This window comes from Salmonella sp. SJTUF15570 (genome assembly GCF_043357055.1).
Classification (GTDB): Bacteria; Pseudomonadota; Gammaproteobacteria; order Enterobacterales; family Enterobacteriaceae; genus Salmonella; species Salmonella enterica.
Window position 1 is genome coordinate 57,672 of record NZ_JBEUKJ010000009.1, and the last position, 57,671, is coordinate 115,342.

The following is a 57,671-nucleotide window of genomic DNA, read 5'->3' on the forward strand; positions in this document are numbered from 1 at the left end:
GCTATTGAGCGAGGCTCAGAATAAAGGCGTGGAAGTTTTAGCTTATAAAGCAGAACTTTCAGCCCAAAAAATGGAACTGAACGAACCAGTACCCATAACGTTGTAGTGGAATAACAGCCTGATTATTAAGTATTCTGGCCGCGTGCGTAAATACGCTTTTCCTCACAGGGTTGTCAAGTGTTACGTTTAGATAATTGCTATCCGGAAAAGCATCTGCTATTTATAGCGACCTGATTTTCCCCCGAACATGGGGATCGATAGTGCGTGTTAAGGAGAAGCAACATGCAAGAAGGGCAAAACCGTAAAACATCGTCCCTGAGTATTCTCGCCATCGCTGGGGTGGAGCCGTACCAGGAGAAACCGGGCGAAGAGTATATGAACGAAGCCCAGCTATCGCACTTCAAGCGTATTCTTGAAGCATGGCGTAATCAACTCCGGGATGAAGTCGATCGCACTGTGACGCACATGCAGGACGAAGCCGCCAACTTCCCCGATCCGGTCGATCGCGCCGCGCAGGAAGAGGAGTTTAGCCTGGAGTTACGTAATCGTGACCGTGAGCGCAAACTGATCAAAAAGATCGAGAAGACGCTGAAGAAAGTGGAAGATGAAGACTTCGGTTATTGCGAGTCCTGCGGGGTGGAGATTGGTATCCGCCGCCTGGAAGCGCGTCCAACAGCCGATCTGTGCATCGACTGCAAAACGCTGGCTGAAATTCGCGAAAAACAGATGGCGGGTTAATCCCGTTCGTTTCTACCCTATTTATGACAGGCGGGAGTTTTCCCGCCTTATTCTTTATTGCCCGCAGCATGACTGACTCACACTATATTGGCCGTTTCGCGCCGTCGCCATCCGGCGAACTGCATTTCGGCTCGTTAATCGCCGCCCTCGGCAGCTATCTACAAGCCCGTGCGCAACGCGGAATTTGGCGCGTTCGCATAGAGGATATCGACCCCCCACGTGAAGTTCCCGGTGCCGCAGCGACCATTCTGCGCCAGCTGGAACATTACGGCCTGCACTGGGATGGCGAGGTCTTATGGCAATCACAGCGTCATGAGGCTTATCGCGAGGCGCTGGCCTGGCTTCATGAGCAGGGACTGAGCTACTACTGCACTTGCCCCCGCTCGCGCATTCAGCGTCTGGGCGGTATTTACGACGGCCATTGCCGGACGTTATGCCACAGGCCGGAGAATGCCGCCGTCAGAATTAAACAGCAGCATCCGGTGATGCGTTTCCATGATGCCTTGCGCGGCGACATCCAGGCTGACCCACAGCTGGCGAGCGAAGATTTTATTATCCACCGCCGCGACGGACTGTTTGCTTATAATCTGGCCGTGGTGGTCGACGATCATTTTCAGGGGGTGACGGAGATCGTCCGCGGCGCAGATTTAATCGAACCCACTGTCCGACAACTTTCTCTGTATAAACAGTTTGGCTGGCGTGCGCCTGGTTACGTGCACCTTCCGCTGGCGCTCAACGAACAAGGCGCTAAACTTTCCAAGCAAAATCATGCCCCTGCGCTTGCGACAGGCGATCCGCGCCCGGTACTGGTCCAGGCATTGCGCTTTTTAGGCCAACGCGACGTCGTAGCGTGGCAGGAGATGTCTGTTGAGGAGTTGCTGCGCTTTGCGGTGACGCACTGGAGGCTTACAGCCGTACCCACATCGGCTAATGTAAATCCGGCATTCTCAAATGCGTCTCGCTGAGCTATGATTAGCCGCTATTTTTGCTCATCGTCTTTCGCATTGCTGCGGCGTTAATGATGCTTACAGCCCAGGTCGCGTTGCTCTCTTACGCCCGTCTGCCGTAATGCGAAAGACATAGAGTAAGTTGATCTTATTAATGTATGACACTACCGAGGTGCGCTATTTTTACCCGAGTCGCTAATTTTTGCCGTAAGGTGTTAAGCCGCGAGGAGAGCGAGGCAGAACAAGCCGTCGCCCGTCCACATATGACGATTATCCCGCGTGAACAGCACGCTATCTCCCGCAAAGATATCAGTGAAAATGCCCTCAAGGTACTGTACAGGCTGAACAAAGCGGGCTATGAAGCCTACCTGGTCGGCGGCGGCGTCCGCGATCTCCTGCTCGGCAAAAAGCCGAAGGATTTCGACGTGACCACCAACGCAACACCGGATCAGGTACGGAAATTATTCCGCAATTGCCGTCTGGTGGGGCGTCGTTTCCGCCTGGCTCACGTGATGTTTGGCCCGGAAATTATCGAAGTGGCAACGTTTCGTGGTCATCATGAAGGCAGTGAAAGCGACCGTACGACCTCCCAGCGTGGGCAAAACGGTATGCTGCTGCGCGACAACATCTTCGGTTCTATCGAAGAAGATGCCCAGCGCCGCGATTTCACCATCAACAGCCTTTACTACAGCGTAGCGGATTTTACCGTGCGCGATTACGTCGGCGGGATGCAGGATCTGCAAGAAGGCGTGATTCGCCTGATCGGCAATCCGGAAACGCGCTACCGCGAAGATCCGGTTCGAATGCTGCGCGCCGTGCGTTTCGCTGCGAAGCTCAATATGCGTATCAGCCCTGAAACGGCTGAGCCAATCCCGCGTCTGGCAACCTTGCTAAACGACATTCCTCCCGCGCGCCTGTTCGAAGAGTCGCTGAAGCTGTTGCAGGCGGGGAACGGTTTTGAAACCTATCAACAACTGCGGGAATACAACCTCTTCCAGCCGTTGTTTCCTACCATTACGCGTTATTTCACCGAAAACGGCGACAGCGCAATGGAACGCATCATTGCGCAGGTGTTGAAGAATACGGATAACCGCATCCGTAACGAGATGCGCGTTAATCCGGCATTTTTGTTTGCCGCCATGTTCTGGTATCCGCTGCTGGAGATGGCGCAAAAAATCGCTCAGGAGAGCGGTCTGGCCTATTACGACGCTTTCGCGCTGGCCATGAATGATGTGCTGGATGAGGCCTGCCGTTCACTGGCGATCCCGAAACGTCTGACCACGCTTACCCGTGATATTTGGCAGCTTCAGTTACGGATGTCGCGACGCCAGGGCAAACGCGCCTGGAAACTGATGGAACATCCCAAATTCCGCGCCGCGTTTGATTTACTGGAGCTGCGCGCTCAGGTGGAAAATAATACTGAACTGCAACGTCTGGCGCAGTGGTGGGCCGAGTTTCAGGCTTCCGCGCCGCCGGAACAAAAAGGGATGCTCAACGAGCTGGACGACGATCCTGCTCCACGCCGCCGCCGTTCACGTCCGCGCAAACGCGCGCCGCGCCGCGAGGGCTCCGTATGACGATCGCGTATATCGCGCTTGGCAGTAATCTGGCCTCTCCGCTGGAGCAGGTCAATGCCGCCCTGAAGGCTATCGCCGACATTCCCGATAGCCGTATCGTCACGGTGTCTTCGTTTTACCGCACGCCGCCGCTTGGCCCACAGGATCAGCCCGATTACCTGAACGCCGCGGTGGCGCTGGATACCGCCCTCGCCCCCGAAGAATTGCTTAACCATACCCAGCGCATTGAGCTGCAACAGGGCCGGGTGCGCAAAGCCGAACGCTGGGGGCCGCGCACGCTGGACCTCGACATTATGCTGTTTGGCGATGAAGTCATTAACACCGACCGTCTGACCGTACCGCACTACGACATGAAAAACCGCGGTTTTATGCTGTGGCCGTTATTCGAAATCGCTCCTGATCTGATCTTTCCGGATGGTATCAGCCTGCATCAGCATCTCACCCATCTTGGTGCTGCAAAACCCGCCCACTGGTAAAACATCGCCTCCCCTTTAGCGTTTATTGCTTTAGCGCCAAACGATTGCTTAAATCAATTGCCCCCCTGAATATGACTGTTAGAATGCCGGGAAATATAACTTTTACCATCAGGAAACGTTATGAAACCCACCACTATTTCACTGCTGCAGAAATGCAAGCAAGAGAAAAAACGCTTCGCGACAATTACCGCCTACGACTACAGCTTCGCTAAGTTATTTGCCGACGAAGGTATCAATGTGATGCTGGTTGGCGACTCGCTGGGCATGACGATTCAGGGGCATGACTCCACTCTGCCGGTCACCGTGGAAGATATCGCTTACCACACTCGTGCCGTGCGACGTGGCGCGCCCAACTGTCTATTGCTCTCCGACCTGCCGTTTATGGCTTACGCCACCCCGGAACAGGCATGTGAAAACGCGGCTATCGTGATGCGTGCGGGGGCCAATATGGTCAAAATTGAAGGCGGCGCCTGGCTGGTTGATACGGTGAAAATGCTCACCGAACGCGCCGTGCCGGTTTGTGGTCATCTGGGGCTAACGCCACAGTCGGTGAATATCTTCGGCGGCTATAAAATTCAGGGCCGCGGAGATGCAGGGCAAGTGCTGCTGGATGACGCGCTGGCTTTAGAAGCCGCTGGCGCTCAACTGCTGGTGCTGGAGTGCGTGCCGGTTGAGCTGGCGAAGCGCGTCACGGAAGCGCTGTCGATTCCGGTGATCGGCATCGGCGCGGGCAACGTCACCGACGGTCAGATCCTGGTGATGCACGATGCGTTTGGCATCACCGGCGGCCATATTCCCAAATTCGCGAAAAATTTCCTTGCCGAGGCGGGCGACATGCGCGCCGCCGTACGGCAGTATATGGCTGAAGTGGAGTCCGGCGTTTATCCGGGCGAAGAACACAGCTTTCACTAATTTTTCTGACCGTGCCGGATGGCGACGCGACGCGTCTTATCCGGCCTACAGATCCTCAACGGATGTAGGCCTGATAAGCGCAGCGCCATCGGGCAGGATCATCAAGCAACTCAAGGAGTTTTGTTGTGCTAATCATTGAAACCCTGCCGCTGCTGCGCCAGCATATTCGTCGTCTGCGTCAGGAAGGTAAACGCGTCGCACTGGTTCCCACCATGGGCAACCTGCACGACGGCCATATGAAGCTGGTCGATGAGGCAAAAGCCCGGGCTGATGTGGTGATCGTCAGCATTTTCGTCAACCCGATGCAGTTTGACCGGCCGGACGATCTGGTGCGTTATCCGCGCACGCTGCAGGAAGATTGTGAAAAGCTGAACAAACGCAAAGTCGATTATGTCTTTGCGCCAGCCGTTGAGGAAATCTACCCGCAGGGGCTGGAAGGCCAGACGTACGTTGATGTTCCCGGCCTCTCTACCATGCTGGAAGGCGCCAGCCGTCCGGGCCACTTCCGCGGCGTCTCGACTATCGTCAGCAAGCTGTTCAACCTGATCCAGCCGGATATCGCCTGCTTTGGCGAGAAGGATTTCCAGCAACTGGCGCTGATCCGCAAAATGGTGGCGGATATGAGTTATGACATTGAGATCGTCGGCGTGCCGATTATTCGCGCCAAAGACGGTCTGGCGCTCAGCTCACGTAACAGTTATCTGACCGCAGAGCAGCGCAAAATTGCGCCGGGTCTACACAACGTGATGAATAGCATCGCTGAAAAACTGATCGCGGGTAATCGTGAGCTGCAAGAGATTATTGCCATTGCCGAACAGGAACTGAATGAAAAAGGCTTCCGTGCCGACGACATTCAAATCCGTGATGCCGACACGCTGCAGGAGCTGACGGAAACCAGCAAACGCGCAGTGATTCTGGCCGCCGCCTGGCTGGGTCAGGCGCGTCTGATCGATAATCAAAGCGTTACATTAGCCCAGTAGACAGGGGTTAAAAATCGGGCAATACTGCCTGAGAATTTCCAAAGCAGGCCACAAGCGCCTGCTTAGTCAAGGTAAACGACAGGGTAAAGAAGTTATGATTCGCACCATGCTGCAAGGCAAGCTCCACCGCGTAAAAGTCACGCAGGCGGACCTGCACTACGAAGGTTCCTGTGCCATTGACCAGGATTTCCTTGATGCCTCCGGTATTCTGGAAAACGAAGCGATTGATATCTGGAACGTGACCAATGGGAAACGTTTCTCAACCTATGCGATTGCGGCTGAACGCGGCTCCAGAATCATCTCGGTGAACGGTGCGGCGGCGCACTGCGCTGAAGTTGGCGACATTGTGATTATCGCCAGCTTCGTCACCATGTCTGATGAAGAAGCGCGTACATGGCGTCCGAAAGTGGCCTATTTTGAAGGCGACAACGAAATGAAGCGCACCGCGAAAGCTATTCCGGTACAGGTTGCCTGATAGTCCTTATCCCTGCGGCTGGTTGCTGATCAGCCGCGACATGGTTTCCAGCGAATCCGTGCGCAGAATATACAGCCTTTTGAGCAGCATCGGATTATCCCCCGGCTTCACCTTCCCTCTCACCGTAGTGACCGCCAGATGGAAACCGGCGTCTTTTGCTGCTTTGATCGCGGTCGCGTTATAACCGCCAAAGGGATAAGAAAGATAAAATACGTGCGGAGTAAACTGTGCGAGCGCCCGCCGCGAGCGTTCAAAATCAAACAGAATATTATGGTAGCTGCGACTATATAAAATCGGGCGACGGTGCCCGTCTACCCGGTGTAAAAAATGGGTATGCGACTGAAAATCAAAAACATCGCTTATCTTGCGCAATTCGGACACGCTCATAAATTGCAGCGACCTGGGATTCCATGTTTGCGGATGGCGCTTAATACGCGATGAGATAATAAATGCCGTCGCTTTCATAGCGTACTGCTTTAATACCGGATACGCATAGCGACTCACCGATTTAAGGCCATCGTCAAAGGTGATAACCACCGCGCGCGCCGGGAAATTGGCGCGGTTATGGATGTAATCCTCCAGTTGGTACATCGTCAACGTGGCATAGCCGCGATCGCGAAGCCAGGTCATTTGGTTGCTGAATGCCCGAACCGAAGTCGTGGTGGACGTATGGCGAAAACGAGTATTCTCTTCATCACGTAAGATGTGATGATAGGTCAAAATCGGAATGCCGTTGTCTTCCTGCGCATCCATGGCGCTGACATAAACCAGCCTGTCGCCAATACGGATCTGATACCAGGTTTGATGTAGCCGGCCTTTCAGCTTGCTAATAATGGGGTAACGCAAATTATCCACCAATACGCCAAACGGGGCGCTACTGATGTCCGGCGCGTTATACACCGGCGTGTCCTTCCAGGTCACCAGATTCTGATTGCTGAGCGGCTTGTTAAGATCGCCCAGGCCATCTTCCACTTTTTGTTTTCCCTGCACGGATTCCAGATGGCCTTTATCGATAAAGCCCACACCGAAGCCGAATTTAAAGGCATAATAATCAGCCGCAACAGGCGTTACGGAAAGAATTTGTCCGGCGCGGATATTCCCTACGGTCACCATTTTGTCGCCAATCTGCGACCAGATGGCGGCATCTTTCGTCGTTTGCATATAACGAGCGGGCAAGGCAGCCAACACATTACCGGCGAAAAAGAACAGCAAGATAAGAACAACGCGCATAACCATATATCATAACCGAGGCGAAAAAACGCCGTCATTGTAGCAAAAGCGTCGTCAATGGTATTGATCAAAACTCATACGAATCATGCAGCAATACAAAAGGTGGATTTTTCTGCTGCTGATGCCAGAGACTGGTGACATCCGGCGCGCCAAGCGCGACAATCTGGTCGCGAAATGCTGAACTGCTCATTGACTCTCGCCAGGGAATCATTTCTTCCATCAATGAATAGCTGACACCTGAAATAACTTCACATTGAGAATGTTTATGGCTCATCAGCGACGCGACACGATAAGGCGCCGCGCCGGAAATGTCGGTTAAAAATATCACGCCTTCACCGGAGTCGGTGGCATGGAGGGCGTCACACATCATGCGGCTGAGCATATTTACGCTTAGCCCACGCCAGAAATTGACCGCCCGACACTGCGCCAATGGCCCATACTTCTTTTCAAGACCTTCGAGCATTTCCTGCGCCCGATCGTCATGACAGGAAATGACCCATCCCAGCATAACTTCTCCTCCATTGAGCTCCAATCCTGCATGATGTCAGCATGTTTTTTTGGCCGACAACACACTATGACCACGATCATTTTTTATTCAAAAAATTTTGCATTATTTTTAAAATTGTTAGCAGCCTTCATAGAATCTGGCCCATTAAAGGGTAATCACGGCGATTCAATTAAACAAACACTCACCAAAATAATTGATTAAATATATATTATAGATATTTCATATTTATGTATTCTGAATTTTTCTTCGCGCCGCCAAAATCATCGGACATTATATTTACTCATTCGGCAATAAAAAGAACAATAACTTCCCACACTATAGATATTGTTACTATGTCAATATTTATAATATCTTAAAGGATCAAAGATAATGAAACTCACCTTAAAAACACTCACTGTGGCACTGGCTGCCATCACCCTCTCCCCCGCCGCGCTGGCAGACACCGCCAAAGACGGCACCGTACATATCACCGGCCTCATTAAGCAAAACGCCTGTACGGTAACAACGGATTCAATAGATGTGACATTACAGGACGAATTTGCCTCTCTTTTCACTGCCGCAGGGCAGACGGCAGGGGATAAAGACTTCACCATCGAACTCGAAAACTGCGACGCAAACATCTACAGCAGTGTACAGGCGCGCTTTGAAGGTACGCTCGACGGAACCGATGCGACCATCCTGAAAAATGACGCTGATGCTGAGAATATTGGCGTGCAGATTCTTGATAACGCTGGCACCACTATGACCTTTAACGATCTTCAGGCATGGTCTGCCCCAGTCAACCTCCCTACAGCAGAGGGGGTGACGTCACTCTCAATGCCTTTCACCGCCCGCTATATCTCCACCGCGGTTCCCGTTAAGTCGGGAACGGTCGATGCAACCGCAACATTCTATCTGCAATATAACTGATCCTGGCGGCCAGCGTCGGCTGGCCCCTTTGTTTATTGAGGTCATCAATGAATTCATTGGCTAAAGCAGGGTTGCTTTGTTGCCTGTTGTGCGGTTCGCTGGCGCATGCCGCAGGGATAAACATCGGCACAACGCGGGTTATTTTTCACGGCGATGCCAAAGATGCGTCCATATCGATAAGCAATAGCGACAACGTTCCCTATTTAATTCAGTCCTGGGCGCAATCGATCAGCGAAACCGGGGCGAGCGGCGATGCGCCGTTTATGGTCACCCCGCCGCTTTTTCGCCTTAATGGCGGGCAAAAGAACGTACTACGAATTATCCGTACCGGCGGCAATTTGCCGGAAGATCGCGAGTCGCTGTACTGGCTGGATATTAAATCGATTCCCAGCAGCAATCCGGACAATAAACACAACACACTCATGCTGGCCGTTAAAGCGGAATTTAAGCTGATTTACCGGCCAAAAGCGTTAACCCAAAAACCAGAAGAAGTTGCCGATCGGTTAACGTGGTCGCGTCAGGGTCGCACACTCACCGTGAAGAACCCCACGCCCTATTATATGAACTTCGCCACCCTTTCCGTTGGCAGTCAAAAAGTGAAAGCCCCGCGCTATGTGGCGCCTTTCGGCAACGCGCAGTACACGCTGCCTGCCGCCGCCAGCGGCCCAATTGTCTGGTCTATCATCAACGATTTTGGCGGTACTGGCCCCGAACATAAACAAACGCCTTGAGAAGAGTGACAGGGATGAGAGTGCCGATGCGCAAAAGGCAACACCGGGTATTTTATTTATCGCGCTGCGCTGTGTGTATCGCGCTGGGCAGCACGTTCACACACGTTGCATGGGCGCGCGACTATTTCAATCCGGCATTTATTGAAAACCATGGGCAGGCGAATCACACAAGCGTCGATCTGTCGACATTTGATAACGACAAAAGCCAGCTGCCTGGCACCTATTACGTCACTATCAATATCAATAAAACAGAAATCGGCGCGCGAAACGTTGATTTTCAACTCACGACGCTCAGTGACGGTCAACAGGCATTACAGGGCTGTTTACGGCTTCAGGAACTAAAAGATAACGGCGTCAAAACCGACCTTTTTCCAACCCTGGAGAGTGAAAAAGGCTGCGTCGATCTCAACGTTATCCCCGGCGCCAGCCAGCAGTTTGATTTTCAGCGACAGGCATTATCAGTAAGCATCCCGCAACTCTACATCGCCAACAACGCGCGCGGCTACGTGCCGCCGGAAAAGTGGCAGGAGGGGATTACCGCGCTAATGCTGAACTACAGCTTCAGCGGCTATAAAGAGTACGGTTCCAGCGAGGATTCCGACGATGCGGAATCGAAGTATCTCGCTCTCCAGCCGGGTTTTAACCTCGGGCCGTGGCGTTTTCGCAACTACAGTAACTGGAGTTCAAATAACGGCGAGAGCGGTAGCTGGAACAGCGTTTATAACTATTTACAGCGCGACATTATCGCGCTGAAAAGCCAGTTCACCGCCGGAGACAGCAATACGCCATCCGATGTGTTCGACAGCGTACCTTTTCGCGGTCTCCAGCTCACCTCTGACGATCAAATGCAGCCCAACAGCCAGCGTGGTTACGCCCCGACGATTCGCGGCATTGCCCGCTCAAACGCGCAGGTTATCGTGCGGCAAAACGGCTATATCGCCTATCAGACCGCCGTTTCGCCGGGCGAATTTGAAATCAACGATATGTTTCCCACCGGCAGCAACGGCGACTATGACGTAACGGTAAAAGAAGCCGACGGCAGCGAACAGCATTTTATCGTGCCCTACTCTTCGCTGCCGATTCTGCAGCGCACCGGACGGGCAAAATACAGCGTGACCGTGGGTAAATATCGCGATTATAACAACCACACGCTGGACGACTTCGGCCAGGCGACCCTGCTGTACGGCCTGCCGTGGGGCATCACCCTGTACGGCGGCAGCCAGATTGCCGGCGATAAATACCAGTCCGTCGCCTTCGGCGTCGGGCAAAATATGCAGATGCTGGGGGCCATTTCCCTGGACGGCATCTGGTCGCACGCCAAATTTGACGATGGCCGCAAAGAAATCGGGCAATCCTGGCGCGTCCGCTACAGCAAGGGCGTCGTCAGTACGGGCACCACGTTTTCGCTGGCTGGCTATCGTTACGCCAGCGAAAACTACAATTCACTGAGCGAGGTGATCAACCCGGACGACGATTTTTATGATAACTACGGCAAACGCCATAATCGTTTCGAAGCCTCGGTCAACCAGCAAATTAGCAATACGCTCGGTTCCTTAACGCTAAGTTGGGTCAAAGAAGATTACTGGCACAGCGCGCAGCAGATGGAATCTCTGAGCGCCAGCTACAACAATAGCTGGGGTCCGGTGAGCTATACGCTGAGCTACAGCTATAACAAAAACACCTACCAGTACCGTTCGGACAATGACGATGATGATAACGACGACGATCGTTATAACCAGAACGATCGGCTGTTCACGCTGTCGCTGCACGTTCCGTTTACGGTGTTCGATTCCAGGCTATACGCCAGCTATATGCTGAACACGCGTAAGCACGATGCCACGGTGAACAGCACCACCCTTAGCGGCACCGCGCTGCGTGACAGAAACCTGAACTGGTCGTTACAGCAGAGCCACAGTACACAAGACGGTGATTCCGGCGGGGTAAACGCCAGCTACAAAGGCACTTATGCCAACCTCAACGCCGGCTACAATCAGTCGCCAGATAGCCAACAGGTCAGCTACGGCATCAGCGGCGGCATTCTGGCGCACGAAAACGGTATTACCCTGAGCCAGCCGATTACCGGCGCGGCGATTTTAATTAAAGCGCCCGGCGCCAGCGGCGTTTCGGTTGAAAACCAGACCGGCGTCGCCACCGACTTCCGGGGTTATACGGTGATCCCCAACGTCACGCCGTATTATCGCTACGATATCTCGCTCGACAGCAGCACGTTTGCCGACAACGTGGATATTCCGCTCAACAACCAGACCGTCTACCCGACGCGTAATGCGGTGGTGCGTGCGGCGTATGACACGCATAAGGGCTATCGCGTGCTGTTAACGCTGACGCGCAGCAATGGCGAGCCCGTGCCCTTTGGCGCGACGGCAAGCGTCGATGGGCAGGATGCGAACCTGGCCAGTATCGTCGGCGATAAAGGCCAGGTCTTCCTCAGCGGCCTGCCGGAAGAGGGCCTGCTGCTGGTGAACTGGGGAAGCGCCTCTTGCCGCGCGGATTACCGCCTTGATATCAGCAAAAATATGAACGGCATCGTGATGGCGAACGCCGTCTGCCAGTGAGGAACACAATGAAGAATTTATGGATGCTGCTGGCGCTGTCGCTATTTTCAGGCCATGCGCTGGCAGAAGGAACGATGGGCAACGGAAGCGGCTGGTGTCAACCCACCAACGGCACGCATACTTTTCCTTTTAGTTTTAATCAAACCATTACCGATACGGATGGGAACCAGACGGGAACCATCGTTGAAGAGCACTGGTCAGCTGGCGGAGAATATTCGGCTAAATGCGACTGCGATAACAGTGATTATCGCGGGTACAACTATTTCACCGCGACCACCGGCGATCTGACGCAGAAAGGCACGCACAGCGAGACGCGATACTACGGACATATGGATTACTATGTCCTCGTGGCAGGCAAACTGGAAATTGGCACCGAAGCGTATGTAGCCGGGAAGTTGAACGAGAATATTCCTGTCCCGTTTTCCTCAATCAGCAATGAGGATAGTTCCGCAGGCGGCTGTGGCGATGCAGAAATGAAATCAATGACAGCGGGCAATAAAGGCACGGTAAGGATTTATATTACTCATCCTTTGGTCGGCGAAATCTCGATCCCGCAAACAACGATCATGAATCTCTATTTATCAAAAACGCCGGGCAGCAGCGGAGATAATATTCCCCCCGCCGTTCCCCCTGTCGCGCACGTCACCATGTCCGGAACTATTACCGTGCCGCAGTCCTGTTCCATCAACGCCGGGCAGGTTATCGAGGTCAGGCTGCCGGATATTGAGGGCAAAGATATTCGTAATCTCGGCGACAGTCCGCAGAACTCGCACGTCACCACTCAGGTAAACTTTACCTGTAGCAACGTGGCGGACGGCACCAACCTGTCAATGTCATTGAACGGAGAAACCGATCCGCACAACCCGGAATACCTGAAAACCGACAATGAGAATTTAGGGATACGGATTTCCGATAAATACGATAAGACCATCGTTCCCGGCGGCAGCGCCGAATTGCCGATTGAAGATTACACAGACGGTAAAGGCAGCACCGAGTTCACCGCCGCGCCGGTCAATACCACCGGACATGTCCCCCACACAGGAGAATACCAGGCTACCGCCACGCTGGAGATTCAGATTCGCTGAGAGAAGCGTTGGGTTTCAGCAAGCCTCCCCCCTACAGCCCCGTAACCCATTGATATTACGGGCCCGTAGATGGGGTGAAGCGAAGCGCAACCCAACGCCCCTGTCAACGCTTAACTGCGCAACCCGCGCCCACGCTGGATCAGTGACCAGCACAGCAGGTAGAAAGCGGCGATAAAGATCACCAGTACGCCAAACGTCGTCACCAGCGGCACATCATGGATACCCAGGAAGCCGTAGCGGAAGCCGCTGATCATGTAGACGATCGGGTTCAGGTGCGACAGCCCTTGCCAGAACGGCGGCAGCAGCGTAAGCGAGTAAAATACCCCGCCGAGGTAGGTCAGCGGCGTCAGCACGAAGGTGGGAATCAGGCTGATATCGTCAAAAGTTTTCGCAAACACGGCGTTCAGCAGTCCGGCCAGCGAGAACAGAATCGCGGTCAGAATCAGCGTTAGCGCGACAAATACCCAGGAATGCACCTGGAAAGGCACGAAAAAGAGCGAAATCGCCGTCACCAGAATCCCCACGCACAGCCCGCGCGCTACGCCGCCGCCGACAAATCCGGCGATGATCACGTGCGTTGGTACCGGCGCGACCAGCAGTTCCTCAATATTGCGCTGAAACTTGGCGCTAAAAAATGACGACGCGACATTCGCGTAGGAGTTAGTAATGACCGCCATCATAATCAGGCCCGGCACAATAAATTGCATATAGCTAAAACCATGCATTTCGCCGATGCGCGAACCAATCAGGTTACCGAAAATAATAAAATAGAGCGTCATGGTGATGACAGGCGGCACCAGCGTTTGCACCCAGATCCGCATAAAGCGGTGGATCTCTTTCGCCCAGATGCTTTTAAGGGCAACCCAGTAAAGCTGCATCATGCGCGATCTCCTTGTTTTTCATGCACCAGCGACACAAACAGTTCTTCCAGACGGTTGGCTTTATTACGCATACTTAATACCTGAACCCCCTGCTCGCTCAGTTGGCTAAAGACACTGTTAACCCCCTGCTCGCGTAACACTTCCACCTCCAGAGTCGAGGTATCCACCAGACGATATTGATAACCCGTGAGCTTAGGTAGCGGGCTTTTTGGCGCTAAATCCAGAATAAACGTCTCCGATTTCAGCTTTGAAAGCAGATTTTTCATGGAGGTATTTTCCACCAGCTCGCCGTGCTGAATAATACCGATATTGCGGCACAGCATTTCCGCCTCTTCCAGATAGTGGGTGGTGAGAATAATGGTGGTGCCTTTGGCGTTTAAGTCTTTCAGGAATCCCCACATCGAGCGACGCAATTCGATATCGACGCCCGCCGTCGGCTCATCGAGAATCAATAGCTTAGGCTCATGCATCAGCGCGCGGGCGATCATCAGGCGGCGTTTCATCCCACCGGAGAGCATCCGCGCACGTTCACTACGTTTTTCCCACAGATCGAGCTGTTTTAAATACTTTTCGCTACGTAAAACCGCCTCTTTATGTTCCACGCCGTAGTAACCGGCCTGATTCACTACGATCTGCTGCACCGTTTCAAACGGGTTAAAGTTAAACTCCTGTGGCACCAGTCCAAGCTGTCGCTTGGCGTTAACCACGTCTTTTTCCAGGTCGTAACCAAAAACGTTAACGCGCCCGGACGTTTTATTAACCAATGAGCTGATAATACCGATGGTGGTCGATTTCCCTGCTCCATTTGGCCCCAGAAGCGCGTAAAAATCCCCCGCTTCGACCTGCAAATCTATGCCGCGCAGCGCCTGAACGCCGCCGGGATAGGTTTTTTTAAGTTGTTGAAGTTCCAGCGCAATGGTCATAAATTCTCACTTACTTTACGTTCTTACACTTTATATATGGTTTAAATAATTACGGAGTTGCCCTATATTAGCCCAACGCACTTATTTGGTTACAGGTCGTTAACTTCCATGAAAGACATAGATACACTCATCAGCAACAATGCACTATGGTCAAAAATGCTGGTGGAAGAGGACCCCGGATTTTTTGAGAAACTGGCGCAAGCGCAAAAACCGCGCTTTCTATGGATTGGATGTTCCGACAGCCGCGTTCCCGCAGAGCGTTTAACCGGGCTTGAACCGGGCGAATTGTTTGTTCACCGTAATGTGGCTAACCTGGTTATTCACACCGATCTGAACTGTCTCTCCGTGGTTCAGTATGCGGTAGATGTTCTGGAAGTTGAGCATATTATCATTTGCGGCCACTCCGGTTGCGGCGGTATCAAGGCTGCGGTAGAAAACCCTGAGCTGGGCTTGATTAATAACTGGCTGCTGCATATCCGCGACATCTGGCTTAAACATAGCTCGCTGTTGGGAAAAATGCCCGAAGAGCAACGTCTGGACGCGCTCTATGAATTGAACGTCATGGAACAGGTCTATAACCTGGGGCATTCCACCATTATGCAGTCAGCGTGGAAACGCGGTCAGAATGTGACCATTCACGGCTGGGCGTACAGTATCAATGATGGCCTGCTGCGCGATCTTGACGTCACCGCCACCAACAGAGAAACGCTGGAGAACGGCTATCATAAGGGTATTTCCGCCCTAAGTCTGAAATACATTCCCCACCAATAAGCCATTAGCTATAGGCCGGATAAGTCGCTTTAGCGACGCCATCCGGCATTTCTGCGCTTACTCGTCCAGCAGCACCACTTTACCAACATACGGTAGATGGCGATAACGCTGAGCGTAGTCGATACCGTAACCGACTACAAATTCGTCCGGAATCGAAAAGCCAACGAACTCAACCGGCACGTCCACTTCGCGACGAGACGGTTTATCCAGCAGCGTACAAATCGCCAGCGATTTCGGCTCGCGCAGGCCCAGGATTTCACGGACCTTCGACAGCGTATTACCGGAATCAATAATGTCTTCGACAATCAGCACGTCTTTACCACGGATATCCTCATCCAGATCTTTGAGGATTTTCACGTCGCGGGTGGTGGACATACCGCTACCATAACTGGAGGCGGTCATAAAATCGACTTCATGAGGAACCTGAACTTCACGGCACAGGTCCGCCATAAACATAAATGAGCCACGCAACAGACCTACCAGCACCATTTCACTGCCGCTGTCTTTATAACGTTCGGTAATCTGACGACCCAGCTCGGCAATACGTGCTTTGATCTCCGCTTCGGGGATCATGACTTCAACAGTATGTTTCATATTTATAACCATATGATTTAAAAACAAATCACTCAATGCCGGTGACTAATAACGCCGCATTGACGCGCAAGGCACGCAGTATAACAGCAAACGTATTCATTCGCGGCATTTGATAAGAAAGCTCATTTTGTGATTACGATCACACATGTTAATTCCTATACTTAATTGCTACTAAAAAATTAACAATTTGGGATGGTGTCTTTTTATGGCAGAAAATAACGCACGATCGCCACGATTACTCGTGACGCTGACGGCCCTCTTTGCAGCACTTTGTGGGCTGTATCTTCTTATCGGAGGTGTCTGGCTGGTTGCTATTGGCGGTTCCTGGTACTACCCCATCGCGGGCCTCGTGATGCTGGTTGTGGCCGGATTGCTATGGCGCAGTAAACGTGCCGCACTGTGGCTGTATGCCGCCCTGCTGCTGGCGACAATGATTTGGGGCGTGTGGGAAGTCGGGTTCGACTTCTGGGCGCTCACGCCGCGTAGCGATATCCTGGTGTTTTTCGGCATCTGGCTAATATTGCCGTTTGTCTGGCATCGGCTGGTGGTTCCTTCCAGCGGCGCAGTAGCGGCGCTGGTCGTGGCGCTGCTGATTAGCGGCGGCATTCTGACCTGGGCTGGCTTCAACGACCCGCAGGAGATCAACGGTACGCTTCGCGCCGACGCCACGCCCGCCGCAACAAGCTCGTCGATCGCCGACGAAGACTGGCCGGCCTATGGACGTAATCAGGAAGGCCAACGCTATTCGCCGCTGAAACAGATCACTGCGGATAACGTTCACCAACTGAAAGAAGCGTGGGTCTTCCGCACCGGCGATCTGAAACAACCCAACGATCCGGGCGAAATCACCAACGAAGTGACCCCGATTAAAGTCGGCGATACGCTTTATCTGTGTACAGCTCACCAGCGACTGTTCGCGCTGGACGCCGCCAGCGGTAAAGAGAAGTGGCATTTTGATCCTCAGTTGAAGACCGATTCGTCTTTCCAGCATGTGACCTGCCGCGGCGTCTCTTATCATGAGGCCAAAGCGGATACCGCCTCGCCGGAGGTCATCGCCGACTGTCCGCGCCGCATTATCCTCCCGGTCAATGACGGTCGCCTTTTCGCGGTGAATGCCGAAACCGGCAAGCTGTGTGAAACCTTCGCCAATAAAGGCGTCCTGAATCTGCAAACCAATATGCCGGACACCACGCCGGGACTGTATGAACCGACGTCGCCGCCGATTATCACCGATAAAACGATTGTCATTGCCGGTTCGGTCACGGATAACTTCTCTACCCGCGAAACGTCCGGCGTTATCCGTGGTTTTGATGTTAATACCGGTAAACTACTGTGGGCCTTCGATCCAGGGGCGAAAGATCCGAACGCGATTCCAGCCGATGAGCACTCTTTTACCTTTAACTCGCCGAACTCCTGGGCGCCTGCCGCCTATGATGCGAAACTGGATCTGGTCTATCTGCCGATGGGCGTGACCACGCCGGATATCTGGGGCGGTAACCGCACGCCGGAGCAGGAACGTTATGCCAGCTCCATCCTGGCGCTGAATGCCACCACCGGGAAACTGGCCTGGAGTTATCAGACCGTCCATCACGATCTGTGGGATATGGACCTGCCGGCACAGCCGACGCTGGCAGATATTACCGTTGACGGTACTACCGTTCCGGTTATCTATGCGCCAGCGAAAACCGGTAATATCTTTGTGCTCGACAGACGTAATGGCGAGCTGGTCGTGCCCGCCCCGGAAAAACCGGTCCCACAGGGCGCGGCAAAAGGCGATTACGTCGCCAAAACTCAGCCGTTCTCTGATTTAACCTTCCGCCCGAAAAAAGATCTCTCCGGCGCGGATATGTGGGGCGCGACCATGTTCGACCAACTGGTGTGCCGCGTTATGTTCCACCAGTTGCGCTATGAAGGTATCTTCACCCCGCCGTCCGAGCAGGGGACATTGGTATTCCCTGGCAACCTGGGGATGTTTGAATGGGGCGGTATTTCCGTCGATCCAGACCGTCAGGTTGCTATCGCTAACCCGATGGCGCTGCCGTTTGTCTCGAAGCTGATCCCACGCGGCCCTGGCAATCCAATGGAGCCGCCGAAAGACGCGAAAGGTACCGGAACAGAAGCGGGTATTCAGCCACAGTACGGCGTACCGTTCGGCGTCACGCTGAATCCGTTCCTTTCGCCGTTTGGCCTGCCGTGTAAACAACCGGCCTGGGGCTATATTTCCGCGTTGGATCTGAAGACCAATGAAATCGTATGGAAGAAACGTATAGGGACGCCGCGCGACAGTATGCCGTTCCCGATGCCGGTTCCGGTGCCGTTCAACATGGGGATGCCCATGCTCGGCGGGCCAATCTCAACCGCCGGTAACGTGCTGTTCATTGCCGCGACCGCCGACAACTACCTGCGCGCTTATAACATGAGCAACGGGGAAAAACTGTGGCAGGGACGTTTACCCGCCGGAGGCCAGGCAACGCCGATGACCTATGAGGTAAACGGTAAGCAGTACGTGGTCGTTTCTGCCGGAGGCCACGGTTCGTTTGGTACGAAGATGGGCGACTATATCGTGGCCTATGCTTTGCCTGACGACGCGAAATAACCATTAATGCCCGGCGTATGCCGGGCATTGTGCCGGGTGGCGGCTTCGCCTTACCCGGCCTGCGTCACAGACATCGGTCAGACCGTAAATCCTAACATCATTCCCGTATCTTCATGTTCTAACAGATGACAGTGCGCCATATAGGCATGTTCCTTCGGCGCGTCGTGATCGAACTTGACCAACACTTCGCTGATACCGCCCTCAACGCGTACCGTATCCTTCCAGCCCGTTCTGTGCGCTGCTGGCGCTTTGCCGTTCTCTGACAGAATACGGAACTGCGTGCCGTGAATATGGAAAGGATGCAGCATCATGTCGCCCACGCCGGAAATGACCCAACGTTCATGTCGGCCTTTTTGCGCCGCGAACATCGGTTTGTTCATATCGAAGACCTGGCCGTTGATAAAGTTAGCGTTATGGAAGTCGAATTTTCCGCCGTGATTCATATTGCCCATCGCGCCATGATTCATCCCGCTGTGATCCATGTTGCCATGATCCATCTCGCCATGCCCCATATTGCCGCCCTGCATATGCGCGTTCATGCTGTCATGATCCATGCCGCTCATCGCCTGAGCGCCATATTTCTTCATCAGCATTTGCATCCCCATCATATCAAGACGCGGGTCCATCGACAGTTTCAGGTTGCGCACCGTCAGCCCTTCCAGCGACGGCAGCGCCGGCATCGTCGTCAACGTATCCGGCAGCGTACCGGAGGCGGTAATCCGCAGCGGCTGGATACGCATCACCGGATGCGGTTTATCAAACGGAGCGATCGCCATTCCCATCTGGCTGACCGGCAGGGTCACCAGGTCAAAGGCTTTCCCGTCGCTGATATCCACCAGCACTTCAAAACGCTCGCCCATTAATAACGGCAGTTCGGTGACTTTCACCGGCTCCGCCAGCAGGCCGCCGTCGCTGGCGATCACATAAAGCGGGCGATTATCGCTGGCGGCGATATTCAGAGAACGCGCATTACAGCCATTTAGCAAGCGCAGACGTAGCCAGCCTTTCGGCGCGGAATGCTGCGGATAGATCGCGCCATTGGTCAGCAGCGTATCGCCAAACCAGCCGACGGCGGCGGTCATAATATCCAGTTGATAATCAATCTGGCCATCGGCGGAGAAACGTTTGTCCTGAATGATCACCGGCACATCGTCGATGCCCCACTGTTTCGGCAGGCGCAATTTGCGAATCTCGTCATCTTCAATCAGCACCAGTCCGGCAAGGCCCATCGCCACCTGGCGCCCGGTTTTGCCGTGTTTGTGCGGATGAATCCAGCAGGTCGCGGCGCGTTGCTGCGGCGTAAACGTCACCGTGCGGGTTCCGCCTGCGGGAATAATCCCCTGCGGGCCGCCGTCGACGATGCCCGGAATCTCCAGACCATGCCAGTGAAGCGTCGTGTCTTCGGCCAGTTGGTTATGGATATCAACGGTCACACTTTTTCCTTTGTGAAGCTGTACCGCTGGCCCCAGCAAATTACCGTTGTAGCCCCAGGTTGTCGCGTTCTTACCGGCGAATGTCGACTGTCCGGCTTTAACAATTAACTGCATACGGTTGCTCGCATCTGCCGTTAACAGGTCAGGAATAGGCAACGCGGGACGTTCGGCGGCAAAAGCGGCGCGGCTCCACAGCGGCAGCGCTGATGCAACCCCCAGCGCCACTGAATATTTTAAGAAATCACGGCGTAACATAATCATTTCCTTATAATGAACAGGCGGGTGTCTAAGCTTAGACCCTGCCCTAACGGGAAGGTCAAGCCAGCAACACGTCTTTACCATTCCTGACAGCAATACAATAAGAATGAAAACGCCGCGACCAATCCTGATAATAAAAGTCGTCGCTACGTTCTCAGTATGCTAACGTTGACTTTCCCTGATGCCGTGGTAGAAGCAATGAAGACGTTTTTCAGACCCGTGTTGTTTGGCAGCCTGATGGCCTTATGCGCAAATAGCTATGCGCTTACTGAATCCGAAGCTGAAGATATGGCCGATTTAACGGCAGTTTTCGTTTTTCTGAAAAATGACTGTGGTTACCAAAATTTACCCAATAGTCAGATTCGCCGTGCGCTGGTCTTTTTTGCCCAGCAAAATCAGTGGGACCTGAGTAACTACGACACCTTCGATATGAAATCGTTGGGCGAAGACAGCTACCGCGATCTTAGCGGCATCGGTATTCCGGTCGCTAAAAAATGCAAAGCTCTGGCCCGCGATTCTCTGAGCCTGTTAGCCTACGTTAAATAATCCTCCGCGATCCTATTGCTGAAATAATGACCGTGCATCCACGGTCATTGTTAGCTATGATGTTGCGCCCTTTTTTTACGGGTGTTAACAATGGAGGTATCAGCCAATGGCCGAAAATACGATGTGGCATGAAACGCTACACGACCAGTTTGGTCAGTACTTTGCCGTAGACAACGTTCTGTATCATGAAAAAACCGATCACCAGGATTTAATCATCTTTGAAAACGCCGCTTTTGGCCGCGTGATGGCGCTGGACGGCGTGGTACAGACCACCGAACGCGACGAGTTTATTTATCATGAAATGATGACCCACGTCCCGCTGCTGGCGCACGGTCATGCGAAACACGTTCTGATTATCGGCGGCGGCGACGGCGCAATGCTACGTGAAGTTACCCGGCATAAAAACGTCGAAACCATCACCATGGTGGAGATCGACGCTGGCGTAGTCTCGTTTTGCCGCCAGTATTTACCTAACCACAATGCCGGCAGCTACGACGATCCGCGCTTTACGCTGGTAATCGACGACGGCGTGAATTTCGTCAATCAGACCCATCAGACCTTTGATGTGATCATTTCCGACTGTACCGATCCGATAGGCCCCGGCGAAAGCCTGTTTACCTCCGCCTTTTATGAAGGCTGTAAGCGTTGCCTGAATCCGGGCGGCATTTTTGTCGCCCAGAACGGCGTGTGCTTCCTGCAACAGGATGAAGCGCTCGATAGCCACCGCAAGCTGAGTCATTACTTCAGCGATGTCGGCTTCTACCAGGCGGCGATTCCGACCTATTACGGCGGCATTATGACCTTCGCCTGGGCGACGGACAACGATGCTCTTCGTCACCTGTCGAGCGAAATTATTCAGGCGCGTTTTCATGCCGCCGGCCTCAAATGTCGCTATTACAACCCGGCTATTCATGCCGCTGCATTTGCGCTACCGCAATATCTACATGACGCACTGTCCGCACAGTGACGTTAAGGAGGTGATAAAAATTGAAAAAGCTGAAACTGCATGGCTTTAACAATCTGACGAAAAGCCTGAGTTTTTGTATTTACGATATCTGCTACGCCAAAACCGCAGAAGAGCGCGATGGCTATATCGCCTATATCGATGAACTCTATAACGCCAACCGACTGACCGAGATCCTGTCGGAGACCTGCTCCATTATCGGCGCAAACATCCTGAACATCGCCCGTCAGGATTATGAACCCCAGGGCGCCAGCGTCACGATTCTGGTTAGCGAAGAGCCAGTCGACCCGAAACTTATCGATCAAACCGAACATCCCGGCCCGCTGCCGGAAACCGTAGTGGCGCACCTCGATAAGAGCCATATCTGCGTGCATACCTATCCGGAAAGCCATCCGGAAGGCGGGCTATGCACCTTTCGCGCCGACATCGAAGTGTCAACCTGCGGGGTGATTTCACCGCTAAAAGCGCTCAATTACCTGATCCACCAGCTAGAGTCCGATATTGTCACCATCGATTACCGCGTGCGCGGCTTTACCCGCGACGTCAACGGTATGAAGCACTTTATCGATCATGAGATTAATTCTATTCAGAATTTTATGTCGGAAGATATGAAGTCGCTGTATGACATGGTGGATGTAAACGTGTATCAGGAAAATATTTTCCATACCAAGATGCTGCTTAAAGAGTTCGATCTTAAGCACTACATGTTTCACACCAAACCGGAAGATCTCACTGAAACCGAACGCCAGGAGATCACCGCCGCGCTGTGGAAAGAGATGCGCGAGATTTACTACGGCCGCAATATTTCTGCGGTCTGATTCACCACTGGCAGCGCCTGACGGCGCTGTCACTCCGGCTGCACCAGCGTTAGCGCAAAAGCGCGCCCTTTCAGTTCAACCTGCGCTGACGGCGGCAGATTGACGTCAGTAATCACATCATTAAAGCGCTCAAGCGGCACCACATTAAAGAGCGAATGCGCGCCATACTTACTGCTGTCCGCCAGCAACACTTTGCGCTGCGCATTAGCAATAATCTCCTGTTTAAGCCCGGCCTTATCTTCCGTTGGGGTCGTCACGCCCGTTTTTACCCCCCATGAATTACAGCTCATAAACGCGATGTTCGGGTAAACGCTGCGTAACAGCTTGCGCCCATGCTCACCGATACAGGACTGACTGCTGTCATCGATACGACCGCCGACAATCGTCACTTCAATTTGCCGGAACTCAGCTAAAAACAGCGCAATATGCAGATCGACGGTGATGACCCGCAGCGGAAGATGGGTTAAGCATTTCGCCAGTTCCATCATTGTCGTACCGGCATCCAGCACGACGGCATCGCCAGCATTGACCAGCGATGCGGCAACGCGTGCGATCGCCCGTTTTTCAGCGGGCGATCGCAGTTGTTTTTCATTGGTGGTGGGCTGGGCGGGTTCAAAACGCCGCAGCGCCACGCCGCCATGACTACGGCTGATCACGCCCTGCTCATCCAGCTTGATCAAATCGCGACGGATAGTGGCTGGCGATGCGTCAACCGCCTCAACCAGCTGTTCTACCGTAACCAGCGTATGGTTTTTCAGATACGCCACAATGAGATCCAGACGGTGTTGTCCTTTCATAACAGGGAATTATGCCAGTTGCATTGCCAGTTTGATCGATACGGCCATGCTCTCAGATTTTGCTTTTCCCGTCCAGGCGATATCAAATGCGGTGCCATGATCGGCAGAAGTCCGGATAAACGGCAGCCCTGCGGTGATATTCACGCCATCATAAAAGCCAAGCAATTTCAACGGGATATGCCCCTGGTCATGATACATCGCCACCACCATATCATACTGTCCCTCATAAGCCTGGAGAAATACAGTATCCGGCGGGCACGGCCCATAAACGTCCATACCTTTTGCGCGGGCATCGGTAATGGCTGGCGTCAGGATACGCGTCTCTTCATCGCCAAACAGGCCATTCTCGCCCGCATGAGGATTCACGCCTGCCACGGCGATACGCGGTTTAACGTAACCCACACGCTTGAGGAAAGTATCAGCAATGCCAATCACCGTTTCGACACGCGCGGTACTTAACGTATCAAGGAATTTACGCAGCGCGATATGCGTTGAAACGTGAATCACTTTTAGTTTATCGGTGTAAAGTACCATCGCGTAATCGCGGCTATGGGTCAGGGTCGCGAGCAGCTCGGTATGGCCCGGATAGTTGTGCCCCGCCAGGTGCAGCGCCTCTTTATTCAGCGGCGCGGTAGCGATAGCCTGTACGTCGCCCCGTAACGCTAACTCGGTGGCGCGCTTCACGCAGCGATACGCTAAATCCCCCGCCTGCGCCTGAACTTTCCCGGCCTCCAGCGCCTCCGGCTGCGCCAGCGGCTCATCAATCACATGAATGATGCCGGGCGCAAAACGCGCTTCGGCGACCCGTTCAATGGCCCGTAACTCGACGTTCGGCGTGATGCCCTTCGCCTGTAAACGTTTCAACGTTGCGAGGCATCCAATAACCACCAGCGGCGCGCCGTTGAGACCGTCTTCGCTTAGCGCTTTAACAATAATTTCCGGCCCAATGCCCGCTGGATCGCCCATGGTAATGGCAACGGTTTTAGTCTCCACAATACATCTCCTCAATATAATAAAGCGCGTCACACAACGTACTGTCTGAACCGAATCCGCCCGCTTTGGTAATGACCGGCAGATCGTCAATTTCGCTGTTTACAAACGTTCCACAGGGAATACAGGGCGCCACCTCGCTCTGAATGCGATAACCTTCAGCGCCAAGCGCGCCGGCGACGGCGGTAGCGATATCGCCGCCGGTCAGAAACAACCCGCCAATCCGCGCCTGCTCGATAATGTTTAACGTGACGACGCCAAGCCGCTGGCTCAGTCGCTCGCCCAATTGCTGACGGCTCATCGCGGATTTTTCGCACAGCGCGTCGATTAGCTGTCGATCTTCTGCGCGACGGCTGGTGCGTAAAATCGTATGTCGATGCTGACTTAACAGCGCGCAGGCCTGCTCTACGACAGACGCGATTTCCTGCTCCGCGCTATCCGACACCATGCGCGCGGCATCAATATCCACGACCTCCGCACGTCCCCGGCACAGCGCATTATCCACCTGACGTCGCGTGGCTTCGCTCATCGAACCGGCCACCACCAGTACCGGCAGCCGCTGCCGGTCTTGCATAAAAAGTTCAACCGGCAACGCATTCGCCAGACCCGCTGCGCCGACGAGCAGCGGCATCGACGGTTGTTCACACGCCGCTTGCGCAATCAACGTCAGGTCCCGCTCTTCCACCGCATCCACGACGATAATCCCTTCGCCCTCAGCCGCATAAGCCGTAAGTAAGGCGCTTAACCCGCCGCGTCGGACATCCTGCAAAAAGACTTCATACACAGGGATCTCACTTTGCAACGCCACTATCTCGGCAATACGGGAAGAGACAATGGGCGTTTTCGGATCGCTGGCAAATTCGGTTTCCAGTAGCGGGACGCCATTAACCAGACATTTTCCTTCAAGCGTCGTGCGTCCGGCCGCAGGGATCGCGGCGGCGATAACGGCCAGTTTTCGCTGACTGGCGCGCATGGCCGCCGTCACTTCGGCGCCGATATTGCCGCGAAATGTGGAGTCGATTTTTTTGTACACCAGCGGCGCTGGCGATGTCTCACACCACGGGGAAAGCGCGGCATAAACGGCAGATGCCGCCTGATCTGCGGGCATCGCCCGGCTTTCGGTGTTAATGACTAACACATCGGCGCGGCGGGACGGTTTTTGCGACGCGCTCAACATGACTTCCGTTCTCGCCCCCTTCTTCGCCAACTGGACGCCGGTATCATTCGATCCGGTAAAATCATCGGCGATAACCATCATTTTCATGCGTTTTTCTCCAAAGAAGCCTGACGCGCCTGTTTTTTTGCAACCCAGGAGGTCAACACTGGCGTCAGGATTGCCGTGGTGATCACCGAGGCGGCAATCAGCGGAGCGGCAGCAGCGGCCACCTCGGCGAGCGAAGGGTCGGCCTGCGCAATAGCCAGCGGCGTCGCAACGGCATTACCCGCGGTGCTGGAGGCCGCCGCCCCGGCAATGCCAGTTCCGCCAACCAGACGATCTGCGCGAATATTAAAGAAACCGCCAACGAACGTTGTCAGCACGCCGAGCAGAATTCCGGCAAGTCCGCCTTGCAGTAACATTTCCAGGTTGATGCCCGCCCCCAGCGCAAAAGCAAAGAAAGGAATGAGCAGCGGGCCGCCTTTGGTCAAAAAATCGCGCATATGAGGATCAAGATTGCCGAGGATCATGCCGACAACTAGCGGAACCAGCACCGCCACCAGCGCCATAATGGGAATGTTCGCCATCCCTGCCGCGCCCAGCGCAATCATCGTAAAGAAAGGGCCATCATTAAGAGACAAAATAGAGATAGCGCCGACGTCGCGCTCATTGCCGAATTCGCCTACCAACGCAGCATAAAGTCCGCCATTTGAATTGCTCATCGCCGCGATAATCGCCACGCCGCTCAGGCCAAAAATACCCTCCGCGCCGAAAAGATGCTCCACGCCCAGGCCAATGCCGATGGCGACAAGCAACTTAGTGAGCGTAATCGTCCCGCCCTGCAATAACGCCTGGGGCGCGGCTTTCACACTGATACCGGCTCCCATACACAGCAGAAAAGCGCCAATCAGCGGCGCCGCGCCGTTTTTAAATAAGGCGGTGGTAAAACCGCCGATCTCAAGCGCCTGTGGAGCGAAGGTATTAATGACTGCGCCAATAACGAGCGGTACGACCATCATGCCGCCGGGTACGCGCTCTATTGCTTTTTTGATGTTCATGGTCTTACCGCCTGTTGCTTGTTGTGATTGAATAAAATCATAACGATTATATTCAATCAAATTAAGATCACAAACGCGTCAGATCACAGTTTTAAAATGATTAATAAAAATCAAAAAATCATTCTGCAATAAAAAAGCCGGGATACTCCCGGCTGGAATGTGTGGTGATTTCGTTTCCACTACCGCCCCCAACTGTCCGTCGACTGGCGTTGCGGGACAATAACGAAGAGAGGGTCAGGCTTTACTGACGAATTCCCGATACGCGGCGACGACCCGTAGAAAATCCTCCATGCCGCACAGGGATAAACTCTCTTCATCGTAATAACTCATCCCCTCTTCCATCTCATCGCCGGAAAAATCCAGCTGATTGGCGCGAATCATCACCTCTTCGCCGTCCATCCAGATCGTGTATTCATGCCCTGCTCGTTGCCAGGAGCGTTCGCTGCCTTTGACCGTACGCGCGGCTTGTTCTACTTCATCCAGTAGCGAGAGATTGTCTTTAACCTCTTCATTAAACCAGTGACCGACCACCTCGTGGCCCATCGACATTCGTACTTTTACCCCTCCGGTAACGTCGCGCAGAAATTCGTAATCCATAATTGTTTTCCTCTGCCCTGGCAATGCGCCAATACCGCATTGCGCCTTGAGGTAATTATCGCAGCACGGTGAAAGAAAAACAGCGGGGCGCACAAAAGATAAAATAAAAATGCCAAAACGGTTTATTATTCATACAGAAAGTCACTCTAGCGCTTCAATATATCTACACGCGCTCCGACAAAGTGCTACGTGCCGCACCGTGGGGTATTGAGTCTCCACGACTGACAAACTCGCCGTTAGCGAAGCGCGATCTGGAAGAGTATTTATTTAATGAATGTGCTTTTCATATGCAGCCGTAATCAATGGCGCAGCCCCACGGCGGAGCAGGTGTTCCGCCGCTATCCCGGCCTTAGCGTCCGTTCCGCCGGCACCAGCCGCAACGCCAAAAAAAGCGTGTCGTGCGGGTTACTTCAGTGGGCTGACGTTATCTGCGTTATGGAGCAGAAACATAAAGACCGGTTGATGGCTGAATATCGTCGTATTATTGAAAATAAGCCCCTGCACGTACTCGATATCCCCGACGACTACCGCTACATGGACCCTGAGCTGGTCAGGCAACTGGAAGAGCTGGTGCCGGAAGTGCTGGGGATATAGGCGTTGCCGCAAGGAAATGTCCATCATCCATCACGCTTACATTCACTTAATCTTCGTTAAGCGAAAACTCGACGACAAATTTCACATCAGGCAGCGCGCCGTTTAGATGAACTTTTATTATGTGCCGGAAGAGCGCAGTCATTAAAAATGGCTGCCCCTCATCCAGTTATAGCATTACCAGCCCGGTGTCCCTCTGGCGTTTTTTCAGAAATCATCAATACCCTGCCCACGCCGACGCCTGCTAGTCTTTCAGACGCTTCCTTATCATCCGGGTCGTTGTCATGAAATTGTTGGCTACTTGATAAGCGCTTTTCAACTAAGCTCCAGCAATGGGCGATATCAGCAGAGAAGCCGTAGTGAGTTGTATTTTTTGTCAGACGGTTGAAGGAAAATTCAGGAAGGATACATTATGTCTGTATTTCGACGAATAATTTATCATAGCGGTTGGTTTATTCTGTTTGGGCCGTTAATAGGCGCAGCCATCGCGATAGGTATCATAAACTTTTTACCCGCCATTATTGGCGGACCAGACTCATTTTTGTTGTATTTCTGCAGAACAATACCAGAATTAGTGATTATTACCGGCTGGATATACAGTCTCCTCCCCGCATGGTTAACCGGTGTCGCCTGCGCGCTGATACCCCTGAAATTATATCAAAAAATAATTAACAGGATGATCCTTTGCGCCATTGCAGGTGGTCTGATCACGACGCTGTTTAATTTTGCGCGATATGGTTTTGACATAAGCATACTACCATTAATATATGGTGAAGTATTGATTATGCTTATTCCAGCGATTGTAGCCGGGGCAATAATGGGCGGGGTAATTACGTATTTGCCGGGGCTACGGGAAGTGAAGCGTAATAATAAATAAGAAGCGCCATTCGGGCCCGGAAATCCGGGCCCGTCTCTGTTACACCGCAGTCTGGAAAATCACGCCGTCCGCTTTCTCAGTGTACTGAGAGAGCTGGTCGAAGTTCAGGTAACGGTAAGTATCCACCGCCGCCAGCTCCGCAGAAGCCGGAAAACGATCTGTCGATGACCTTTTATTATGCGCCGGAAGAGCGCAGTCATTAAAAATGGAGAGTCTCACATCACCAGCCCGGCCCCCCCATCACGGGCATGAGTTCCACAATATTCTCCAGTACCAGTGGCGTGTGGTGATCTGAACTTAATGCCAGTAAAACATCACCTGTGACAACAATTTCTTGGTTTAACAAATCGTCGCCGTACTGTACTTTAACTCTTTCTATGATCTCATCGCTCAACAAGAGTTGCACTTGCCCATTCCAGTCGGCTGTCTGCATGTCGGCATCCTGGACGCAGGTTAACGGTTCTTCGAGTTTAACCACCCAATAACGCTGCGCGCCGCTTTTTTGCTCTGCCAGTATTCCGCGCAATGACACGGTATCGCCTTCCCGCACGCAGCGCTGTTGCCGTTTTTTCGCCATTTCTTCAACCGTTTTGACTGGCAAAATGTCGGTGCTGTGGTTACACCAGGCCAGTGAGCTTTGGCGACTAATGCCCTGAAATTGAGGAACGGGCAACCACCATGTATTATTAGCGTCTTTCTGCAATACCAATACCACATCCAACTTTTTACTATCCTGACTATACCAGTCAGCATCGGCATTGGCTGGTTCGCCACAAAAATAGGCATATTTTTGCGCCGCGCATAGCTGCGTCACCACGAAGGATGGCACAGGCGTATTATTCAGCGTTGTTTTACGATTAAGATCGCCAACGTAGTTTTCACGTACCGCGTCAAGCAGTTGCGTGCGCAACGGATCGCCTTTTTCTACCGGCAGGCAAGCTGCGATGCGCCCGTACTGTTTCACCAGCGCGCGTAATTCCTGTGACTTCAGGTCAACATTCCCGGCAAAGTGGCACTTTGCTTGCTCCGGCGCGCTAAACTCTTCATCCAGGTAAACCGTACTCACCCACCCTTCGGTACCGCTGTCCAGCAGAATACGATCGAAGAGATAATATTTATCATCTTCATCTTTAATATACTGACCGTCAGTATCTTTTAGCAGGCCGCAAAAATAGGCCAGTTCGCGCGTCTCGTTGATTTCAATCCGCTTGATATCGAAGCGGGCGTTTAATAGCCCAACCTCCTCGCGTAGCGTTAATGCAATAGCGCCGCGTGGATTTTCATCAGGCTTCAGCGGGAACATATCTGATGCATATAAATTGCAACAAATCATCATCAACACCAATAAAAAATAACGCATGAACGTGACCGTCGAAAAATTGCATTGAGGGTGCCATAATAGCGCTTTGCGTTATTATCAGTAATCATTTGCTCATGAAAAAGATCGCGTTCGGTTTCCCGTTATTGCTGGCAGTATTGCCTCATCCGGCGCAAGCCAATGAGGCCGTGGCGAATAGTTCATTACATTTACTGGCACAGAGCGATATTCAACTGGCGAAAGAGCGTCTGTTAATTGAACGCGATCGGATTAATGCCGATTATTTGTTTGTGAATCCGACCGCGCAGGATATTACCGTTCCTGTCGTTTTCCCCATGCCGCCGCTGTCATTTAGCGACGTTAACGAAGCCGGTGAAGATTACATCCCCGGCATCCGCAACATTAAAATCCGCGTCGATGGTCAGATCGTGACCCCGCAACCACGCTGGACCGTAGTACTGAATGCTCCGCAGGAAGAGATCACCGATAAACTTCAGCAGGCTGGCTGGACGGTGGAGCAACTGATCGCCGCGCTAAGCGACGGTGAATTTTCGCCTCCGGCGGATCTCCCGGCGCTGCCGCCGGAATGGTTTAAGGATAATCAGCCGCAGTTTACTATCCAGCGCAACTTCATCTGGCAGCAGACCTTTCCGGCGGGGAAAGCGGTGACTATCCACCAGGTTTACACCCCGAGCGTGTCACTCAGCGCGCTAATGTCAACGGATGAGCTGGACAATGACAACACCTGCCCGACGGCGGAAAACCGCCAGCAAATACAGCAAGCGCTGGATCAGTTAATGGCGACGCAAGGCCCGGCAGGCGCTTTGGGGCAAAACCGGATGGATGTAGTGCTAACCGGTGATCCCGCATGGAAAGAGGGGGACATCGGCGAGTTTACGCTGCGCCTTCACGGCGATGCGATCACCACCTGCTTTCAGCCGCCGCTGACGCGGATTAACGCCACTACGCTGGAATTTAAGCAGAAAAATTTCCGGCCTGCGAAAAATCTGGCAGTGACGTTTTATTCTTTATCATCCATGTACGAATGATGGCATAAAACGCTTTACTCACTCAAATCCACGAGCGCATGAAGCGTCTTATAATTAAAAATCCACCAGGTAGAAAGAATTTCACCCTGCTGGTAAAATTCATAATCACTCTCGCCATTTGGCGACTTCAGTTTTATCACCTCCCCCATCTGTTTCCAACGGGCATAAGGTACATTGTTATCCATTAATTTGAGATTCAATGCCACGGGTTCGCAGCGCGCGCACATTTTTGCGTTACCGTCATCGTAAAATGCCATCATCCCGCCGTTAGTAACGTGTAAATACTGTAATTTAGCCGCCGCATCAGCGTTGCCGCATAGCATCAATAGCATTCCTATAACCCCATAACTTTCTCATTCACTTTATTTCCGTTAAGCGAAAAATATTATCCAGTAACAGCGGCGTATGATGCGAGGCGCTCAGCGCCAGAAAAATATCGCCGCCGACGCTGACTTTTTTACCGACCAAATTGTTGAGCCCTTCCCGCTCTTGTGGGGTTAGCACCAGTTGCATCGTCTGGTTCCAGCCAGGCTGCTGCTTATTGGCATCGCGCACGCAGGCAAGGGGGTTATCCGGGGTCAGGGTCCAGTAAGCGGACTCGCCGTCACCCTGCTGGCGAAGCGTGCCGGTGAGGTTAACGGTGTCTCCCTCCACCCTGCACGCCTGCGCCAGTTGCGCTAAATCGGTTTCTCGCAGCGTGCCATCGCTATAGTACCCGCCGCTCACTTTAGATTGTTGTGTCAGCAGGTTGTTTTCCGGCTGCGGGCGCCACACGCCATCCGGGGATTTTTTCAACACGACGCGAAGCCGATTATTGGCGTCATCATGGATAAAAAAACTCGTTTTATCTCCCGTCGCCTTACCCAAAAAGTAAGCATAATCTTCCGTGGCGCAAAGGTCTTCGACGATAAATTTTACCGTCGGCAGCGGGCCGTTAAGGGTTAAGCTATTGCTGTCGCCAATATAACTGGCGCGCAGGCCGTTCAGAATATCGCTTCGCAGCGGGTCGCTGGCTTTTACCGGCTGGCAAATATTTTTGCGCCCTTGCGCGGCGACCTGCTCACGTAAGAGCGCAGACGTTAACGGTACGTTTTTACCATAATGGCAGTGAACATCCTGCGGCGAAGCAATGGTTTTATCAAAGCGCACAACGCTGCCCCAACTCCAGCGATAACCTATCGCCATCACGCGGTCATAAAGATGATATTGATTTTGCCCATCCGTCAGAAAATTATCGTTTTTGTCTTTTATTAAGCCACAAACGTAAGCAATGCTACTGTTTGCTTCAATCCGCCGCAGGTTAAACAGCCCATCCTCAAGCCCTTCTTCATCGCGCAGCGACAGGGCAATATATTTGCGCCAGGTATCACCTTGTGGCAATGGTTTTATTTCTTCGGCAAATATATTTTGGCAAATTATTAATAATAAAAATAAATAATACCGCATTTTTCTTCCCTCGAAAAACGGCACTCGCCGGATTATGATAATGATTATGTTTCGGACATGGAATGCACCGGTATGACATATTTTAAGTGGCTGAGCGTACTCCTGTGTTTTATTACCAGTTATCATGCTTATGCAAACGACTCGGCGGTCGGGGAAACCAATGGTTCCATTGAATTTCTGCAACAAAATGAGATCAGCATGGCGAAAGAGCGATTGTTGATTGCCAGCGATCGTATCAATGTCGATTATGTATTTATTAATCATTCGGCGCAGGATATTACCGTTCCGGTAGCCTTTCCGATGCCGGCTATTTCCCAACAATATATGGGAGATCGCACAGAAGGTATTGCCAACTTTAAGATCAGCGTGGACGGTAAACCGGTTAAAAGCGAGTCCCGCTGGCGAGTCATCCATGACTTAGGCGGTAAAGGTGAAGAAGACATTACGGCGAAACTACTGCAAACCGGCTGGACGATCCCACAGCTACGCCATGTCCTCAATCGCGAGGGCAAAGCCTCTATTGAAGAAGGATATAAAGAGGGAAAACAGCAATTACCGTCAGAGTGGTTTGATGACGGCTATCTGAATATTGCCGTTCAACAATATTTTATCTGGCAACAACGTTTTCCGGCGGGCAAGGAGATCGTTATTCACCACTCATACACGCCCAGTAAATCCACCGGCGTGCCTGACAGCCTTGACAGTCTTCTTGGTGATGAGCTCGGCGATCAATGCCTGACCGCCGCCACTCGCAAGGCGTTAAAACAGCTGGATGCAGGAATAAAATATAAAAACGAAGACGGTAGCGCGAATATCGGCTGGGGCTATCTGGGCTATATTCTGAAAACTGGCGCTAACTGGAAAGAGGGTGTCATTGGCGACTTTACCTTGCGCATTCATAAGAAGGATGAGACTGAAGTGGTTGTCCCCTGCTTTAATTACCCGCTAAAACAAATTGATCCGTTAACCCTGGAGTTTAAACAAAAAAACTTCAAGCCCGATGAAAACCTGGATATCCATTTTTATTACGATTCTTCGCTGTAAAAACTGGCCCGGAAATCCGGGCCAGTCACTTTTACACCGCAGTCTGGAAAATCACCCCATCTGCTTTCTCAGTGTACTGAGAGAGCTGGTCGAAGTTCAGATAACGGTAGGTATCCACCGCCGTCTTATCCACCTGCGCCACGTAGGTCTGGTACTCTTCCGGCGTCGGCAGTTTGCCGATAAGCGCCGCAACCGCCGCCAGCTCCGCAGAGGCCAGGAAGACGTTCGCACCGGTACCTAAACGGTTCGGGAAGTTACGGGTTGAAGTCGAGACGACCGTCGCACCGTCAGCCACACGCGCCTGGTTACCCATACACAGGGAACAGCCAGGGATCTCAATACGCGCGCCGCTCTTACCGAACACGCTGTAGTAACCTTCTTCGGTCAGCTGCGCGGCATCCATACGGGTTGGCGGCGCTACCCACAGGCGGGTTGGCAACTGGCCTTTGTGGTTATCCAGCAGCTTACCAGCCGCGCGGAAATGGCCGATGTTGGTCATGCAGGAACCGATGAACACTTCGTCGATCTTCTCGCCCTGCACGTCAGACAGCAGACGCGCGTCGTCCGGATCGTTCGGCGCACACAGGATTGGCTCTTTGATATCCGCCAGATCGATGTCGATCACCGCCGCGTACTCTGCGTCAGCATCGGCTTCCAGCAGCTGCGGATCCGCCAGCCATTTTTCCATGCCCTGGATACGGCGTTCCAGCGTACGACGGTCGCCGTAGCCTTCCGCAATCATCCACTTCAGCAGGACGATGTTGGAGGTCAGGTATTCAATGATCGGCTCTTTGTTCAGCTTGATGGTACAACCCGCAGCGGAACGCTCGGCGGACGCATCGGTCAGCTCAAACGCCTGCTCAACTTTCAGATCCGGCAGACCTTCGATTTCCAGGATGCGGCCAGAGAAGATGTTTTTCTTGCCTTTCTTCTCAACGGTCAGCAGGCCCTGTTTGATGGCGTACAGCGGGATGGCATGGACCAGATCGCGCAGGGTGATGCCCGGCTGCATTTTGCCTTTGAAGCGCACCAGCACGGATTCCGGCATATCCAGCGGCATCACGCCGGTCGCGGCGGCAAACGCCACCAGACCAGAACCCGCCGGGAAAGAGATACCAATCGGGAAACGGGTATGGGAGTCACCGCCGGTACCGACGGTATCCGGCAGCAGCATACGGTTCAGCCAGGAGTGGATCACTCCGTCGCCCGGACGCAGGGAGACACCGCCACGGTTCATAATGAAGTCTGGCAGCGTGTGGTGCGTGGTGACGTCAACCGGCTTCGGATAGGCTGCGGTGTGACAGAACGACTGCATGACCAGATCGGCGGAGAATCCCAGACAGGCCAGGTCTTTCAGCTCATCGCGGGTCATCGGGCCGGTAGTATCCTGAGAACCGACGGAGGTCATTTTCGGTTCGCAGTACGCGCCCGGACGGATACCTTTCACGCCGCAGGCGCGACCGACCATTTTCTGCGCCAGAGAGAAGCCACGGCTGCTTTCCGCCACGTCTTTTGCCTGACGGAAAACGTCTGAGTGCGGCAGCCCCAGCGCTTCACGCGCTTTGGTGGTCAGGCCACGGCCGATAATCAGCGGAATACGACCACCGGCACGCACTTCGTCGATCAGCACGTCGGTTTTCAGTTCGAAGGTTGCCAGTAGCTCGCCGGTTTCGTGGTTACGCACTTCGCCTTTGTACGGGTAGACGTCAATCACATCGCCCATATTCAGGTTAGAAACGTCAACTTCAATCGGCAGCGCGCCCGCATCTTCCATAGTGTTAAAGAAGATAGGCGCAATTTTGCCGCCGAGGCACAGGCCGCCGCCGCGCTTATTCGGCACGTTCGGGATGTCATCGCCCATGAACCACAGCACGGAGTTGGTCGCGGATTTACGGGAAGAACCGGTGCCCACCACGTCACCCACGTAAGCCAGCGGGTAGCCTTTTTTCTGCAATGCTTCGATTTGTTTGATCGGGCCGACAACGCCTGGCTGATCCGGCTCAATGCCTTCACGGGCGTTTTTCAGCATCGCCTGCGCATGTAACGGGATATCCGGTCTCGACCACGCATCCGGCGCCGGAGAGAGATCGTCGGTATTCGTTTCGCCGGTCACTTTGAATACGGTGACGGTGATTTTTTCCGCCAGCGGCGGACGGCTCAGGAACCATTCGGCGTCGGCCCAGGATTGCATCACCTGTTTGGCGTATTCATTGCCCGCTTTGGCTTTCTCTTCTACGTCGTAGAAGTTATCGAACATCAGCAGGGTGTGAGACAGCGCTTTGGCCGCAATCGGCGCCAGTTTCGCATCGTCCAGCGCATCAATCAGCGGATGAATGTTGTAACCACCCTGCATGGTGCCCAGCAGTTCAATGGCTTTTTCTGGGGAGACCAGCGGGGAGGTGGTGTCGCCTTTCGCGACAGCAGCGAGAAAACCGGCTTTAACATAAGCGGCTTCATCTACGCCAGGAGGAACGCGGTTGATCAACAGGTCTAACAGGAATTCTTCTTCGCCCACAGGCGGGGTCTTCAGCAGCTCGACAAGCGCAGCCATTTGGGTTGCGTCTAAAGGTTTTGGCACAATCCCCTGGGCAGCACGCTCAGCTACGTGCTTACGGTATTCTTCTAGCACGACGATATCTCCTCGCTCTCATTGTCATAATGCGGCGCTTTTGTTGATGGGCGATTCTCTTCACGCTCCTGTGAGACAGTAGTTAGTAGGGTAAATGCCCGGTACCGCATAAGGCACAATAACAGGATTTTCTTTAAGTGTTAATCTGTTTACAAAAAAGCAACATAAAAAAGTGGCTGAATCGTTAAGGATGGTCTAATGCTCTACTGAGGCGGGAGCTGCAGCCATAAATGCTTACCTCATTTCGTGCTTTGATCGTCACGTAACGTTACCGATCCCAACATTAGCTAAAAATTAAACTATCGTCCCTTTATACTCACGCGAAACTGCACCCCGTCGGCGGCAGGCATAATGACCATAGCGATTCTCTGGAATCGGGAGAGATAAAATGACGTTGCCCTTTAAACCCCATCTCATTGCCCTTGTGTGCAGTGCCGGGTTATTTGCCGCTTCGGGCGTACTGTATGTTAAAAGCCGCGCTCCCGAAGCGCCCGCGCAGGCGGCGGCTCCCGCCCCTGAGCCAACGCAGACCGCTGTGCCCGCGCCTGTCGCGAAAACGACCTTTACCACTGCGCAAATCGATCAATGGGTCGCGCCTGTCGCGCTTTATCCCGATGCCCTGCTTTCGCAGGTGCTCATGGCCTCCACCTACCCGGCGAACGTGGTTCAGGCCGTCCAGTGGTCGCGAGATAACCCCACGCTGCAGGGCGATGCCGCTATTCAGGCGGTGACCAGCCAACCGTGGGACCCCAGCGTCAAATCGCTGGTCGCCTTTCCCCAGTTGATGGCGCTTATGGGCGAGAATCCGCAATGGGTGCAAAACCTGGGCGATGCGTTCTTAGCCCAGCCACAGGATGTGATGGATGCGGTGCAAAAGTTGCGTCTACTCGCTCAACAAACAGGTTCGCTAAAATCAACGCCGCAGCAAACCGTTACCAGCGTGCCGAAGTCCAGCGCTTCTACCGCCGTCACGACGACAACCACCACATCCACCAGTACGCCAGCGACACCGTCGACCGTCATCAAAATTGAACCCGCGAATCCGCAGGTGGTGTACGTGCCGAACTATAACCCCGCGACGGTGTATGGCGCCTGGCCCAATACCGCTTATCCGCCGGTGTATTTACCGCCCCCTCCGGGGCAGCAGTTTGCCGATAGTTTTGTTAAAGGTTTTGGTTATAGTCTGGGCGTCGCCACCACCTATGCGTTGTTCAGCAGCATAGACTGGGATGACGACGATCATCACCACCATGACGACGACTATCATGATGATGATTACCATCATGGTGGTAACGGTTATCAACACAATGGCGATAATATCAACATCAATGTCAATAATTTCAACCGGATATCCGGGCAAAACCTGCCGGGCCAAACGATAGGCTGGCAGCATAATCCCGCCTGGCGCAATGGCGTCCCCTATCCGAATAATACCGTTGCGCAACGGTTCCATCCCACCAATGTTAGCGGCGGGTTAAGCGCAACGCAGCAAGCGCCAGTGTCTCGCGACAGTCAGCGCCAGGCGGCCATGGCGCAATTTCAACAGCGCAGCCATACGGCCAACGCTTCTTTGCCAGCGCCAGGCACCCGCGATGCCCAGCGTAAGGCGGCATCGCAGCAGTTAAATCAAATTGCCCAGCGTAATAATTACCGTGGCTATGACGGAACACAAAACAGCAGTCGTCGCGAGGCGGCGCAGCAGACACTGAATAAATCCACCACGCAGCAGCATCGTTCCGAGCTGAAGGCTAAAGCCCAGCAGCACCCTGTTTCACAACAGCAGAGAGACACCGCCCGCCAGCGTATTGAATCCTCTACGCCGCAGCAGCGTCAGGCATTTCGCCAGAATATGCACGCCAATGTGTTTAGCGGGAACGACAGTCGATCGCCGTCATGGCAATCGCAACAGCTACGCGGCCTGGAAAGCCGTCGCGGCAGTCACTTAAACACCGAGCAACGCGCCGCCGCGCGGGAACATTTTTCTGAACATCATGAATTTCATCGCCGTTAACCGGAGCAGATAATGAAAAAGGTTATGTTAAGCGCTCTGTTACTGTCGTTACCCTTGCTGGGCTACGCGCAGGAACGGTTCCCCTCCCCGGAAGCGGCCGCCAGCGCCTTCGCCGCGGCGGTAGCCGGAAAAAACGAAACGCAGCTTACCGCGCTACTGGGCGATGACTGGCGGCAATTTCTGCCGCCGGAAGGTGCCGATCCCGAGGCCGTGGCCCGCTTCAATCGTGACTGGCGCGAAGGCCATCGCATTGTACAGAAAGACAATACGGCGCACCTGAATGTCGGACGAGAAGACTGGCAGCTCCCGGTGCCCATGGTGAAAGAGACTGGCGGCTGGCGCTTTGATATGGCGGCAGCCGGGAATGAGATCCTCACCCGTACTATTGGGCGAAATGAACTTTCTACCTTACAGGCCATGCATGCTTACGTTGATGCGCAGCAGGATTATTACTTACAAAATCATCGCTGGGCGCACAGGATAATCAGTAGCGAAGGCCAAAAAGATGGCCTGTACTGGCCAACCAAAGCAGGCGACGTCCCCAGTCCGTTAGGCCCAAACTTTAGCCCCGCAGCGCCAGACGAGGGTTACCACGGCTACCATTTCCGTATTATCAGCGATAACGACGGTCACGGCGCGGCGCTTCTGGCCTGGCCGATGCATTACGGCGAAACCGGGGTGATGAGTTTTATGGTCAACCAGGACGATCGTATTTATCAGGCGGATTTAGGCAAGGAGACGGAGAGTAAAGTTCAGGCTATCACGCGTTTTGCGCCAGACGCGCAGTGGCAGGTCGCCGAATAACCCGTAAGCGCCTGGCGTTATCGCCAGGCCATGATCATTAGCCCTGATGCGGCATTAATTCCGGGTGGCCTTGTACCGGCGGCTTGTTGCTGGTCAGCGCGGCTTCATCAGCCTGAATGCTGCCGGAATTGGCCGCCCATACGCCTTCATGCGTGTGGGTGATCTGCTGATGCTGCGCATTCAAATCCTCGCCCATTGCCGCAATATGCGTGCTTTCCGTACCGCCGCTGTTAGTCGCCCAGGGGATGACGGGATCGCTGGCAAATGCCATGCCGGAAATCAACGTCGCAGTTAGCGCTGCTGTTGTCAGAAAAAGTTTCATATATCAAACCTCATAATTAGCTCCCTATTATTTTATAGCGTTACTAATTTCAGGGTGATGACAAAGTAAGGAAAGGTATTTCTTATGAAACAATTAGTTGGTCGAAAATGACAGACAAAGGCACTACCGACGGCATAAGCTTTGAAAAACGTACTGCTGCGGAAAAGATAAATTTTGCGGTTTCGTTATCCTTCGCCATCATTTGACACATCTGATTTGCCATGCATAAAAAAAGCGGCTGTAAAGCCGCTTTTTTGTATCGGGTGGCGCATTGCCACCTACAGAAGATTATTTCTTCTTCGCTTTCGGGTTCGGCAGGTCGGTAATACTACCTTCGAACACTTCAGCAGCCAGACCGACGGACTCGTGCAGAGTCGGGTGCGCATGAATGGTCAGCGCGATGTCTTCCGCGTCACAGCCCATTTCGATCGCCAGACCGATTTCACCCAGCAGCTCGCCGCCGTTGGTGCCGACAATCGCCCCGCCGATCACGCGGTGAGATTCTTTGTCGAAAATCAGTTTGGTCATACCGTCTGCGCAGTCAGAAGCGATAGCACGGCCAGAAGCTGCCCACGGGAAGGTGGCGGTTTCATAGCTGATGCCTTTTTCTTTCGCTTCTTTCTCGGTCAGGCCAACCCATGCCACTTCTGGCTCGGTGTACGCGATAGACGGGATAACTTTCGGATCGAAGTAGTGTTTCTTCCCGGCGATAACTTCAGCGGCAACGTGGCCTTCGTGAACGCCTTTATGCGCCAGCATCGGCTGACCGACGATATCGCCGATAGCGAAGATGTGCGGCACGTTGGTGCGCAGCTGTTTGTCCACGCGGATAAAGCCACGGTCGTCAACTTCCACGCCAGCTTTGCCCGCGTCGAGGTTTTTACCGTTCGGCACACGACCAATCGCCACCAGAACCGCATCATAACGCTGCGCTTCAGCCGGGGCTTTTTTGCCTTCCATCGAAACGTAGATACCGTCTTCTTTCGCTTCAACGGCAGTCACTTTGGTTTCCAGCATCAGGTTGAATTTCTTGCTGATGCGCTTGGTGAAGACTTTAACGATGTCTTTATCAGCCGCCGGGATAACCTGGTCGAACATTTCAACCACGTCAATCTCTGAACCCAGCGCGTGGTATACGGTACCCATTTCCAGACCGATGATACCGCCGCCCATGACCAGCATACGCTTCGGTACTTCTTTCAGTTCCAGAGCGTCGGTAGAATCCCATACGCGCGGGTCTTCATGCGGAATAAACGGTAATTGGATCGGACGAGAACCTGCCGCGATAATCGCGTTGTCGAAGTTGATCACGGTTTTGCCGTTTTCGCCTTCAACTTCCAGGGTGTTCGCCCCGGTGAATTTACCCAGACCGTTGACCACTTTCACCTTACGGCCTTTGGCCATACCCGCCAGACCGCCGGTCAGTTGAGTGATAACTTTTTCTTTCCAGGTACGAATCTTGTCGATATCGGTTTTCGGCTCGCCGAAGACGATACCGTGTTCAGCCAGCGCTTTGGCTTCTTCGATAACTTTTGCTACGTGCAGCAGCGCTTTAGAAGGGATACAGCCGACGTTCAGACAAACACCGCCAAGGGTGTTGTAGCGTTCTACAATTACGGTTTCCAGACCTAAATCAGCGCAACGGAAAGCGGCAGAATAGCCTGCCGGGCCCGCCCCAAGTACCACGACCTGAGTTTTGATTTCAGTACTCATCATGACCTCTTTATTTGTATCCGGCGGTCCGGGGTACTTGATCGCCCATCATCCACCGGGTCGTTCTATCCGCCCGTATCTTACAAAATTGTTAACAATTTTGAAACAACAAACGGATCACGAATTATCGCTTTCGCTAATAACCTCACAAACTCCATGAGATTATCAAAAAAAAGCCGGCCGTCGGGCCGGCTTTTCGCTTACATCACCAGACGGCGAATGTCAGACAACATATTGTTGATAATGGTAATGAAACGCGCACCATCAGCACCATCGATCACACGGTGGTCGAAGGAAAGAGAGATAGGCATCATCAGACGCGGCACAAACTCTTTCCCATTCCACACCGGTTCCATCGCCGACTTAGAAACGCCGAGGATAGCCACTTCCGGCGCGTTAACAATCGGCGCGAAGTGGGTAGTTCCCAGGCCGCCGATGCTGGAGATAGTGAAGCAACCACCCTGCATTTCGCCAGCAGTCAGCTTACCATCACGCGCTTTTTTGGAGATGGTGGTCAGTTCACGAGACAGCTCGGTCACGCTCTTCTTATTCACGTCTTTAAAGACCGGAACCACCAGGCCATTCGGGGTATCAACCGCCACGCCGATGTTGATGTATTTCTTCAGGGTCAGACGCTGACCGTCTTCGGACAGAGAGCTGTTGAAGCGCGGCATCTGTTCCAGAGCAGCGGCAACCGCTTTCATGATGAAGACCACTGGCGTGTATTTCACATCCAGTTTGCGCTTCTCAGCTTCGGCGTTCTGCTGTTTACGGAACGCTTCCAGATCGGTGATATCGGTTTTGTCGAAGTGCGTAACGTGCGGGATCATCACCCAGTTACGGCTCAGGTTCGCGCCAGAGATTTTCTGGATACGGCCCAGTTCCACTTCTTCAACTTCACCAAACTTGCTGAAGTCCACTTTCGGCCACGGCAGCATACCCGGGATACCACCGCCCGCAGCAGCCGGCGCAGCTTCCGCGCGTTTGATTGCGTCTTTCACGTACGCCTGAACGTCTTCGCGCAGAATACGGCCTTTACGACCGGTGCCTTTCACTTTCGCCAGGTTTACGCCAAACTCGCGCGCCAGGCGGCGAATCAGCGGAGTAGCGTGAACGTACGCGTCGTTTTCAGCGAACTCAGACTTGCCTTCCGCTTTGGCAGCCGGGGCAGCAGGCTTCTCAGCTTTCGCCGCCGGAGCCGGTGCCGCCGCTTCCTGTTTAGCCGGAGCGGCCGCAGGCGCTGCGCCTTCTACTTCGAAGACCATAATCAGAGAACCGGTTTTCACTTTATCGCCGGTGCTGATTTTGATTTCTTTCACGGTGCCCGCGAACGGCGCAGGCACTTCCATGGAGGCTTTGTCGCCTTCGACGGTGATCAGCGACTGTTCAGCGGCAACTTTATCGCCGACTTTGACCATCACTTCGGTGACTTCAACTTCGTCGCCGCCGATATCCGGTACGTTAACGTCTTTCACGCCCGTCGCTGCTGCTGGAGCAGCCGCAGCCGGAGCGGCTTCCGCTTTCGCTGGTGCTGCTGCGCCCGCTTCACCCGCCACTTCGAAGACCATAATCAGAGAGCCGGTAGACACTTTATCACCGGTGTTCACTTTGATCTCTTTCACGGTGCCCGCGAACGGCGCCGGCACTTCCATAGAGGCCTTGTCGCCTTCGACGGTGATCAGCGACTGTTCAGCTTCAACGGTGTCGCCTACTTTCACCATCACTTCAGTCACTTCAACTTCGTCACTGCCGATATCCGGAACGTGAACGTCTTTCGCCGCTGCCGCAGCAGGTGCTGCTGCCGGAGCCGCTTCTTTCTTCTCTTCTGCCTTAGCAGGTGCAGCGTCGGCTGCACCGTCGGCGGAATCGAAAATCATGATAAGTGCACCGGTCTCGGTTTTGTCGCCGACAGAGACTTTAATCTCTTTCACGACGCCAGCCTGCGGAGACGGGACTTCCATAGAGGCTTTGTCGCCTTCTACGGTGATCAGCGACTGTTCAGCTTCCACTTTGTCGCCCACTTTGACCAGAATCTCGGTGATTTCAACTTCATCTGTCCCGATGTCCGGTACTTTGATTTCGATAGCCATTATTCTTTTACCTCTTACGCCAGACGCGGGTTAACTTTATCTGCATCGATGTTGAATTTGGTAATCGCATCCGCTACCACTTTCTTGTCGATTTCGCCACGTTTAGCCAGTTCGCCCAGCGCTGCGACAACCACATAAGAAGCATCAACTTCGAAGTGGTGACGCAGGTTCTCACGGCTGTCGGAACGACCGAAGCCATCCGTACCCAGTACGCGATAGTCGTCAGCCGGTACGTAAGTACGAACCTGCTCGGCGAACAGTTTCATATAGTCAGTAGATGCCACTGCCGGAGCGTCGTTCATCACCTGAGCGATGTACGGTACGCGCGGGGTTTCCAGCGGGTGCAGCATGTTCCAGCGTTCACAATCCTGACCATCACGCGCCAGTTCGGTGAAGGAGGTTACGCTGTACACGTCAGAACCTACGCCGTAGTCTTTCGCCAGGATCTCTGCCGCTTCACGCACGTGACGCAGGATAGAACCGGAGCCCAGCAGCTGAACTTTACCTTTGCTACCTTCAAGGGTTTCGAGTTTGTAGATACCTTTACGGATACCTTCCTCGGCACCTGCTGGCATGGCCGGCATGTGGTAGTTTTCGTTCAGGGTGGTGATGTAGTAGTAAACGTTCTCTTGTTTCTCACCGTACATACGCTCCAGACCATCATGCATGATGACAGCCACTTCGTAAGCGTAAGCCGGGTCGTAAGAGATACAGTTCGGGATAGTCAGCGACTGAATGTGGCTGTGACCATCTTCGTGCTGCAGACCTTCGCCGTTCAGCGTAGTACGACCGGAAGTCCCGCCGATCAGGAAGCCGCGAGCCTGCTGGTCGCCAGCCTGCCAGCACAGGTCGCCGATACGCTGGAACCCGAACATAGAGTAGTAGATGTAGAACGGGATCATCGGCAGATCGTTGGTGCTGTAAGAGGTCGCCGCAGCCAGCCAGGATGCGCCTGCGCCCAGCTCGTTGATACCTTCCTGCAGAATCTGGCCCTTCTCGTCTTCTTTGTAGTAAGCAACCTGCTCACGGTCCTGCGGGGTGTACTGCTGGCCGTTCGGGCTGTAGATACCAATCTGACGGAACAGACCTTCCATACCGAAAGTACGCGCTTCGTCGGCGATGATCGGTACCAGGCGATCTTTGATCGACTTGTTCTTCAGCATCACGTTCAGGGCACGCACGAAAGCGATCGTAGTGGAAATCTCTTTGCTTTGCTCTTCCAGCAGCGCGCCGAAATCTGAAAGTTGAGGCAGCTCTAACTTCTCGGTGAAGTTCGGCTGACGGCTCGGCAGGTAGCCATGCAGCGCCTGACGGCGTTCATGCAGGTATTTGTGTTCTTCAGAACCTTCCGGGAAGGTAATGTACGGCAGTTTTTCGAGATCAGCATCAGCAACCGGCACGTTGAAACGATCGCGGACGTAACGCACGCCGTCCATGTTCATTTTCTTCACCTGGTGAGCGATGTTTTTGCCTTCCGCGGTGTCGCCCATGCCGTAACCTTTAATGGTATGGGCCAGGATTACGGTCGCTTTGCCTTTGGTTTCCTGCGCTTTTTTCAGTGCCGCGTAGACTTTCTTCGGATCGTGACCACCGCGGTTCAGCGCCCAAATCTGCTCGTCAGTCCAGTCGGCCACCAGCGCGGCGGTTTCCGGGTATTTACCGAAGAAGTGCTCACGCACGTAAGCGCCGTCTTTGGATTTGAAGGTCTGGTAGTCGCCGTCAACGGTTTCGTTCATCAGCTGGATCAGTTTACCGCTGGTGTCTTTACGCAGCAGTTCATCCCAACGACCGCCCCACATGACTTTAATAACGTTCCAGCCAGCACCTGCAAAGATGCCTTCCAGTTCGTTAACAATCTTGCCGTTACCGGTGACCGGACCGTCAAGACGCTGCAGGTTACAGTTGATAACAAAGACCAGGTTGTCCAGTTTTTCACGGGTGGCGATGGTGATCGCGCCTTTGGATTCCGGCTCGTCCATCTCGCCGTCGCCGAGGAAGGCGTAAACGGTCTGTTTAGAGGTATCTTTCAGGCCGCGGTGTTCCAGATATTTCAGGAATTTCGCCTGGTAGATAGCACCGATTGGGCCCAGACCCATAGAGACGGTCGGGAACTGCCAGAATTCCGGCATCAGTTTCGGGTGCGGATAGGAAGAGAGGCCATTGCCGTGAACTTCCTGACGGAAGTTATCCATCTGTTCCTGGGTCAGACGACCTTCCAGGAACGCGCGAGCGTAGATGCCCGGAGAGATGTGGCCCTGGAAGTACACCAGGTCGCCGCCATCCTGTTCGTTGCGCGCACGGAAGAAATGGTTAAAACAGACATCATAGATCGTGGCGGAAGACTGGAAGGACGCCATGTGGCCGCCCAACTCAAGGTCTTTTTTAGACGCGCGCAGCACGGTCATGATGGCGTTCCAGCGGATCGCAGAACGAATGCGACGTTCCAGCTCCAGATTACCCGGGTATTCCGGTTCGTCTTCAACGGCAATAGTGTTGATGTAATTACTGGCCCCTGCGCCTGCCGCGACTTTCACGCCGCCTTTACGAGCTTCAGAAAGCAGTTGGTCAATCAGATACTGAGCGCGCTCAACACCTTCTTCACGGATGACCGATTCGATCGCCTGTAGCCAGTCGCGAGTTTCGATCGGATCCACGTCATTTGGGAAACGTTCTGACATGGGGGTATTCCTTATCTATCTAATACGTTGAGTTATCTGGAACCTGTCCCATTAAACTTTCGTCAGAAAGCTTAATAAGACAGGTTCTGCGTTTATTGCCTGGCCCATAAGGTGTAATTGTTGCAGCCAGTTTGGTCACGGACAGCGCGGAACAACCGGAACGTACACGTAGTACGTGAGGATTGTGAGCACTGCCCAGGACCAAAATGGCAAATAAAATAGCCTTATGGGCCTGGCATTTAGTTGCCGCGCACATTTTTGCGCTTTATTCACAACATCTTCTGGTTAACGTTCTGCCAGAAAAAACTAATTCTTGCGCTGTTCCAGGCGGCGTAAAGCGCGTTCACGACGGCTCTCCTCACGGCTTCTGTCCAGCATAATCTCTTCGATAAACGCCAGATGTCGGTGTGACGCTTCACGCGCTTCTTCTGGTTTTCCGGCCATAATGGCTTCAAATATACGGGTGCGATGCGTACTCACCAGCGGCAGCATCTCCCGACGCGCATACAGCAATTCGAAGTTCTGCCGCACATTTTGCGCCAGCATCGGCTCCATACACCTTAGCAGATGAAGCAATACCACGTTGTGCGCCGCTTCGGTGACGGCGATTTGATACTGGAGCACGGCTTCGGACTCGGCATCCAGATCGCCGGACTCTTGCGCCAGCTCAATGGCATGGTGCAGCTCGCGAATACGGTCTTTATCTTCGTCGGTGCTGCGCAGCGCCGCGTAATAAGCCGCAATGCCTTCCAGCGCATGGCGCGTTTCGAGCAGGTCAAACTGGGATTCAGGGTGATCGGAGAGCAGTTCCACCAGCGGGTCGCTAAAGCTCTGCCACAGGCTGCTCTGCACGAAGGTTCCGCCGCCCTGGCGACGAAGCAACAATCCCTTCGCTTCGAGACGTTGAATCGCCTCGCGCAAGGAGGGACGGGAGACGTCGAACTGTTTTGCCAGTTCACGTTCCGGTGGGAGTTTTTCTCCGGGACGCAATGTTCCCTCAAGGATTAAAAACTCCAGCTGCTGCTCGATCACATCGGAGAGTTTTGGTTGGCGGATTTTGCTGTAGGCCATGATTTCCTGTCTTAAGCCATTTGCCCGGAGTCAATTGGTCTTACCAATTTCATGTCTGTGACGCTAAAGTAACAAAGTATTCACCTTCTGTCCATACAGGTTTTGATTGAAATCAGTAAAGGAGGCACATTTTAACAATTTTACAGAAATCATGTTTCAAAACTGTAACTGTGCACAAATGTTAAATTTACCCACCAGGAGGTAGATTTAACGTATTTGAAACGATAAAAAATCTCATCTGAACCGATTCAGCAGCAGATTAAATGCATTTTTATGCATAAATAATGAATAAAAATAAATCAACCTTTGTAAGGGAAAATAAAAGGAGGTATTTACAAGTGCTTTCTTTTTACGCAACTCGTCATCACCCCTGCACAAAGCAGGTGCATTCGCGGCCACATACCATTATTCTGATCAAGACGAAAGAGTTGAAGTGACATTTAAAAAAACGAACCTGTAAATAAATCAATACAAAAAGCGGAATTGCAAACTTACACACGCACTACTGCATCGTTCAAAATAAGCGCGTTATGAATAAACCGCGCCCGATACACGAGGTTTTATGATGGACAGTCAGCAGCACGGCGAGCAGCTCAAGCGCGGCCTGAAAAACCGCCATATTCAGCTTATCGCATTGGGCGGCGCGATAGGGACAGGCTTGTTCCTGGGAAGCGCCTCCGTTATTCAGTCGGCGGGGCCAGGAATTATCCTGGGCTATGCGATTGCAGGCTTTATTGCCTTTCTGATTATGCGCCAGCTGGGAGAGATGGTGGTTGAAGAACCGGTCGCTGGCTCTTTTAGCCACTTCGCCTATAAATACTGGGGCGGCTTTGCCGGATTCGCTTCCGGCTGGAACTACTGGGTGCTGTACGTATTAGTTGCCATGGCGGAACTGACCGCAGTGGGTAAATATATCCAGTTCTGGTATCCGGAGATCCCCACCTGGGCTTCTGCGGCAGCCTTCTTTGTGATTATCAACGCCATCAACCTGACCAACGTTAAAGTGTTCGGTGAGATGGAGTTTTGGTTCGCCATTATTAAAGTGATCGCCGTCATCGCTATGATTCTGTTCGGCGCGTGGTTACTTTTCAGCGATACCGCTGGTCCGCAGGCCACCGTGCGCAACCTGTGGGAACAGGGCGGCTTTCTGCCGCATGGCTGGACCGGGCTGGTGATGATGATGGCCATTATTATGTTTTCGTTCGGCGGACTGGAGCTGGTAGGGATCACCGCCGCTGAAGCCGATAACCCGGAACAGAGCATTCCCAAAGCCACCAATCAGGTTATCTATCGCATCCTGATTTTTTATATCGGCTCGCTGGCGGTTCTGCTTTCGCTGCTGCCATGGACTCGCGTCACCGCCGATACCAGCCCGTTTGTTCTTATCTTCCATGAGCTGGGCGATACGTTTGTCGCCAATGCGCTGAATATCGTGGTTCTCACCGCCGCGCTATCGGTTTATAACAGCTGCGTTTACTGCAACAGCCGTATGCTGTTCGGTCTGGCCCAGCAGGGAAATGCGCCGAAAGCGCTGCTGAACGTCGATAAACGCGGCGTGCCGGTGAGCTCCATTTTGGTTTCCGCCGTCGTGACGGCGTTGTGCGTGCTGCTCAACTACCTGGCTCCAGAGTCCGCATTCGGACTGCTGATGGCGCTGGTGGTCTCCGCGCTGGTCATTAACTGGGCGATGATTAGCCTTGCCCATATGATGTTCCGTCGCGCGAAACAGCAGCAAGGCGTGAAAACCCGCTTCCCGGCCCTGTTTTATCCGTTCGGCAACGTTCTCTGCCTGCTGTTTATGGCGGCGGTATTGATCATTATGCTGATGACGCCAGGTATGGCGATCTCCGTGTGGCTGATTCCGGTATGGCTGCTCATCCTGGGCGTCGGCTACCTGTGTAAAGAAAAAACGGCAAAAACGGTGAAAGCCCACTGATCGTGGCATTACTTTTCCGCCCTCCCCGTCCGGGGAGGGTGTTATCTGCCTCACAGTTTCCCACGTATAACCATTTTATCCATATCAGCGGCGTGATCCTGCTACGCAAATAAAAGCTCGCAGGCGAATAATTACCGCCATCATCTGATGGGGAGAAGTCTCAATGGATAAGGGCAGACTTTCGGTAAGAGAGAAAATCGGGTATGGCATGGGCGACGCCGGATGTAACATTATTTTTGGCGCTATCATGCTGTTTGTTAATTATTTTTATACGGATATTTTTGGTCTTGCCCCGGCGTTAGTCGGTGTTTTACTCCTTTCAGTACGCGTTATCGATGCCGTTACCGATCCGGTGATGGGCGCGCTTGCCGATCGTACCCAAAGTAAATATGGTCGTTTCCGCCCCTGGCTACTGTGGATTGCATTTCCCTACGCGCTGTTCAGCGTGCTGATGTTCACGACGCCGGACTGGGGCTATAACAGCAAAGTTGTCTATGCTTTCGTCACCTATTTTCTGCTTTCTGTGACCTACACCGCCATCAATATTCCCTATTGCTCACTGGGCGGCGTGATCACCAATGATCCAAAAGAGCGCGTGGCCTGTCAGGCTTATCGCTTCGTGTTAGTCGGCATCGCGACGCTGTTGCTATCGTTAACGCTATTGCCGATGGTGGACTGGTTTGGCGGCGGCGACAAAGCCAAAGGCTATCAGTTGGCGATGACCGTGCTGGCGATTATCGGCATGGGTATGTTTCTGTTCTGCTTTGCCAGCGTCCGCGAACGCGTTCGCCCTGCCGTTCCGACGCACGATGATATGAAGAATGATTTCAAAGACGTGTGGAAAAACGATCAGTGGGTACGCATTCTGCTATTGACCTTATGTAACGTCTGCCCGGGGTTTATCCGTATGGCGGCGACCATGTATTACGTCACCTGGGTGATGGGACAAAGCACCCATTTCGCTACGCTTTTTATTAGCCTTGGCGTGGTCGGTATGATGATCGGCAGTATGCTGGCAAAAGTCTTAACCGATCGCTGGTGTAAATTGAAGGTATTTTTCTGGACCAATATCGCGCTGGCGATTTTCTCCTGCGCGTTCTATTTCTTTGATCCGAAAGCTACCGTGATGATAGTGGCGCTCTACTTTCTGCTCAATATTCTGCATCAGATCCCTTCCCCGTTGCACTGGTCGCTGATGGCGGACGTCGATGATTACGGCGAATGGAAAACCGGCAAACGCATTACCGGTATTAGCTTCTCCGGTAATCTGTTCTTCCTGAAACTGGGCCTGGCGATTGCCGGGGCGATGGTCGGCTTTTTGCTCTCCTGGTACGGTTATGACGCCAGCGCCAAAGCGCAAAGCGCCTCGGCGATGAACGGTATTATGCTGTTGTTTACCGTTATCCCCGGCGTTGGATATCTGATTACCGCAGGCGTGGTACGTCTGCTGAAAGTTGACCGTGAACTGATGAAAAAAATCCAGGACGATTTGGAAAAACGTCGCACTAATTACCGCGAATTGAGTGAGTTGCAGGAGCTCAAAGCCGCTGAAAGCGTAAGGAAAGCCTGATGGCAAACTGGCCAAACCCGTTTATTGAACAACGTGCCGATCCGTTTATTTTACGCGACGGCAGCGATTACTACTTTATTGCCTCCGTACCGGAATATGACAGGCTGGAAATCCGCCGGGCTGATTCGCTGGAAGGGTTGCGCGCCGCCGACCCCGTTGTCGTCTGGCGCAAACCGGAAAGCGGCCCGATGAGCCAGCTCATCTGGGCACCGGAAATGCACCGCATCAACGGCAAGTGGTACATCTATTTTGCCGCTACCCATACTCAAGCGCTTGATAAGCTGGGAATGTTCCAGCACCGTATGTTTGCCCTGGAGTGCGCCGATGCCGACCCTCTCACCGGCAAGTGGACGGAGAAAGGTCAGATTAAAACACCGTTTGATACCTTCGCCCTCGATGCCACCACTTTTTATCATCAGGGAAAGCAGTGGTATCTGTGGGCGCAAAAAGCGCCGGATATTGCCGGTAACTCAAATATTTATCTGGCTGAACTGGAAAACCCGTGGACTCTTAAAGGCGAGCCGGTAAGACTCAGTAAGCCAGAGTACGACTGGGAGTGTCGGGGTTTTTGGGTTAACGAAGGTCCGGCCGTCGTGGTGCATGGCGACAAGCTGTTTATCAGCTATTCGGCCAGCGCCACCGATGAAAACTACTGTATGGGGTTACTGTGGATTAACGTAAACGACGATCCGCGCGATCCGGCCAACTGGCATAAATCACCGCGCCCGGTCTTTACCACCAGCTATGAAAATCGCCAGTATGGGCCGGGACATAACAGCTTTACGCAAACGCCGGAAGGTGAAGATGTACTGGTGTACCACGCGAGAAATTACACCGAAATTGAAGGCGATCCGTTGTACGATCCCAACCGCCATACGCGTCTGAAACGGGTGCGCTGGGACGAAAACGGGATGCCTGATTTTGGCGTGCCGCCAGCCGATACGATCTAAGCCGTTGCACTGCCCGGTGGCGCTAACGCTTACCGGGCCTACAGATTTTTCCATTGTAGGCAGCATAAGCGTTAGTGCCATCGGCACAACGCTACACTAATGCCCCATAAATGGTGAGCAACGCAATAATCACCACCACCACAAACGAGGCCTTCTTCGCCATCGACACCGCCGCTTTGGGGGTTTCTACTTTGTCAGTATGCGGTTCGCGCGCCAGTGAGAACTGCGCCAGACGTGTGAGCACCTGATATTGCGAAGTATGCAGATCCGCCAGCGAGGCAAACCAGGCCGGCAACGCTTTCTCGCCATGCCCCAGTAATGCATACACTACGCCCGCCAGACGTACCGGAATCCAGTCCAGCACATGAAGAATAGCGTCAATGCCGGATTGCAAACGTTGGTGCGGCGTCTGATAGCGCGCCAGCCAGGTCTGCCAGGCCCGTAAAAACGCATAGCCCACCAGCGTTACCGGCCCCCATGGACCGCCAACGATAAACCAAAATAGCGGTGCGAGGTAAAAACGGAAATTTATCCATAACAACGCATTTTGCAGCTCACGCAAAAATTCACGCTCATTACAATCCGGCGGCACGCCGTGAATCAGCGTAAGCTCGCTGGCCATCGCCTCGCAAGGATGCGGATCGTTACGGGACGCCGCTTTCAGCCAGGCGTGATAATGTACTCGCACTTTGCCCGCGCCGATACACAGCACGCCCAGGAGAATCCACACCACCAGCGTCGGCACGTTAAATAGCAGCCCTTTTAACGCCTGGAGCAGTAGAAAAGTCACCACCATCGCGATCGCCGTCATTCCCATCGTGCGCAACATCGAAAAATGCGTAATCCGACGGAATAGCGCCTCCAGCCGATGATCGAGCTGCCAGTGCTCGCCCAGCTTAAACAGGCGCTCGACAATCAGCACCAGTAATGTCGTAAACAGCGTCATGTCATCTCCTTGTGCGACGAGAGGGCTACCAAAGCGCGAAAGCGCGGCCAGTCAAAGGCAGGGCCAGGGTCCGTTTTGCGGTCAGGCGCAATGTTGCAGTGTCCGGTCATATTGTCGGCGATCGCCGGATAGCAAGCGATAAGCGTGCGCGTCACGGCGGCTAGCTGCTGATACTGCGCATCGGTATAAGCCAGCGTATCCGTCCCCTCCAGCTCAATACCAATGGAGAAATCATTACAACGTTCCCGCCCCTGATAGTTTGACACGCCCGCATGCCACGCACGCTTATCAAAAGGCACATACTGAACGATTTCACCGTCGCGACGAATCAGACAATGGGCCGAAACACGAAGATGAGCGATTTCTGCAAAAAAAGGATGGGCGTCTGGATCTATCGTTCCGGTGAATAATGCATCGATCCACGGACCGCCAAACTCGCCGGGGGGCAGGCTAATATTATGCACCACCAGCAAGGACGGTTTTTCGTCATCCGGACGGCAATCATAATGCGGAGAAGGGACGCGTCGCGCCTCTACCAACCAACCCTTATCTGGCAACATGCAGAGTCTCCTTTTGAGTGGTGCTTATAGCTGCTTCAGAGTAGCATGTTTCTACCTTATGATTCGTTAGCAATTTGGAGTTTTATCATGCCGCCTCGCCGTTATAACCCAGACGACCGACGTGACGCGCTACTGGAACGCATTAATCTCGATATCCCTGCCGCCGTTGCTCAGGCGCTGCGTGAAGATTTAGGTGGAGAAGTCGATGCTGGCAACGATATCACCGCGCAACTTTTGCCGGCAGATACGCAAGCCCATGCCACGGTGATCACTCGTGAAGACGGCGTTTTCTGCGGCAAGCGCTGGGTTGAAGAGGTCTTCATCCAACTGGCGGGCGATGATGTGCGCCTCACCTGGCATGTCGATGACGGCGACGCCATTCATGCCAACCAAACAGTGTTTGAACTGAACGGTCCCGCTCGCGTATTGCTGACCGGCGAGCGCACGGCGCTAAACTTTGTCCAGACCCTTTCCGGCGTCGCCAGTGAAGTACGCCGCTACGTTGGACTGCTGGCTGGCACCCAAACCCAGTTGCTCGACACGCGTAAAACGCTGCCGGGTCTGCGCACCGCGCTCAAATATGCGGTTTTATGCGGCGGCGGCGCCAATCATCGTCTGGGCCTCACTGACGCGTTCCTGATTAAAGAAAACCATATCATCGCCTCCGGTTCGGTTCGTCAGGCGGTGGAAAAAGCGTTCTGGCTACATCCGGACGTGCCGGTAGAAGTCGAGGTCGAAAATCTGGATGAACTGGACGATGCGCTGAAAGCAGGCGCGGATATTATCATGCTGGATAATTTCAACACCGACCAGATGCGCGAGGCGGTGAAACGCGTCAACGGCCAGGCGCGGCTGGAAGTATCCGGCAACGTCACCGCGGAAACCTTACGCGAATTTGCTGAAACCGGGGTGGATTTCATCTCCGTTGGCGCGCTGACCAAGCACGTACGCGCGCTCGATCTCTCCATGCGTTTTCGCTGATCCTCTCCACCCGATGGCGCTGCGCCGTCGGGTCTATAAATCACCTGTCCGTAGATCCGCGTCGTGATTCGGTAAAATATTCGTAGCGCCTCGCAATAACGTTGCCGTGTCATGTAACGCAGCGAAAATCTTCAGAATCCGCCTTCCCATTTTACCTTTTGCCGCTCGCCTGCTCTTTCCTCGTTTGCCACAGTAGCGCCAGCTAACTCAAGGAGCGAACAATGGAAAAACAACGCGGTTTCACGCTTATCGAACTGATGGTCGTTATTGGCATCATCGCCATTTTAAGCGCCATTGGCATTCCGGCTTACCAGAACTATCTGCGTAAAGCGGCGCTGACGGATATGTTGCAAACGTTTGTCCCCTACCGTACCGCCGTCGAACTCTGCGCTCTGGAACATGGAGGGACGAGCACATGCGATGCGGGCGTCAACGGTATCCCCTCGCCCGTTATCACCCGTTATGTTTCGGGCATGAGCGTGGAAAAAGGCGTCATCACGCTTACCGGCCAGGAGAGTCTGAGCGGGCTTAGCGTCATCATGACGCCCGCCTGGGACAATGCTAACGGCATTACCGGCTGGACGCGTAACTGCAATATTCAAAGCGACAGCGCGTTACAACAGGCTTGTGAAGATGTCTTCCGTTTTGACGCCAACTAAGGAGACAAGATGAAAGACGCTCAGCTCAATACCTTGTGTCAACGTCATCAGGCTGTACTGATCAATAGCGCCAGCAACAGTATCACTGTTGCGGTGGTCGACGCGCCCTCTCATGCGTTACTGGACGCTCTGCATTTCGCCACGCAAAAACAGATTGATATTGTGTGCTGGACTCGCCAGCAAATGGAAAATCATCGGCATAAGCCGGATCAGGCACCCTCGGCAAACGCCGCGAAAGGCGGAGAAACCGCGGCCCAGCTTCTCAATCAGATATTACGCTCGGCGATGGCGAAACGCGCCTCTGATATCCATCTCGAACCAGGCGCCAGCCGCTACCGGATAAGGCTCCGCATCGATGGTGTTCTTCATATTCTGCAGGACATCGCCAAAGAGACGGGGCTTGCGCTGACGGCCAGATTGAAAGTCCTGGGAAATTTGGACATCGCTGAACATCGGCTGCCGCAGGACGGGCAATTTACCGTTGACCTGACGGGAGACAGCATCTCTTTTCGTATCGCCACGCTTCCCTGTAAAGAAGGCGAAAAAGTCGTCTTACGGTTGTTGCATCAGGTTGAACAAACGCTGGATCTGGACACGCTGGGCATGTACGGGGCACAACTTACCGCTTTTAGACAAGCCCTACAGCAACCTCAGGGGCTGGTACTGGTGACTGGCCCCACCGGTAGCGGAAAAACGGTCACGCTATACAGCGCGCTACAAACCCGGAATACGCCGGGTATCAACCTCTGTAGCGTTGAGGATCCGATAGAAATTCCACTGGATGGGATTAACCAGACGCAGATCCATCCCCGCGCCGGGCTCACCTTTCAAAATGTGCTGCGCGCGCTTTTACGCCAGGACCCTGACATCATCATGGTAGGTGAAATTCGTGACGGCGACACCGCAGAAATCGCCATTAAGGCGGCACAAACGGGCCATCTGGTACTTTCAACGCTCCATACGAACTCCACCAGCGAAACCCTGATACGTTTGCAGCAAATGGGCGTAGCACGCTGGATGATCTCATCGGCGCTTACGCTGGTGGTAGCGCAACGCCTGGTAAGGAAGCTTTGCCCGCACTGCAAACAGCGTCTGAGCGATCCCGTGGTGCTATCGCCCAATCTTTGGCCCAGCGCGCTACCGCGCTGGCAGGCAAACGGCTGTCAGCATTGCTACCACGGCTTTTATGGCCGAACCGCGTTATTCGAAGTGTTAACCGTTACCCCGGCATTACGTCAGTTAATTGCGAGCGGCGCATCGGCGCAAGCACTGGAAGCCCACCTCCAACAGACCGGTACAGGGACGCTTTTTGAAAATGGCTGTCGCGCCGTTGAACAAGGCATGACGTCCTTTGAAGAGATACTGCGCGTTCTGGGAATGCCCCATGAGCGTTAAACAGCTCTGGCGCTGGCAAGGCGTTAACGATAAAGGTCAACTGGAACAAGACGTTATATGGGTGGACAATCGTCTGGCGCTGATCATCACCCTGCAACATCAGCGCATTATGCCGCTTCGTATCAAGCGCATGGGCGTTAACGCCGCACTGTGGAAAGAAGAGCAAAGCGCTGAAATTATTCATCAGTTGGCCACGCTCATTCATGCCGGGCTGACGCTTTCTGAAGGGCTGGAACTCCTTGCGCAACAGCATCCACACCGACAATGGCAAGCGCTGTTGCGCACGCTGGCTCACGAGCTTGAACAGGGCGTCCCTTTTTCCAGCGCATTAGTCTCCTGGCCGCAGGTATTTCCGCCGCTCTACCAGACGATGATCCGCACCGGAGAACTGACCGGCAAACTGGCCGAATGCTGCTTTGAACTGGCTCGTCAGCAAAAAGCGCAACGGCAGATTACGGTTAGCGTGAAAAAGGCGCTGCGCTATCCCGTCATTATTCTGACAATGGCCGCCCTGGTCGTTTTCGCCATGCTGCACTTTGTTCTGCCGGAATTTGCCGCCATTTACCGTAGCTTCAATACCCCGCTCCCTCTTCTGACGCGCGGTATTATCGCGATAGCGCAATGGGGGTCGACATGGGGTTGGCTCATCTTGTTCCTGACGATGCTCATTGCTATCGCTCACCGCAGGGTAAAACAAAAACCGTCCTGGCAAGCGCAGCGGCAACGACTTCTGCTACGGCTTCCCGTTATGGGTCGCCTGATAAGAGGCCAGAAACTAGCGCAAATATTCACCGTACTGGCATTGACCCAAAGCGCAGGCATTCCTTTTCTTCAGGGGCTGGAAAGCGCTATCGAGAGTCTCGGCTGCCCTTACTGGTCACAGCGTTTAACGCAGGTACATCAGGAGATCGCCGCGGGCAATCCGGTCTGGTTGGCGCTAAAAAATACCCAGGAATTTAGTCCGCTATGCCTGCAACTGGTCAGAACGGGCGAAGCGTCCGGCTCACTCGATATCATGCTGCATAACCTTGCCCGTCACCACAGTGAAACTACGCTGGCGCTGGCCGATAATCTGGCGTCGCTGTTGGAACCGGCGTTATTGATCATCACCGGCTTAATTATCGGTACGCTGGTGGTGGCGATGTATTTGCCGATTTTTCATCTGGGAGACGCGATGAGCGGGATGGGATAAGGCTGGCGCACATTTACGCCAGCCAGAATATTAGAGGCTATTGAAAATGCGGTTTTCTTGTTCCTGCACCCGAATAAAGGTGGTGCGTTTGGTCAACTCTTTCAGGCGAGACGCGCCGACATAAGTGCAGGCTGAGCGTAGACCGCCCAGGATATCGCGGGCAGTATTGCCCACCGGCCCACGCAGCGGCAATTTAACCGTTTTACCTTCTGCCGCGCGGTATTTCGCAACGCCGCCGACATGACGGTTCATCGCAGATTCCGAACTCATGCCGTAGAACAGCATAAATTTCTCGCCGTTCTCTTCTACCACGCTG

General features: G+C 53.4%; 53 protein-coding genes and 1 pseudogene (2 of these 54 cut by a window edge). 30 read left to right on the top strand and 24 right to left on the bottom strand.

Annotation, left to right across the window (positions count from 1 at the left end):
- From sfsA to panD, 8 genes are all read left to right on the top strand, one after another.
- Positions 1-106: the final stretch of a DNA/RNA nuclease SfsA gene (sfsA, locus tag ABVN44_RS17655; RefSeq protein ID WP_000899408.1), read on the top strand. Its footprint begins 599 nt before the window's first position; only the last 106 of its 705 coding nucleotides appear in the window; its start codon lies off the left edge, out of view; it ends in the stop codon at positions 104-106.
- Positions 107-282: 176 nt separating this feature from the next.
- Positions 283-738 (top strand): RNA polymerase-binding protein DksA, encoded by a 456-nt coding sequence (gene dksA / locus ABVN44_RS17660; protein ID WP_001155232.1) that lies wholly within the window; start codon positions 283-285, stop codon positions 736-738.
- A 68-nt stretch (positions 739-806) separates the two neighbouring features.
- Positions 807-1,703: a tRNA glutamyl-Q(34) synthetase GluQRS gene (gene gluQRS / locus ABVN44_RS17665; RefSeq protein WP_023232640.1), complete on the top strand. Its 897-nt coding sequence runs from the start codon at positions 807-809 to the stop codon at positions 1,701-1,703.
- Between the two features lie 161 nt (positions 1,704-1,864).
- A complete protein-coding gene (gene pcnB, locus ABVN44_RS17670) occupies positions 1,865-3,262 on the top strand; it encodes a polynucleotide adenylyltransferase PcnB (protein ID WP_204368846.1) in 1,398 nt (465 codons plus the stop codon).
- On the top strand, positions 3,259-3,738 hold the full coding sequence (gene folK, locus ABVN44_RS17675) for a 2-amino-4-hydroxy-6-hydroxymethyldihydropteridine diphosphokinase (protein ID WP_000150777.1): 480 nt from the start codon (positions 3,259-3,261) through the stop codon (positions 3,736-3,738). The genes pcnB and folK overlap by 4 nt, the downstream gene beginning before the upstream one ends.
- Positions 3,739-3,858: 120 nt before the next feature.
- Positions 3,859-4,650, top strand: a complete 792-nt coding sequence (panB, locus tag ABVN44_RS17680) for a 3-methyl-2-oxobutanoate hydroxymethyltransferase (protein WP_000805489.1) — start codon at positions 3,859-3,861, stop codon at positions 4,648-4,650.
- Positions 4,651-4,775: 125 nt separating this feature from the next.
- Complete coding sequence (gene panC, locus ABVN44_RS17685) at positions 4,776-5,630, top strand: pantoate--beta-alanine ligase (RefSeq protein ID WP_000905350.1); 855 nt, start codon at positions 4,776-4,778, stop codon at positions 5,628-5,630.
- A gap of 94 nt (positions 5,631-5,724) precedes the next feature.
- Positions 5,725-6,105, top strand: coding sequence for an aspartate 1-decarboxylase (panD, locus tag ABVN44_RS17690; protein ID WP_000621526.1), 381 nt, complete (start codon positions 5,725-5,727; stop codon positions 6,103-6,105).
- A 6-nt stretch (positions 6,106-6,111) separates the two neighbouring features.
- On the opposite strand, the gene ABVN44_RS17695 is transcribed toward panD, so the two are convergent.
- Positions 6,112-7,341: a polysaccharide deacetylase family protein gene (locus ABVN44_RS17695; RefSeq protein WP_024148505.1), complete on the bottom strand. Its 1,230-nt coding sequence runs from the start codon at positions 7,339-7,341 to the stop codon at positions 6,112-6,114.
- Between the two features lie 61 nt (positions 7,342-7,402).
- A complete protein-coding gene (locus ABVN44_RS17700) occupies positions 7,403-7,843 on the bottom strand; it encodes a PTS sugar transporter subunit IIA (RefSeq protein ID WP_000901958.1) in 441 nt (146 codons plus the stop codon).
- Positions 7,844-8,212: 369 nt separating this feature from the next.
- Here ABVN44_RS17700 and ABVN44_RS17705 point away from each other — a divergent pair, with 369 nt between their 5' ends.
- The 4 genes from ABVN44_RS17705 to ABVN44_RS17720 are packed head-to-tail and all read left to right on the top strand — an operon-like array spanning position 8,213 to position 13,141.
- Positions 8,213-8,752 (top strand): fimbrial protein, encoded by a 540-nt coding sequence (locus ABVN44_RS17705; protein WP_001821456.1) that lies wholly within the window; start codon positions 8,213-8,215, stop codon positions 8,750-8,752.
- A 47-nt stretch (positions 8,753-8,799) separates the two neighbouring features.
- The gene (stiB, locus tag ABVN44_RS17710; protein WP_001086408.1) at positions 8,800-9,483 is read left to right on the top strand and encodes a fimbrial biogenesis chaperone StiB; all 684 of its coding nucleotides are present in this window, start codon (positions 8,800-8,802) and stop codon (positions 9,481-9,483) included.
- Positions 9,484-9,509: 26 nt separating this feature from the next.
- Positions 9,510-12,056, top strand: a complete 2,547-nt coding sequence (locus ABVN44_RS17715; RefSeq protein ID WP_023232462.1) for a fimbrial outer membrane usher protein — start codon at positions 9,510-9,512, stop codon at positions 12,054-12,056.
- Positions 12,057-12,064: 8 nt separating this feature from the next.
- On the top strand, positions 12,065-13,141 hold the full coding sequence (locus ABVN44_RS17720) for a fimbrial protein (RefSeq protein ID WP_023232461.1): 1,077 nt from the start codon (positions 12,065-12,067) through the stop codon (positions 13,139-13,141).
- A 110-nt stretch (positions 13,142-13,251) separates the two neighbouring features.
- On the opposite strand, the gene ABVN44_RS17725 is transcribed toward ABVN44_RS17720, so the two are convergent.
- Complete coding sequence (locus ABVN44_RS17725; RefSeq protein ID WP_000983418.1) at positions 13,252-14,022, bottom strand: ABC transporter permease; 771 nt, start codon at positions 14,020-14,022, stop codon at positions 13,252-13,254.
- Positions 14,019-14,945 carry an ABC transporter ATP-binding protein gene (locus tag ABVN44_RS17730; RefSeq protein WP_000150628.1) on the bottom strand — a complete coding sequence of 309 codons (927 nt, stop codon included), beginning with the start codon at positions 14,943-14,945 and terminating at the stop codon, positions 14,019-14,021. Before ABVN44_RS17730 ends, ABVN44_RS17725 begins: the two co-directional genes overlap by 4 nt.
- Before the next feature lie 108 nt (positions 14,946-15,053).
- Between ABVN44_RS17730 and can the strand changes: the two genes are divergently transcribed.
- Positions 15,054-15,716, top strand: a complete 663-nt coding sequence (can, locus tag ABVN44_RS17735; RefSeq protein ID WP_000651591.1) for a carbonate dehydratase — start codon at positions 15,054-15,056, stop codon at positions 15,714-15,716.
- A gap of 57 nt (positions 15,717-15,773) precedes the next feature.
- On the opposite strand, the gene hpt is transcribed toward can, so the two are convergent.
- Positions 15,774-16,310, bottom strand: coding sequence for a hypoxanthine phosphoribosyltransferase (gene hpt / locus ABVN44_RS17740; protein ID WP_000683342.1), 537 nt, complete (start codon positions 16,308-16,310; stop codon positions 15,774-15,776).
- A 205-nt stretch (positions 16,311-16,515) separates the two neighbouring features.
- On the opposite strand from hpt, the gene ABVN44_RS17745 reads away from it, so the two are divergent.
- Positions 16,516-18,906, top strand: coding sequence for a glucose/quinate/shikimate family membrane-bound PQQ-dependent dehydrogenase (locus ABVN44_RS17745; protein ID WP_023138984.1), 2,391 nt, complete (start codon positions 16,516-16,518; stop codon positions 18,904-18,906).
- Positions 18,907-18,983: 77 nt separating this feature from the next.
- Here ABVN44_RS17745 and cueO read toward each other — a convergent pair whose 3' ends face one another.
- A complete protein-coding gene (gene cueO, locus ABVN44_RS17750) occupies positions 18,984-20,594 on the bottom strand; it encodes a multicopper oxidase CueO (protein WP_000946058.1) in 1,611 nt (536 codons plus the stop codon).
- Positions 20,595-20,795: 201 nt separating this feature from the next.
- On the opposite strand from cueO, the gene ABVN44_RS17755 reads away from it, so the two are divergent.
- The 3 genes from ABVN44_RS17755 to speD all read left to right on the top strand — a co-directional run bounded on the left by ABVN44_RS17755 (position 20,796) and on the right by speD (position 22,925).
- Positions 20,796-21,143 carry a YacC family pilotin-like protein gene (locus ABVN44_RS17755; RefSeq protein WP_000846613.1) on the top strand — a complete coding sequence of 116 codons (348 nt, stop codon included), beginning with the start codon at positions 20,796-20,798 and terminating at the stop codon, positions 21,141-21,143.
- Between the two features lie 106 nt (positions 21,144-21,249).
- The gene (gene speE / locus ABVN44_RS17760) at positions 21,250-22,110 is read left to right on the top strand and encodes a polyamine aminopropyltransferase (RefSeq protein ID WP_000829968.1); all 861 of its coding nucleotides are present in this window, start codon (positions 21,250-21,252) and stop codon (positions 22,108-22,110) included.
- Positions 22,111-22,130: 20 nt separating this feature from the next.
- Positions 22,131-22,925 (top strand): adenosylmethionine decarboxylase, encoded by a 795-nt coding sequence (gene speD / locus ABVN44_RS17765; RefSeq protein ID WP_000734293.1) that lies wholly within the window; start codon positions 22,131-22,133, stop codon positions 22,923-22,925.
- Positions 22,926-22,954: 29 nt separating this feature from the next.
- On the opposite strand, the gene ABVN44_RS17770 is transcribed toward speD, so the two are convergent.
- From ABVN44_RS17770 to yacL, 5 genes are all read right to left on the bottom strand, one after another.
- A complete protein-coding gene (locus ABVN44_RS17770) occupies positions 22,955-23,722 on the bottom strand; it encodes a DeoR/GlpR family DNA-binding transcription regulator (protein WP_000678254.1) in 768 nt (255 codons plus the stop codon).
- A gap of 9 nt (positions 23,723-23,731) precedes the next feature.
- Positions 23,732-24,715, bottom strand: coding sequence for a D-threonate 4-phosphate dehydrogenase (locus ABVN44_RS17775; RefSeq protein ID WP_000448745.1), 984 nt, complete (start codon positions 24,713-24,715; stop codon positions 23,732-23,734).
- Positions 24,705-25,976, bottom strand: coding sequence for a D-threonate kinase (locus ABVN44_RS17780; protein WP_000783302.1), 1,272 nt, complete (start codon positions 25,974-25,976; stop codon positions 24,705-24,707). The genes ABVN44_RS17775 and ABVN44_RS17780 overlap by 11 nt, the downstream gene beginning before the upstream one ends.
- A complete protein-coding gene (locus ABVN44_RS17785) occupies positions 25,973-26,926 on the bottom strand; it encodes a 2-keto-3-deoxygluconate permease 1 (protein WP_001022089.1) in 954 nt (317 codons plus the stop codon). Before ABVN44_RS17785 ends, ABVN44_RS17780 begins: the two co-directional genes overlap by 4 nt.
- 234 nt (positions 26,927-27,160) lie before the next feature.
- Positions 27,161-27,523: a protein YacL gene (gene yacL / locus ABVN44_RS17790; RefSeq protein WP_000384308.1), complete on the bottom strand. Its 363-nt coding sequence runs from the start codon at positions 27,521-27,523 to the stop codon at positions 27,161-27,163.
- 270 nt (positions 27,524-27,793) lie between these two features.
- Between yacL and ABVN44_RS17795 the strand changes: the two genes are divergently transcribed.
- Positions 27,794-28,117, top strand: a complete 324-nt coding sequence (locus ABVN44_RS17795; protein ID WP_001101536.1) for a low molecular weight protein tyrosine phosphatase family protein — start codon at positions 27,794-27,796, stop codon at positions 28,115-28,117.
- Between the two features lie 409 nt (positions 28,118-28,526).
- Positions 28,527-28,991 carry a membrane protein gene (locus tag ABVN44_RS17800; protein WP_000110437.1) on the top strand — a complete coding sequence of 155 codons (465 nt, stop codon included), beginning with the start codon at positions 28,527-28,529 and terminating at the stop codon, positions 28,989-28,991.
- Between the two features lie 39 nt (positions 28,992-29,030).
- Here the strand turns inward: ABVN44_RS17800 and ABVN44_RS17805 are convergent.
- Both ABVN44_RS17805 and ABVN44_RS17810 read right to left on the bottom strand, forming a co-directional pair.
- Positions 29,031-29,123 (bottom strand): annotated as a pseudogene (locus tag ABVN44_RS17805) (hypothetical protein); the annotation flags it as partial.
- A gap of 88 nt (positions 29,124-29,211) precedes the next feature.
- A complete protein-coding gene (locus ABVN44_RS17810) occupies positions 29,212-30,351 on the bottom strand; it encodes a DUF4431 domain-containing protein (protein ID WP_023232460.1) in 1,140 nt (379 codons plus the stop codon).
- A gap of 74 nt (positions 30,352-30,425) precedes the next feature.
- Here ABVN44_RS17810 and ABVN44_RS17815 point away from each other — a divergent pair, with 74 nt between their 5' ends.
- Positions 30,426-31,358: a DUF4424 family protein gene (locus tag ABVN44_RS17815; RefSeq protein ID WP_023232459.1), complete on the top strand. Its 933-nt coding sequence runs from the start codon at positions 30,426-30,428 to the stop codon at positions 31,356-31,358.
- A 14-nt stretch (positions 31,359-31,372) separates the two neighbouring features.
- Here the strand turns inward: ABVN44_RS17815 and ABVN44_RS17820 are convergent, their stop codons facing one another.
- On the bottom strand, positions 31,373-31,690 hold the full coding sequence (locus ABVN44_RS17820; RefSeq protein WP_023200587.1) for a hypothetical protein: 318 nt from the start codon (positions 31,688-31,690) through the stop codon (positions 31,373-31,375).
- Between the two features lie 25 nt (positions 31,691-31,715).
- The gene (locus ABVN44_RS17825) at positions 31,716-32,738 is read right to left on the bottom strand and encodes a DUF4431 domain-containing protein (RefSeq protein ID WP_223156447.1); all 1,023 of its coding nucleotides are present in this window, start codon (positions 32,736-32,738) and stop codon (positions 31,716-31,718) included.
- A gap of 138 nt (positions 32,739-32,876) precedes the next feature.
- Between ABVN44_RS17825 and ABVN44_RS17830 the strand changes: the two genes are divergently transcribed.
- On the top strand, positions 32,877-33,848 hold the full coding sequence (locus tag ABVN44_RS17830; protein ID WP_020839585.1) for a DUF4424 family protein: 972 nt from the start codon (positions 32,877-32,879) through the stop codon (positions 33,846-33,848).
- 31 nt (positions 33,849-33,879) lie between these two features.
- Here ABVN44_RS17830 and acnB read toward each other — a convergent pair whose 3' ends face one another.
- Positions 33,880-36,477 (bottom strand): bifunctional aconitate hydratase 2/2-methylisocitrate dehydratase, encoded by a 2,598-nt coding sequence (acnB, locus tag ABVN44_RS17835; protein ID WP_023138991.1) that lies wholly within the window; start codon positions 36,475-36,477, stop codon positions 33,880-33,882.
- Between the two features lie 388 nt (positions 36,478-36,865).
- Between acnB and ABVN44_RS17840 the strand changes: the two genes are divergently transcribed.
- Both ABVN44_RS17840 and ABVN44_RS17845 read left to right on the top strand, forming a co-directional pair.
- Positions 36,866-38,488: a DUF3300 domain-containing protein gene (locus ABVN44_RS17840; RefSeq protein WP_063054270.1), complete on the top strand. Its 1,623-nt coding sequence runs from the start codon at positions 36,866-36,868 to the stop codon at positions 38,486-38,488.
- 12 nt (positions 38,489-38,500) lie between these two features.
- Entirely contained in the window at positions 38,501-39,292 is a 792-nt protein-coding gene (locus ABVN44_RS17845; RefSeq protein ID WP_000757452.1) for a DUF2950 family protein, read from the top strand.
- A gap of 37 nt (positions 39,293-39,329) precedes the next feature.
- Here the strand turns inward: ABVN44_RS17845 and ABVN44_RS17850 are convergent, their stop codons facing one another.
- The 5 genes from ABVN44_RS17850 to pdhR form a co-directional block, all read right to left on the bottom strand.
- The gene (locus ABVN44_RS17850; protein WP_000765363.1) at positions 39,330-39,614 is read right to left on the bottom strand and encodes an outer membrane protein; all 285 of its coding nucleotides are present in this window, start codon (positions 39,612-39,614) and stop codon (positions 39,330-39,332) included.
- A gap of 288 nt (positions 39,615-39,902) precedes the next feature.
- Positions 39,903-41,327: a dihydrolipoyl dehydrogenase gene (gene lpdA / locus ABVN44_RS17855; protein WP_001519338.1), complete on the bottom strand. Its 1,425-nt coding sequence runs from the start codon at positions 41,325-41,327 to the stop codon at positions 39,903-39,905.
- A gap of 200 nt (positions 41,328-41,527) precedes the next feature.
- Positions 41,528-43,417 carry a pyruvate dehydrogenase complex dihydrolipoyllysine-residue acetyltransferase gene (gene aceF / locus ABVN44_RS17860; protein WP_000963594.1) on the bottom strand — a complete coding sequence of 630 codons (1,890 nt, stop codon included), beginning with the start codon at positions 43,415-43,417 and terminating at the stop codon, positions 41,528-41,530.
- Between the two features lie 14 nt (positions 43,418-43,431).
- Positions 43,432-46,095: a pyruvate dehydrogenase (acetyl-transferring), homodimeric type gene (aceE, locus tag ABVN44_RS17865; protein WP_023232455.1), complete on the bottom strand. Its 2,664-nt coding sequence runs from the start codon at positions 46,093-46,095 to the stop codon at positions 43,432-43,434.
- Between the two features lie 306 nt (positions 46,096-46,401).
- On the bottom strand, positions 46,402-47,166 hold the full coding sequence (pdhR, locus tag ABVN44_RS17870; RefSeq protein ID WP_000331771.1) for a pyruvate dehydrogenase complex transcriptional repressor PdhR: 765 nt from the start codon (positions 47,164-47,166) through the stop codon (positions 46,402-46,404).
- Positions 47,167-47,728: 562 nt separating this feature from the next.
- Here pdhR and aroP point away from each other — a divergent pair.
- From aroP to ABVN44_RS17885, 3 genes are all read left to right on the top strand, one after another.
- Positions 47,729-49,102 (top strand): aromatic amino acid transporter AroP, encoded by a 1,374-nt coding sequence (aroP, locus tag ABVN44_RS17875; protein WP_000969487.1) that lies wholly within the window; start codon positions 47,729-47,731, stop codon positions 49,100-49,102.
- 163 nt (positions 49,103-49,265) lie between these two features.
- Positions 49,266-50,672, top strand: coding sequence for a glycoside-pentoside-hexuronide (GPH):cation symporter (locus ABVN44_RS17880; protein ID WP_000357539.1), 1,407 nt, complete (start codon positions 49,266-49,268; stop codon positions 50,670-50,672).
- Entirely contained in the window at positions 50,672-51,622 is a 951-nt protein-coding gene (locus ABVN44_RS17885; protein ID WP_000024771.1) for a family 43 glycosylhydrolase, read from the top strand. Before ABVN44_RS17880 ends, ABVN44_RS17885 begins: the two co-directional genes overlap by 1 nt.
- 91 nt (positions 51,623-51,713) lie before the next feature.
- On the opposite strand, the gene ampE is transcribed toward ABVN44_RS17885, so the two are convergent.
- Positions 51,714-52,568, bottom strand: coding sequence for a beta-lactamase regulator AmpE (gene ampE / locus ABVN44_RS17890; RefSeq protein ID WP_000172039.1), 855 nt, complete (start codon positions 52,566-52,568; stop codon positions 51,714-51,716).
- Positions 52,565-53,128 carry a 1,6-anhydro-N-acetylmuramyl-L-alanine amidase AmpD gene (gene ampD / locus ABVN44_RS17895; RefSeq protein ID WP_000936326.1) on the bottom strand — a complete coding sequence of 188 codons (564 nt, stop codon included), beginning with the start codon at positions 53,126-53,128 and terminating at the stop codon, positions 52,565-52,567. The genes ampE and ampD overlap by 4 nt, the downstream gene beginning before the upstream one ends.
- Positions 53,129-53,215: 87 nt before the next feature.
- On the opposite strand from ampD, the gene nadC reads away from it, so the two are divergent.
- The 4 genes from nadC (at position 53,216) to hofC (ending at position 57,355) form a co-directional block, all read left to right on the top strand.
- Entirely contained in the window at positions 53,216-54,109 is an 894-nt protein-coding gene (gene nadC / locus ABVN44_RS17900; RefSeq protein WP_001135136.1) for a carboxylating nicotinate-nucleotide diphosphorylase, read from the top strand.
- Positions 54,110-54,330: 221 nt separating this feature from the next.
- A complete protein-coding gene (gene ppdD / locus ABVN44_RS17905) occupies positions 54,331-54,768 on the top strand; it encodes a prepilin peptidase-dependent pilin (RefSeq protein WP_000414989.1) in 438 nt (145 codons plus the stop codon).
- Positions 54,769-54,777: 9 nt separating this feature from the next.
- Complete coding sequence (gspE, locus tag ABVN44_RS17910) at positions 54,778-56,163, top strand: type II secretion system protein GspE (RefSeq protein WP_023232454.1); 1,386 nt, start codon at positions 54,778-54,780, stop codon at positions 56,161-56,163.
- Positions 56,153-57,355 carry a protein transport protein HofC gene (hofC, locus tag ABVN44_RS17915; protein WP_023232453.1) on the top strand — a complete coding sequence of 401 codons (1,203 nt, stop codon included), beginning with the start codon at positions 56,153-56,155 and terminating at the stop codon, positions 57,353-57,355. The genes gspE and hofC overlap by 11 nt, the downstream gene beginning before the upstream one ends.
- A 30-nt stretch (positions 57,356-57,385) precedes the next feature.
- On the opposite strand, the gene ABVN44_RS17920 is transcribed toward hofC, so the two are convergent.
- Positions 57,386-57,671 carry the final stretch of a GMP reductase gene (locus ABVN44_RS17920; RefSeq protein WP_001217365.1) on the bottom strand. The gene runs 758 nt beyond the window's last position, so the window shows 286 of its 1,044 coding nt (coding positions 759-1,044); its start codon lies off the right edge, out of view; its stop codon occupies positions 57,386-57,388.

Bases quoted from the DNA above. Each gene is read 5' to 3' on its own strand.
- dksA (WP_001155232.1), top strand. From the start codon at position 283: ATGCAAGAAGGGCAAAACCGTAAAACATCGTCCCTGAGTATTCTCGCC.
- gluQRS (WP_023232640.1), top strand. From the start codon at position 807: ATGACTGACTCACACTATATTGGCCGTTTCGCGCCGTCGCCATCCGGC.
- folK (WP_000150777.1), top strand. From the start codon at position 3,259: ATGACGATCGCGTATATCGCGCTTGGCAGTAATCTGGCCTCTCCGCTG.
- panB (WP_000805489.1), top strand. From the start codon at position 3,859: ATGAAACCCACCACTATTTCACTGCTGCAGAAATGCAAGCAAGAGAAA.
- panD (WP_000621526.1), top strand. From the start codon at position 5,725: ATGATTCGCACCATGCTGCAAGGCAAGCTCCACCGCGTAAAAGTCACG.
- ABVN44_RS17695 (WP_024148505.1), bottom strand. From the start codon at position 7,341: ATGGTTATGCGCGTTGTTCTTATCTTGCTGTTCTTTTTCGCCGGTAAT.
- ABVN44_RS17700 (WP_000901958.1), bottom strand. From the start codon at position 7,843: ATGCTGGGATGGGTCATTTCCTGTCATGACGATCGGGCGCAGGAAATG.
- ABVN44_RS17705 (WP_001821456.1), top strand. From the start codon at position 8,213: ATGAAACTCACCTTAAAAACACTCACTGTGGCACTGGCTGCCATCACC.
- stiB (WP_001086408.1), top strand. From the start codon at position 8,800: ATGAATTCATTGGCTAAAGCAGGGTTGCTTTGTTGCCTGTTGTGCGGT.
- ABVN44_RS17715 (WP_023232462.1), top strand. From the start codon at position 9,510: ATGCGCAAAAGGCAACACCGGGTATTTTATTTATCGCGCTGCGCTGTG.
- ABVN44_RS17720 (WP_023232461.1), top strand. From the start codon at position 12,065: ATGAAGAATTTATGGATGCTGCTGGCGCTGTCGCTATTTTCAGGCCAT.
- ABVN44_RS17725 (WP_000983418.1), bottom strand. From the start codon at position 14,022: ATGATGCAGCTTTACTGGGTTGCCCTTAAAAGCATCTGGGCGAAAGAG.
- ABVN44_RS17730 (WP_000150628.1), bottom strand. From the start codon at position 14,945: ATGACCATTGCGCTGGAACTTCAACAACTTAAAAAAACCTATCCCGGC.
- can (WP_000651591.1), top strand. From the start codon at position 15,054: ATGAAAGACATAGATACACTCATCAGCAACAATGCACTATGGTCAAAA.
- hpt (WP_000683342.1), bottom strand. From the start codon at position 16,310: ATGAAACATACTGTTGAAGTCATGATCCCCGAAGCGGAGATCAAAGCA.
- ABVN44_RS17745 (WP_023138984.1), top strand. From the start codon at position 16,516: ATGGCAGAAAATAACGCACGATCGCCACGATTACTCGTGACGCTGACG.
- cueO (WP_000946058.1), bottom strand. From the start codon at position 20,594: ATGTTACGCCGTGATTTCTTAAAATATTCAGTGGCGCTGGGGGTTGCA.
- ABVN44_RS17755 (WP_000846613.1), top strand. From the start codon at position 20,796: ATGAAGACGTTTTTCAGACCCGTGTTGTTTGGCAGCCTGATGGCCTTA.
- speE (WP_000829968.1), top strand. From the start codon at position 21,250: ATGGCCGAAAATACGATGTGGCATGAAACGCTACACGACCAGTTTGGT.
- ABVN44_RS17770 (WP_000678254.1), bottom strand. From the start codon at position 23,722: ATGAAAGGACAACACCGTCTGGATCTCATTGTGGCGTATCTGAAAAAC.
- ABVN44_RS17780 (WP_000783302.1), bottom strand. From the start codon at position 25,976: ATGAAAATGATGGTTATCGCCGATGATTTTACCGGATCGAATGATACC.
- ABVN44_RS17785 (WP_001022089.1), bottom strand. From the start codon at position 26,926: ATGAACATCAAAAAAGCAATAGAGCGCGTACCCGGCGGCATGATGGTC.
- yacL (WP_000384308.1), bottom strand. From the start codon at position 27,523: ATGGATTACGAATTTCTGCGCGACGTTACCGGAGGGGTAAAAGTACGA.
- ABVN44_RS17795 (WP_001101536.1), top strand. From the start codon at position 27,794: ATGAATGTGCTTTTCATATGCAGCCGTAATCAATGGCGCAGCCCCACG.
- ABVN44_RS17800 (WP_000110437.1), top strand. From the start codon at position 28,527: ATGTCTGTATTTCGACGAATAATTTATCATAGCGGTTGGTTTATTCTG.
- ABVN44_RS17810 (WP_023232460.1), bottom strand. From the start codon at position 30,351: ATGCGTTATTTTTTATTGGTGTTGATGATGATTTGTTGCAATTTATAT.
- ABVN44_RS17815 (WP_023232459.1), top strand. From the start codon at position 30,426: ATGAAAAAGATCGCGTTCGGTTTCCCGTTATTGCTGGCAGTATTGCCT.
- ABVN44_RS17820 (WP_023200587.1), bottom strand. From the start codon at position 31,690: ATGCTATTGATGCTATGCGGCAACGCTGATGCGGCGGCTAAATTACAG.
- ABVN44_RS17830 (WP_020839585.1), top strand. From the start codon at position 32,877: ATGACATATTTTAAGTGGCTGAGCGTACTCCTGTGTTTTATTACCAGT.
- ABVN44_RS17840 (WP_063054270.1), top strand. From the start codon at position 36,866: ATGACGTTGCCCTTTAAACCCCATCTCATTGCCCTTGTGTGCAGTGCC.
- ABVN44_RS17845 (WP_000757452.1), top strand. From the start codon at position 38,501: ATGAAAAAGGTTATGTTAAGCGCTCTGTTACTGTCGTTACCCTTGCTG.
- ABVN44_RS17850 (WP_000765363.1), bottom strand. From the start codon at position 39,614: ATGAAACTTTTTCTGACAACAGCAGCGCTAACTGCGACGTTGATTTCC.
- lpdA (WP_001519338.1), bottom strand. From the start codon at position 41,327: ATGAGTACTGAAATCAAAACTCAGGTCGTGGTACTTGGGGCGGGCCCG.
- aceF (WP_000963594.1), bottom strand. From the start codon at position 43,417: ATGGCTATCGAAATCAAAGTACCGGACATCGGGACAGATGAAGTTGAA.
- aceE (WP_023232455.1), bottom strand. From the start codon at position 46,095: ATGTCAGAACGTTTCCCAAATGACGTGGATCCGATCGAAACTCGCGAC.
- pdhR (WP_000331771.1), bottom strand. From the start codon at position 47,166: ATGGCCTACAGCAAAATCCGCCAACCAAAACTCTCCGATGTGATCGAG.
- aroP (WP_000969487.1), top strand. From the start codon at position 47,729: ATGATGGACAGTCAGCAGCACGGCGAGCAGCTCAAGCGCGGCCTGAAA.
- ABVN44_RS17880 (WP_000357539.1), top strand. From the start codon at position 49,266: ATGGATAAGGGCAGACTTTCGGTAAGAGAGAAAATCGGGTATGGCATG.
- ABVN44_RS17885 (WP_000024771.1), top strand. From the start codon at position 50,672: ATGGCAAACTGGCCAAACCCGTTTATTGAACAACGTGCCGATCCGTTT.
- ampE (WP_000172039.1), bottom strand. From the start codon at position 52,568: ATGACGCTGTTTACGACATTACTGGTGCTGATTGTCGAGCGCCTGTTT.
- ampD (WP_000936326.1), bottom strand. From the start codon at position 53,128: ATGTTGCCAGATAAGGGTTGGTTGGTAGAGGCGCGACGCGTCCCTTCT.
- nadC (WP_001135136.1), top strand. From the start codon at position 53,216: ATGCCGCCTCGCCGTTATAACCCAGACGACCGACGTGACGCGCTACTG.
- ppdD (WP_000414989.1), top strand. From the start codon at position 54,331: ATGGAAAAACAACGCGGTTTCACGCTTATCGAACTGATGGTCGTTATT.
- gspE (WP_023232454.1), top strand. From the start codon at position 54,778: ATGAAAGACGCTCAGCTCAATACCTTGTGTCAACGTCATCAGGCTGTA.
- hofC (WP_023232453.1), top strand. From the start codon at position 56,153: ATGAGCGTTAAACAGCTCTGGCGCTGGCAAGGCGTTAACGATAAAGGT.